The organism is Shewanella sp. GutDb-MelDb (genome assembly GCF_002836075.1).
Taxonomy (GTDB): domain Bacteria; phylum Pseudomonadota; class Gammaproteobacteria; order Enterobacterales; family Shewanellaceae; genus Shewanella.
Genome location: NZ_PJBM01000233.1, coordinates 1 through 56,689 on the forward strand (window position 1 = coordinate 1; position 56,689 = coordinate 56,689).

At 45.3% G+C, this 56,689-nt stretch carries 54 protein-coding genes; 51 read left to right on the forward strand and 3 right to left on the reverse strand.

What is annotated here, in order from left to right; genetic code table 11:
* Positions 1 to 45: 45 nt before the first annotated feature.
* Positions 46 to 759, reverse strand: coding sequence for a flagellar basal body P-ring formation chaperone FlgA (flgA, locus tag CXF82_RS14065; protein ID WP_101092241.1), 714 nt, complete (start codon positions 757 to 759; stop codon positions 46 to 48).
* Positions 760 to 1,044: 285 nt separating this feature from the next.
* Here flgA and CXF82_RS14070 point away from each other — a divergent pair, with 285 nt between their 5' ends.
* The 50 genes from CXF82_RS14070 to CXF82_RS14315 all read left to right on the forward strand — a co-directional run bounded on the left by CXF82_RS14070 (position 1,045) and on the right by CXF82_RS14315 (position 52,554).
* On the forward strand, positions 1,045 to 1,965 hold the full coding sequence (locus CXF82_RS14070) for a chemotaxis protein CheV (RefSeq protein WP_101092240.1): 921 nt from the start codon (positions 1,045 to 1,047) through the stop codon (positions 1,963 to 1,965).
* 139 nt (positions 1,966 to 2,104) lie between these two features.
* Positions 2,105 to 2,938 carry a CheR family methyltransferase gene (locus CXF82_RS14075; protein ID WP_101092239.1) on the forward strand — a complete coding sequence of 278 codons (834 nt, stop codon included), beginning with the start codon at positions 2,105 to 2,107 and terminating at the stop codon, positions 2,936 to 2,938.
* A 173-nt stretch (positions 2,939 to 3,111) separates the two neighbouring features.
* Positions 3,112 to 3,510 (forward strand): flagellar basal body rod protein FlgB, encoded by a 399-nt coding sequence (gene flgB, locus CXF82_RS14080; protein ID WP_101092238.1) that lies wholly within the window; start codon positions 3,112 to 3,114, stop codon positions 3,508 to 3,510.
* Positions 3,511 to 3,512: 2 nt separating this feature from the next.
* Positions 3,513 to 3,929: a flagellar basal body rod protein FlgC gene (flgC, locus tag CXF82_RS14085; RefSeq protein WP_101092237.1), complete on the forward strand. Its 417-nt coding sequence runs from the start codon at positions 3,513 to 3,515 to the stop codon at positions 3,927 to 3,929.
* A gap of 25 nt (positions 3,930 to 3,954) precedes the next feature.
* On the forward strand, positions 3,955 to 4,761 hold the full coding sequence (gene flgD / locus CXF82_RS14090; RefSeq protein ID WP_101092236.1) for a flagellar hook assembly protein FlgD: 807 nt from the start codon (positions 3,955 to 3,957) through the stop codon (positions 4,759 to 4,761).
* Between the two features lie 74 nt (positions 4,762 to 4,835).
* A complete protein-coding gene (gene flgE / locus CXF82_RS14095) occupies positions 4,836 to 6,197 on the forward strand; it encodes a flagellar hook protein FlgE (RefSeq protein ID WP_102044400.1) in 1,362 nt (453 codons plus the stop codon).
* Positions 6,198 to 6,395: 198 nt separating this feature from the next.
* Positions 6,396 to 7,139 (forward strand): flagellar basal-body rod protein FlgF, encoded by a 744-nt coding sequence (gene flgF, locus CXF82_RS14100; protein WP_101092234.1) that lies wholly within the window; start codon positions 6,396 to 6,398, stop codon positions 7,137 to 7,139.
* Between the two features lie 10 nt (positions 7,140 to 7,149).
* On the forward strand, positions 7,150 to 7,938 hold the full coding sequence (gene flgG / locus CXF82_RS14105) for a flagellar basal-body rod protein FlgG (protein WP_101092233.1): 789 nt from the start codon (positions 7,150 to 7,152) through the stop codon (positions 7,936 to 7,938).
* A 90-nt stretch (positions 7,939 to 8,028) separates the two neighbouring features.
* Entirely contained in the window at positions 8,029 to 8,703 is a 675-nt protein-coding gene (gene flgH, locus CXF82_RS14110) for a flagellar basal body L-ring protein FlgH (RefSeq protein ID WP_101092232.1), read from the forward strand.
* Between the two features lie 128 nt (positions 8,704 to 8,831).
* A complete protein-coding gene (locus CXF82_RS14115) occupies positions 8,832 to 9,923 on the forward strand; it encodes a flagellar basal body P-ring protein FlgI (protein WP_101092311.1) in 1,092 nt (363 codons plus the stop codon).
* A gap of 28 nt (positions 9,924 to 9,951) precedes the next feature.
* Entirely contained in the window at positions 9,952 to 10,986 is a 1,035-nt protein-coding gene (gene flgJ, locus CXF82_RS14120; RefSeq protein WP_102044401.1) for a flagellar assembly peptidoglycan hydrolase FlgJ, read from the forward strand.
* Positions 10,987 to 11,029: 43 nt separating this feature from the next.
* Positions 11,030 to 12,682, forward strand: a complete 1,653-nt coding sequence (gene flgK, locus CXF82_RS14125) for a flagellar hook-associated protein FlgK (RefSeq protein WP_102044402.1) — start codon at positions 11,030 to 11,032, stop codon at positions 12,680 to 12,682.
* A 33-nt stretch (positions 12,683 to 12,715) separates the two neighbouring features.
* A complete protein-coding gene (gene flgL / locus CXF82_RS14130; protein ID WP_102044403.1) occupies positions 12,716 to 13,918 on the forward strand; it encodes a flagellar hook-associated protein FlgL in 1,203 nt (400 codons plus the stop codon).
* A gap of 319 nt (positions 13,919 to 14,237) precedes the next feature.
* Entirely contained in the window at positions 14,238 to 15,434 is a 1,197-nt protein-coding gene (locus CXF82_RS14135; protein WP_102044404.1) for a flagellin, read from the forward strand.
* A 499-nt stretch (positions 15,435 to 15,933) separates the two neighbouring features.
* Complete coding sequence (locus CXF82_RS14140; protein WP_102044405.1) at positions 15,934 to 17,127, forward strand: flagellin; 1,194 nt, start codon at positions 15,934 to 15,936, stop codon at positions 17,125 to 17,127.
* A gap of 280 nt (positions 17,128 to 17,407) precedes the next feature.
* Positions 17,408 to 17,860 carry a flagellar protein FlaG gene (locus CXF82_RS14145; protein WP_102044406.1) on the forward strand — a complete coding sequence of 151 codons (453 nt, stop codon included), beginning with the start codon at positions 17,408 to 17,410 and terminating at the stop codon, positions 17,858 to 17,860.
* An 83-nt stretch (positions 17,861 to 17,943) separates the two neighbouring features.
* Entirely contained in the window at positions 17,944 to 19,305 is a 1,362-nt protein-coding gene (fliD, locus tag CXF82_RS14150; protein ID WP_102044407.1) for a flagellar filament capping protein FliD, read from the forward strand.
* Positions 19,306 to 19,456: 151 nt separating this feature from the next.
* On the forward strand, positions 19,457 to 19,810 hold the full coding sequence (locus tag CXF82_RS14155) for a flagella biosynthesis chaperone for FliD, FliT (protein WP_102044408.1): 354 nt from the start codon (positions 19,457 to 19,459) through the stop codon (positions 19,808 to 19,810).
* Positions 19,811 to 19,816: 6 nt separating this feature from the next.
* Positions 19,817 to 20,218, forward strand: coding sequence for a flagellar export chaperone FliS (fliS, locus tag CXF82_RS14160; RefSeq protein ID WP_102044409.1), 402 nt, complete (start codon positions 19,817 to 19,819; stop codon positions 20,216 to 20,218).
* Between the two features lie 346 nt (positions 20,219 to 20,564).
* A complete protein-coding gene (locus CXF82_RS14165) occupies positions 20,565 to 21,998 on the forward strand; it encodes a sigma-54 dependent transcriptional regulator (RefSeq protein WP_102044410.1) in 1,434 nt (477 codons plus the stop codon).
* Between the two features lie 469 nt (positions 21,999 to 22,467).
* Entirely contained in the window at positions 22,468 to 23,547 is a 1,080-nt protein-coding gene (locus tag CXF82_RS14170) for a sensor histidine kinase (protein ID WP_102044411.1), read from the forward strand.
* Between the two features lie 4 nt (positions 23,548 to 23,551).
* Entirely contained in the window at positions 23,552 to 24,904 is a 1,353-nt protein-coding gene (locus CXF82_RS14175) for a sigma-54-dependent transcriptional regulator (protein WP_101092220.1), read from the forward strand.
* A gap of 580 nt (positions 24,905 to 25,484) precedes the next feature.
* On the forward strand, positions 25,485 to 25,817 hold the full coding sequence (gene fliE, locus CXF82_RS14180) for a flagellar hook-basal body complex protein FliE (protein ID WP_101092219.1): 333 nt from the start codon (positions 25,485 to 25,487) through the stop codon (positions 25,815 to 25,817).
* A gap of 38 nt (positions 25,818 to 25,855) precedes the next feature.
* Positions 25,856 to 27,553 (forward strand): flagellar basal-body MS-ring/collar protein FliF, encoded by a 1,698-nt coding sequence (fliF, locus tag CXF82_RS14185; protein WP_101092218.1) that lies wholly within the window; start codon positions 25,856 to 25,858, stop codon positions 27,551 to 27,553.
* A complete protein-coding gene (gene fliG, locus CXF82_RS14190) occupies positions 27,543 to 28,598 on the forward strand; it encodes a flagellar motor switch protein FliG (RefSeq protein WP_101092217.1) in 1,056 nt (351 codons plus the stop codon). Before fliF ends, fliG begins: the two co-directional genes overlap by 11 nt.
* Entirely contained in the window at positions 28,598 to 29,539 is a 942-nt protein-coding gene (fliH, locus tag CXF82_RS14195) for a flagellar assembly protein FliH (protein ID WP_101092216.1), read from the forward strand. Before fliG ends, fliH begins: the two co-directional genes overlap by 1 nt.
* Entirely contained in the window at positions 29,508 to 30,848 is a 1,341-nt protein-coding gene (gene fliI / locus CXF82_RS14200; RefSeq protein ID WP_101092215.1) for a flagellar protein export ATPase FliI, read from the forward strand. The genes fliH and fliI overlap by 32 nt, the downstream gene beginning before the upstream one ends.
* Positions 30,849 to 30,869: 21 nt before the next feature.
* Positions 30,870 to 31,316: a flagellar export protein FliJ gene (fliJ, locus tag CXF82_RS14205; protein ID WP_102044412.1), complete on the forward strand. Its 447-nt coding sequence runs from the start codon at positions 30,870 to 30,872 to the stop codon at positions 31,314 to 31,316.
* Between the two features lie 151 nt (positions 31,317 to 31,467).
* The gene (locus CXF82_RS14210) at positions 31,468 to 32,979 is read left to right on the forward strand and encodes a flagellar hook-length control protein FliK (protein WP_102044413.1); all 1,512 of its coding nucleotides are present in this window, start codon (positions 31,468 to 31,470) and stop codon (positions 32,977 to 32,979) included.
* A 95-nt stretch (positions 32,980 to 33,074) separates the two neighbouring features.
* On the forward strand, positions 33,075 to 33,590 hold the full coding sequence (gene fliL / locus CXF82_RS14215) for a flagellar basal body-associated protein FliL (RefSeq protein ID WP_102044414.1): 516 nt from the start codon (positions 33,075 to 33,077) through the stop codon (positions 33,588 to 33,590).
* A 53-nt stretch (positions 33,591 to 33,643) separates the two neighbouring features.
* Complete coding sequence (fliM, locus tag CXF82_RS14220) at positions 33,644 to 34,672, forward strand: flagellar motor switch protein FliM (protein ID WP_101092211.1); 1,029 nt, start codon at positions 33,644 to 33,646, stop codon at positions 34,670 to 34,672.
* Positions 34,673 to 34,684: 12 nt separating this feature from the next.
* Complete coding sequence (gene fliN / locus CXF82_RS14225) at positions 34,685 to 35,065, forward strand: flagellar motor switch protein FliN (RefSeq protein ID WP_101092210.1); 381 nt, start codon at positions 34,685 to 34,687, stop codon at positions 35,063 to 35,065.
* A 12-nt stretch (positions 35,066 to 35,077) separates the two neighbouring features.
* Positions 35,078 to 35,452: a flagellar biosynthetic protein FliO gene (gene fliO / locus CXF82_RS14230; RefSeq protein WP_102044415.1), complete on the forward strand. Its 375-nt coding sequence runs from the start codon at positions 35,078 to 35,080 to the stop codon at positions 35,450 to 35,452.
* An 11-nt stretch (positions 35,453 to 35,463) separates the two neighbouring features.
* Entirely contained in the window at positions 35,464 to 36,198 is a 735-nt protein-coding gene (gene fliP, locus CXF82_RS14235) for a flagellar type III secretion system pore protein FliP (RefSeq protein WP_374702372.1), read from the forward strand.
* A 105-nt stretch (positions 36,199 to 36,303) separates the two neighbouring features.
* Positions 36,304 to 36,573: a flagellar biosynthetic protein FliQ gene (locus CXF82_RS14240; RefSeq protein WP_101092207.1), complete on the forward strand. Its 270-nt coding sequence runs from the start codon at positions 36,304 to 36,306 to the stop codon at positions 36,571 to 36,573.
* 67 nt (positions 36,574 to 36,640) lie between these two features.
* Positions 36,641 to 37,441, forward strand: a complete 801-nt coding sequence (gene fliR, locus CXF82_RS14245) for a flagellar biosynthetic protein FliR (protein ID WP_101092206.1) — start codon at positions 36,641 to 36,643, stop codon at positions 37,439 to 37,441.
* Between the two features lie 105 nt (positions 37,442 to 37,546).
* Positions 37,547 to 38,680: a flagellar biosynthesis protein FlhB gene (flhB, locus tag CXF82_RS14250; RefSeq protein WP_102038493.1), complete on the forward strand. Its 1,134-nt coding sequence runs from the start codon at positions 37,547 to 37,549 to the stop codon at positions 38,678 to 38,680.
* 189 nt (positions 38,681 to 38,869) lie between these two features.
* Positions 38,870 to 40,969 (forward strand): flagellar biosynthesis protein FlhA, encoded by a 2,100-nt coding sequence (flhA, locus tag CXF82_RS14255; protein ID WP_102044417.1) that lies wholly within the window; start codon positions 38,870 to 38,872, stop codon positions 40,967 to 40,969.
* Positions 40,970 to 40,980: 11 nt separating this feature from the next.
* Entirely contained in the window at positions 40,981 to 42,381 is a 1,401-nt protein-coding gene (gene flhF, locus CXF82_RS14260) for a flagellar biosynthesis GTPase FlhF (protein WP_102044418.1), read from the forward strand.
* Positions 42,382 to 42,385: 4 nt separating this feature from the next.
* Complete coding sequence (locus CXF82_RS14265) at positions 42,386 to 43,267, forward strand: MinD/ParA family protein (RefSeq protein WP_102044423.1); 882 nt, start codon at positions 42,386 to 42,388, stop codon at positions 43,265 to 43,267.
* Positions 43,260 to 43,979: an RNA polymerase sigma factor FliA gene (locus tag CXF82_RS14270; RefSeq protein WP_101092202.1), complete on the forward strand. Its 720-nt coding sequence runs from the start codon at positions 43,260 to 43,262 to the stop codon at positions 43,977 to 43,979. Before CXF82_RS14265 ends, CXF82_RS14270 begins: the two co-directional genes overlap by 8 nt.
* 40 nt (positions 43,980 to 44,019) lie before the next feature.
* On the forward strand, positions 44,020 to 44,403 hold the full coding sequence (gene cheY / locus CXF82_RS14275; RefSeq protein WP_101092201.1) for a chemotaxis response regulator CheY: 384 nt from the start codon (positions 44,020 to 44,022) through the stop codon (positions 44,401 to 44,403).
* 13 nt (positions 44,404 to 44,416) lie between these two features.
* Complete coding sequence (locus CXF82_RS14280) at positions 44,417 to 45,154, forward strand: protein phosphatase CheZ (RefSeq protein ID WP_101092200.1); 738 nt, start codon at positions 44,417 to 44,419, stop codon at positions 45,152 to 45,154.
* A gap of 13 nt (positions 45,155 to 45,167) precedes the next feature.
* Complete coding sequence (locus tag CXF82_RS14285; RefSeq protein ID WP_102044419.1) at positions 45,168 to 47,312, forward strand: chemotaxis protein CheA; 2,145 nt, start codon at positions 45,168 to 45,170, stop codon at positions 47,310 to 47,312.
* Between the two features lie 93 nt (positions 47,313 to 47,405).
* On the forward strand, positions 47,406 to 48,554 hold the full coding sequence (locus tag CXF82_RS14290; protein WP_101092198.1) for a protein-glutamate methylesterase/protein-glutamine glutaminase: 1,149 nt from the start codon (positions 47,406 to 47,408) through the stop codon (positions 48,552 to 48,554).
* Positions 48,547 to 49,251, forward strand: coding sequence for a hypothetical protein (locus CXF82_RS14295; protein ID WP_102044420.1), 705 nt, complete (start codon positions 48,547 to 48,549; stop codon positions 49,249 to 49,251). The genes CXF82_RS14290 and CXF82_RS14295 overlap by 8 nt, the downstream gene beginning before the upstream one ends.
* 64 nt (positions 49,252 to 49,315) lie before the next feature.
* Positions 49,316 to 50,107, forward strand: coding sequence for a ParA family protein (locus CXF82_RS14300; RefSeq protein WP_101092196.1), 792 nt, complete (start codon positions 49,316 to 49,318; stop codon positions 50,105 to 50,107).
* Positions 50,091 to 51,005 (forward strand): chemotaxis protein CheW, encoded by a 915-nt coding sequence (locus tag CXF82_RS14305; RefSeq protein ID WP_102044421.1) that lies wholly within the window; start codon positions 50,091 to 50,093, stop codon positions 51,003 to 51,005. The genes CXF82_RS14300 and CXF82_RS14305 overlap by 17 nt, the downstream gene beginning before the upstream one ends.
* 185 nt (positions 51,006 to 51,190) lie before the next feature.
* Entirely contained in the window at positions 51,191 to 51,682 is a 492-nt protein-coding gene (locus tag CXF82_RS14310; RefSeq protein ID WP_101092194.1) for a chemotaxis protein CheW, read from the forward strand.
* Positions 51,683 to 52,137: 455 nt separating this feature from the next.
* Positions 52,138 to 52,554 carry a DUF2802 domain-containing protein gene (locus CXF82_RS14315; RefSeq protein WP_180961017.1) on the forward strand — a complete coding sequence of 139 codons (417 nt, stop codon included), beginning with the start codon at positions 52,138 to 52,140 and terminating at the stop codon, positions 52,552 to 52,554.
* Between the two features lie 993 nt (positions 52,555 to 53,547).
* Here the strand turns inward: CXF82_RS14315 and CXF82_RS14320 are convergent.
* Together CXF82_RS14320 and CXF82_RS14325 are read right to left on the reverse strand one after the other, a co-directional pair.
* Complete coding sequence (locus CXF82_RS14320; protein WP_101092192.1) at positions 53,548 to 53,856, reverse strand: EscU/YscU/HrcU family type III secretion system export apparatus switch protein; 309 nt, start codon at positions 53,854 to 53,856, stop codon at positions 53,548 to 53,550.
* 31 nt (positions 53,857 to 53,887) lie between these two features.
* Complete coding sequence (locus tag CXF82_RS14325; RefSeq protein ID WP_102044422.1) at positions 53,888 to 55,534, reverse strand: hypothetical protein; 1,647 nt, start codon at positions 55,532 to 55,534, stop codon at positions 53,888 to 53,890.
* 235 nt (positions 55,535 to 55,769) lie between these two features.
* On the opposite strand from CXF82_RS14325, the gene CXF82_RS14330 reads away from it, so the two are divergent.
* Positions 55,770 to 56,534, forward strand: coding sequence for an MlaA family lipoprotein (locus CXF82_RS14330; RefSeq protein ID WP_101092190.1), 765 nt, complete (start codon positions 55,770 to 55,772; stop codon positions 56,532 to 56,534).
* Positions 56,535 to 56,689 lie beyond the last annotated feature (155 nt).

Sequence of the window (56,689 nt, forward strand, 5' to 3'; positions counted from 1 at the left end):
CTTACACATGCTATCGGCGCGATAACCGTTAACTTTAATGTTATTTTACATTCTTACTTCAACTTGGCCAACCGCAATGACTTTTGCGTTTAAGGTTTTATGTGAATGGCTGTTCTTAATCCGAATCTTGTCGCCTAAATTGCCATCATGTAATGCTTCGCCGACGGTTTTTATCTCGAAGTTTTGAGACCGTGCAATGATAGAGACAGTGTCGCCCTTACAAACAACGCACAGATGGTTATTAAAAATAGGTTGCTGTGGTGCGACTCGACGTTTAAGCCGCGCGCCGACCACTTGGCTTAATTGGTCAAACTGTTGACCTCGCAGCGTGCTTTGCTCGACATAGTCAATGGCTACATCGCTTTGTGAGATTAAATCGCCAGGGCCTAAGGTGGCTTTAGCCACCACTACCGGGTAGAGAATATCGACCCTTACCGATAAAAATATTTGCCATGGGTAACTCAAGTCTGGGCTGTCGCAGCTTATTTTGACCGTGTTGTTACGCCTTATTGCTCGATCGCTGGCTATTTCTGCTTTTATCGGCAGAAAGCAATTAGGCAAGCTGACGCGGGTATCTAATTTTTGCGGCGTGATATTGACCTTCGCTTTTTCTGGCGCTTCAATTTTTTCTTCAACTGCCGCTATAGCTAATCGAGAAATGGTCGATAAAGAGGGAACACTAGCAACCTGATTGGCATCTGCAATAGTGATTACAGGGAAATAAAGTACGGTAGAAAGTAACCAAAAATTTATTTTCATAATGAATACATTAGCTTGATTCGCTAGAATGCACCTAAGTCGTGTTAATTGTAGAATGTCGGTAGCGAACTCATTAAATCGTTGGGCGTCATAAAGTTGACTGATGTCGCAACGTTTGAATCAGATAGTGCTAACTAAGCAAGTAGTATGCCTAAATGTAGGGATGAATTTATATTGATCAGTATTGACAATATGGATGCGAAAGATCAACGAAATAAGCGTTAACTACACCTAAATTTAATCTTTTAGATTTAACCGATAAAAAGTAAGTACAAGGCAAATTTTATGTCGAACATTCTTGATTCAGTAAATAAGCGAACGCAATTGGTTGGGCAAAACCGACTTGAGTTATTGTTATTTAAACTTAATGGACGTCAACGATTCGGCATTAACGTATTTAAGGTAAAAGAGGTGCTGCAATGCCCTCCGTTAACAAGCTTACCTAGGCTTAACTCTAGTGTGCGTGGCATTGCCCATGTACGCGGCATGACCATTTCAGTGATTGATTTGAGTGCTGCAACAGGCGGCCGCCCAATTGAGAACATTGAGAACAGCTTTATTATCATTTCTGAGTACAACCGCAGTGTGCAGGGGTTCTTGGTCAGTTCGGTTGAACGTATTATTAATATGAACTGGGAAGCGATCATGCCGCCACCACAAGGCGCCGGACGTGGCTCATATTTGACGGCCGTGACAGAGATTGATAATGAGTTAGTGGAGATTTTGGATGTTGAGAAAATCTTAGATGAGATTTCACCCGTCAATACCAACATCAGTAAAGAGTTAGACGAGAAGCTGACAATCGATAGAAATAAGCATTATCACATTATGGTGATAGATGACTCATCGGTGGCCCGTAAACAGATTATTCGAGCGTTAGCCTCGCTTGATCTGCAAATCGATACTGCCAAAGATGGTAAAGAAGCATTAGAAAAGTTACGTGCAATAGCGGCGGAACTCGACGACGTGTCGACTGAAATTCCGTTGATTATTTCAGATATTGAAATGCCTGAAATGGATGGTTATACCCTCACCGCTGAAATACGTGATGATCCTAAGCTTAGAAACATCAAAGTGGTGTTACATACTTCGCTTAGTGGCGTGTTTAATCAGGCGATGGTGCAAAAAGTGGGCGCTAATGACTTTATTGCTAAGTTTAACCCTGATGAGTTAGCCGCCGCGGTAAACAAACATTTAAGTTTATAACGCGTAGGGCTAAGTTCACAGCAAAGCCAGCGGAAACCAAGTCTTGCTTGTGTTTCCGAGATGGCTAATGTATAACCCAGCGATTGTTGTAAAGTTGCGCCTTTTATGCGACTTGTTTTATTGATATTTAGGATACAGAGTGCCGAATAAATCACTTGCTGAAAACGAGTACCATCAGTTCAGACTGTTTTTAGAGCAGCACAGCGGTATTGTGCTCGGTGACAGCAAGCAATATCTTGTGCGCAGTCGATTGGCGCCGCTAATGGGCAAGTATAATCTTCCCTCTTTATCGGATGTTGTAAAGCATTCAATGAAACCCACAGAGCGTCAACTTCGCACTGAAGTTATCGATGCCATGACAACCAACGAAACCCTTTGGTTTCGCGACCGCTATCCTTTCGAGTTGCTGTTTAATTCCATTTTGCCCAATTACAGCCGACTCGGTCGACCGGTAAAAATATGGTCAGCTGCCTGTTCGTCGGGGCAAGAGCCGTATTCTTTAAGTATGACGATTCTGGAATATCAGCAGCGTAAACCTGGAACACTGCCCGGTGGAGCGAGTATATTGGCGACGGATCTCTCGCCGACGATGCTTGAGCGCTGTAAAAAAGCGGAGTATGACAATTTAGCGTTAGCCCGTGGTTTATCAGATGAACGAAAACGTCATTTTTTTGATGCATTGCCATCGGGTAATATGGTGATTAAGAACAATGTGAAGCAATTGGTTAATTTTCGAGCTCACAACTTGCTCGAAAATTATACCTTGCTCGGCAAGTTCGACATTATCTTTTGCCGCAATGTATTGATCTACTTCTCTCCAGAGGCAAAGCGGAAAATATTGCGGCAATTTGCTGCCGCACTGAACCCTAAAGGTATTCTTTTCTTGGGTGCGTCAGAGTCTATTGCCGGTTTGTCTGATGAGTTTGATATGGTGCGTTGTAATCCTGGCATCTATTACCAAAAACGAACTTAAGCTTATTGTTGTGGGTGTTGAAGTGCAATCAACGCATTTTTGACACCCTGTTTATCCGCATCATCCCGCCGTTATAGCGCTCCCCCCTAAGTAAATCGTCTATTTTCATTCTTTTAGACTAATTTGGCACACCAATTGCTTTATTCTAGCTATCGAGCTGAGGAGGCAATTTTATGGCGATTAATTTTGATAGTGCATTAGGCGTTCATCAGTACACTTTGGGCGTACGCTCTCAACGTGCAGAGGTCCTATCTTCAAATATTGCCAATGCCGACACACCAAACTATAAAGCCCGCGATGTTGATTTTGCTAAAGCGATGAATTCAGCGCAGTCACGTCAATCGGGCTTGTCCATGACCAAGAGCGATAGCAAGCACTTCGATTTAGCCGCGTTAACGCAGCAAAATGTCGCTTATCGGGTACCGAATCAGCCAGACACCGGTGACGGTAATACAGTAGACATTCAAGAGGAGCAATCAGCCTTCATGAAAAATGCCCTTGAGTATCAAATGTCACTCGGTTTTCTCGACAGCAAGTTTTCAGGCATGAAAAAAGCGATTAGAGGCGAATAATTATGAGTTTATTTAATATTTTTAACGTCGCAGGTTCGGGTATGTCGGCGCAATCGGTCAGACTCAATACCACGGCCAGTAATATTGCCAACGCAGACTCTGTATCTAGCAGTGTGGGTAAGACCTATCGTGCTCGCCATCCTATTTTTGAAGCTGAAATGAACCAAGCTCAACAGCATCAAAGTGCTTCACAAGCCGTTGCCGTTAAGGGAATTGTAGAAAGCGACTTACCGTTAAATAAAGAATACTCGCCAGGTCATCCAATGGCCGACACTGATGGCTTTATCTATAAGCCCAATGTCAATGTGATGGAGGAGATGGCCGACATGATCTCTGCCTCTCGCTCATATCAGATGAATGTACAAGTGACTGAAGCTGCAAAATCGATGCTTCAGCAAACCCTTAGAATTGGTAAATAAACTCAGTGAAAGCTGGAGGTAAATTTTGAGCCTTATTAATCCGCTCAATAACACGCAATCTGCAACAGGCCAGCCACAAAGTGCTAGCACTGTTACGCCGCAAGCTGCGACGCAGACGACGGTACAAAGTAACGCGGCAGCAACGTCGACTCCGACAACGGGTAATCCGTTTTTAGACAGTTTGCGTTTGCCTGCAGAAAATTCAATACCTGAAGCCAATAGTCAGGACTTATCGCAAGAAGATTTCTTCTCGCTGTTGAGTCAACAGTTGTCGATGCAAGATCCGTTTAAGCCAGTCGACAATGATCAAATGATCCAACAGATGGCATCGTTCTCGACCGTTGACGGTATTAGCAAGCTTAACGAAGAGATTGTTAACCTCAATGCGCTAACGACATCAAGCCAAGCCTTGCAAGCGTCAGGTCTGGTTGGGCAAAAAGTACTTATCCCATCGGATACCGGCTATATCTCAGCTGAAGAGCCGGTCATAAAGGGTGTCGTCAGTACGCCTGAAACGATTAAAGACTTAACCGTTCGCGTCGAAGATGAATCTGGTCAGCTGATATCTACTTTTCAAGTGGATGGCAGTGCGGGCGGCAACGTTGAGGTGACTTGGGACGGTATGGGTAAAAATGGCGAGCCTGTTGCTGAAGGGAGTTACACCCTAAAAGTCACGGGTAAAGTCGATGGCAAGAGTGAAGAATTACCCGTTTCAACTTACGCTCACGTCACGAGCGTGTCGTTAGGGACAGCAGCTACCGGCGCTATTTTGAATTTGCGCGGCGTTGGCGGTATTAAGATTAGTGATGTATTAGCGGTGTCAGAATCGTAAACGCACGACAGATATTAATAAGAGAGGCAGATAAACCTCTCCTAAAACGAATTGAACAAGGATAGAGGTGAACTATGTCATTTAACATTGCTCTGAGCGGTATATCTGCTGCGCAAAAAGATCTCAATACAACCGCAAACAATATCGCTAACGTTAACACCACTGGTTTTAAAGAATCACGTGCTGAGTTTGCCGATGTTTACGCGACCTCTATTTTTGCTAATAGCAAAACAACCGTCGGTGGCGGTGTTGCAACCAGCCAGGTGGCGCAGCAGTTCCAGCAAGGTAGCTTACAATTTACCAATAACTCACTTGATATGGCGATTAACGGCGGTGGTTTCTTCGTCACTTCATCAGAAGTTGGATCACAAGATCATTCATTTACTCGTGCGGGGGCGTTTAAGTTTGACTCAAACAACTACATGGTTGATTCAGCAGGTAACTTTCTGCAAACCTTCCCGGTTGATAAAGATGGCAACTCAACATCAGTGAGTTTGACCACCACGCAGCCAGTCAAAATTCCGGATACGGCAGGTAGCCCAGTAAAAACTGAAAATATTGGTATGCAGATGAACTTGAATGCGGGAGATAAGACATTTAGTCCAGCAGATTTCAACCCCGATGACCCTGATACATTCAACAATTCAACGTCAGTCACCATGTATGATTCATTAGGTGAGCCACATGTTATGACAAGCTATTTTGTTCGCCCACCCAATGCGGCGCACACTGGCGAAAGTAACTGGGTTGCATTTTACGCAGTTGATGGCAAAAAAGTGAATGTCGACCCTGCTGCAGGCACTTATAATGTTGATAATAGTGGTGATGGTACGATAGATGGCACGGCACCGGCTGAAACCGCGGGTGGCTGGAAAGGCGCTGCAATCTCTTTTAACGATACGGGTGGATATGAGGGGAGTGATCCTGCAACCATTAAGACTGAAGCCCTCGGAGTTGGCGGCGCCAATGTTCTCGGCGCTGGCGCTGATGGTACGCAAACATTAAACCTTAAGTTTAATCAACCTACTCAATATGCATCACCATTTGAAGTAACGGAATTAACCCAAGACGGAACTACCGTAGGTCGTTTAACTAACGTTGAAGTAGGGGCCGATGGCCTTGTTAACGCGAGTTACAGTAATGGTTCAACAGTGCCATTGGCACGGGTAGCATTAGTTCGCTTTGCCAACGAGCAGGGCTTATCACAAGCGGGTAATACCTCTTGGAAAGCGAGCATTGATTCGGGGCCAGCATTAGCGGGTGAGGCAAACAGTGGCACTTTTGGTGGCATTCGTTCTTCAGCACTAGAGCAATCTAACGTGGATTTGACCACCGAGTTGGTTGACCTTATCTCTGCACAGCGTAACTTCCAAGCTAACTCGAGAACGCTGGAAGTCAACAATACGCTACAACAAACCATACTGCAGATCCGATAATCATTAAGGTCTATTAACGCGGTTTTTAGCCGCGTTATACGTTTACACGTTGCCGCCACGGCAACGTGTTTCCTCTTTTAGTCCCATTGTTTATATTCTTGCTGCAACTCTCTCTTTTTATATCCCATTGCAACACTTACATTTCTGGCACGATGCTTGCTATCTAATACGTTAGACGGAAGTTTGACGGAGCGTTAAGTGGACAAGTTACTCTATGTCGCCATGAGCGGCGCGAAACAGAATATGAATGCGTTGGCTATCAGTGCCAACAATTTGGCAAATGCTAGTACTGACGGATTTAAATCGGATTTCGCTCAGGCGCGTTCGATGCAAGCCTTTGGTGAAGGTTTGCCAACGCGCGTGTTCGCCATGACCGAAAACCCGTCAGCTGACTTTGCCAGTGGTCCGATGAAAACCACCGGTAGAAATCTAGATATTGCCGTAAAAGGTGATGGCTGGATTGCGGTTCAAGCCGCAGATGGTAGCGAAGCATACACTCGTTCAGGTAGCTTAAGCTTCGATACCACTGGCGTTTTACGCAATGATAGAGGCACGGCTGTGATGGGTGACAATGGCCCCATCGTGTTGCCACTGCCTATCGAAAAAATTGAAATATCGCAAGATGGCATTATCTCTGTCCGCCCATCGGGTGCCACAGCTGAGGTTATTGAAGAGGTGGGCCGTATTAAGTTGGTCAAGCCTGGTAATGAAAATATGATGCGTGGCCAAGATGGTTTATTCCGTCAAATATCGGGTCAAGTAGCCGCCGCAGATCCTAGCGTTGGGTTACTTAGCGGTGCTGTTGAAGGCAGTAACGTTAATGCAGTACATGAAATGGTATCGATGATTGACATACAACGTCAGTTTGAGATGCAGGTCAAGATGATGAAGACAGCAGAAGAAATCGATAAAGCTTCCGCCTCATTAATGCGCATAAGCTAGGAGAAAGACTATGCATCCCGCTTTATGGATAAGTAAGACTGGTTTAGACGCTCAGCAAACTGACATTGCTGTAATTTCAAACAACGTGGCCAACGCCAGCACCATTGGTTTTAAAAAGAGCCGTGCCGTTTTTGAAGATCTGCTCTATCAAAACGTGAATCAAGCGGGTGGTATTAGTGCGTCAAATACCAAATTGCCCAATGGTTTGAACATCGGCGCGGGTACTAAAGTGGTGGCGACTCAAAAAGTCTTTACCCAAGGCAACATGCTGACGACCGATAACTCGTTAGACTTGATGGTCGAAGGTCCTGGTTTTTTCGAAGTGCAGATGCCAGACGGCACTGCGGCTTATACTCGCACCGGTCAATTTAGCTTGGATGACACAGGACAAATTGTAACGCCAGGTTCGGGTTATGTGGTGCAACCTGCCATTACCATCCCTGATGATGCCAGCAGTATTACGGTATCGGCTGAAGGCGAAGTGTCGGTTAAAACCCCAGGTAATGCTGAAAACCAAGTGGTTGGCCAGCTTTCAATGTCTGACTTTATTAACCCTGCAGGCCTGGATCCTATGGGGCAAAACCTTTATATGGAAACCGGAGCCAGCGGCACGCCTATCCAAGGTACGGCATCCCTTGATGGGATGGGCGCTATTCGCCAAGGCGCATTAGAAACCTCAAACGTTAACGTAACAGAAGAGCTGGTGAACTTGATTGAAAGTCAGCGGATCTACGAGATGAACTCCAAGGTTATCTCTGCGGTTGATCAGATGTTGTCGTACGTGAACCAGAATTTGTAAGCGTAAAATCAGTTTAAGTGGCTTATTCGCCACTGTTAATTTCAACGTATATGGCACTCAATATGCCTTAAATGTGAAGAGAGTTTTTGTATGAGTCGTTACTGGATGTTAATCGTTATTGCTGCGCTTTCAGGTTGTAGTTCAACCAATGGAAAGCCGATTGCTGACGATCCGTATTACGCACCGGTTTACCCTGAAGCGCCGCCAACAAAAATTGCCGCAACCGGGTCTATGTATCAAGACAGCCAAGCCTCAAGCCTTTATTCAGACATTAAGGCATTGAAAGTGGGCGATATTATTACCGTAATACTGATGGAATCGACTCAAGCTAAAAAGAGTGCCAATAACGAAATTAAAAAAGGTACTGATCTGTCTCTTGACCCGATTTATGCAGGCGGCGGTAACGTTACCATCGGGGGTAAACCCATCGATTTACGTTATAAAGACAGCATGAACACTAAGCGAGAATCAGACGCAGACCAAAGCAACAGCTTGTCGGGCAGTATTTCTGCAAACGTGATGAAAGTACTCAATAACGGCAACTTAGTTATTCGTGGTGAGAAGTGGATAAGCATTAATAACGGCGATGAGTTTGTGCGTATTACTGGCATTGTGCGTGCCCAAGACATTCGTCCTGATAACACCATCGACTCGCCGCGAGTGGCAAATGCTCGTATCCAATACAGCGGAACGGGTACGTTTGCCGAAGTACAAAAAGTGGGATGGCTCAGTTCATTCTTTATGGGGAGCTGGTGGCCATTTTAGGTCGTCATTGATAACTCATAACAACAATAATAAGCCAAGGTGCCGCGCGGACTGCGACATTTAACCGCCTGTGAGGGCAGCTGTGGAGCGACAATAAGCTCGCTTACATTAGCTAAGGACTTTTCATGATGAAAATAAAACTGGCATTACTTTGTGCGATATTAGTGATTGCCTCACCGGTACAGGCGCAGCGCATTAAAGATATAGCCAATGTCCAAGGGGTACGAAGTAACCAATTGATTGGTTATGGCTTAGTGGTTGGCTTACCTGGCACCGGCGAAAAGACACGCTATACCGAGCAAACATTTAAAACCATGTTGAAGAACTTTGGTATTAATTTGCCGGATAATTTCAGACCTAAAATTAAAAACATCGCCGTGGTTGCGGTGAGTGCCAACATGCCACCCTTTATCAAACCTGGGCAGACCTTAGACATTGCAGTGTCAAGTTTAGGTGAAGCTAAGAGTTTACGTGGCGGCATGCTACTACAGACCTTCCTTAGAGGGATCGATGGTAATGTGTATGCGATTGCGCAGGGCAGCATGGTTGTGAGTGGCTTTAGTGCTGAGGGGCTCGATGGCTCTAAAGTTATCCAAAATACCCCCACCGTTGGCCGTATTCCTAATGGCGCGATTATTGAACGTACGGTTGCTACGCCATTTTCGACAGGTGATTACCTCACCTTTAACCTCCGTCGTGCTGATTTTTCAACGGCTAAAAGATTGTCAGACGCAATCAATGACTTATTAGGCCCTGGTATGGCAAGACCGCTCGATGCTGCGTCTGTGCAAGTGAGTGCGCCACGTGATGTATCACAACGAGTGTCATTTCTAGCCACGCTTGAAAATATCGAAATCGAACCAGCTGAAGAGTCAGCCAAAGTGATTGTTAATTCAAGGACGGGCACCATTGTCGTCGGGCAAAACGTCAAATTATTGCCAGCTGCGGTCACTCATGGTGGCTTGACAGTGACGATTGCCGAAGCAACTCAAGTTTCTCAACCTAATCCATTCGGCAATGGTCAAACCGTAGTCACTTCCGATAGCACCATTGATGTTTCTGAAGATGATAGTCGCATGTTTATGTTTAACCCTGGCACCACGCTAGATGAGTTAGTACGGGCGGTTAACCTCGTTGGGGCAGCACCTTCAGATGTACTGGCAATACTTGAAGCGTTAAAGATGGCAGGCGCTTTGCATGGTGAACTGATAATAATCTAAAAATTGTCGGTTTGAGTGGGAATGAGTCATGGATAAGTTGTCGAATGCATCGCAATTTTTGGATCTGGGGGGATTAGACTCACTCAGATCCAAAGCCCAGAAAGGTGAAAACAGTGCGCTAAAAGAAGTGGCGCAACAGTTTGAAGGTATTTTTGTACAGATGCTAATGAAGAGCATGCGAGATGCTAATGCTGTGTTTGAATCCGACAGCCCGATGAACAGCCAATACACCAAATTTTACGAGCAGATGCATGATCAGCAGATGTCTTTGAACCTCTCAGGCCAAGGCATGCTCGGATTAGCTGACTTGATGGTACAACAACTCGACCCTACTAACAGTCCAATGACACCGGCCTCAGTATTAAGAGGTGACAGTGACAGTTCCGCTAGATCCAATGGTTTTACACTCGATAACGGCCATGCGATGCAGATGCCAACCTCACGCACGACCGCAAGTTCACCCTTGGGTCTTGGCACTAGTGTTAGCGTCGCGCCGCAAACATTAGATTCTCTTTTAAGTGGCAAGATTTTGCCGTCGGCAGCACTGAATGTCGACAAGTCACAAGCAGACTTTACCAGTCAAGATGAATTCGTGAGTCGTTTATACCCCCATGCTGAAAAAGCCGCTAAACAATTAGGCACCACACCTGAAGTGCTCATCGCACAATCAGCACTGGAAACCGGTTGGGGCCAGAAAATGGTCAAGGGCGTTGCTGGACAGCAAAGTAATAATTTATTCAATATCAAAGCTGACAACCGCTGGCAGGGCGACAAAGCCCAGGTTAATACACTGGAGTACGAGCAAGGCATAGCGGTCAAGCAAAAGGCAGATTTTAGAGTGTATGACGATATAGGTCAGAGCTTTAACGATTTTGTGTCATTTGTCTCCAATAGCGAACGTTACCAAGACGCGATGAAAAAGGCCGCTAATCCACAAGCCTTTGTGCAGTCACTGCAAGATGCGGGTTACGCCACTGATCCAAAGTATACCGATAAAGTAATGCAGGTAATGAAAACAATCACTCGAGATTTTAAAGAAGTTTTACAAGGGGTTAAGCAATGATAAACCCAATTTTGCAACCGTTTGTAATGGGGAGTTGTAAATAATGTCAATGGACTTGCTGAGCATTGCTCGCACCGGGGTGCTAGCGTCACAATCTCAACTGGCGATTACCAGTAACAATATCGCCAATGCGAATACCGATGGCTACAACCGTCAGGTTGTTTCACAATCGAGCCTAGAGTCACAGAGAATGGGCAGCGAATTTTATGGTGCGGGTACTTATGTCTCTGACGTAAAACGCGTTTATAACGATTACGCCGCGCGTGAGTTGCGTATAGGTCAAACGGCGGTAAGTGAAGCTCAAACCACTTACAGCAAAATGTCTGAGCTCGACCAACTGTTTTCTCAAATCGGCTCGGCTGTCCCGGCATCGCTAAACAGTTTTTTTGCGGGCATAAACAGCTTGGCAGATATTCCTGACGATTTGGGGCTGCGTGACTCTCTACTGACCAATGCCAATCAGTTGGCTAATAACGTTAATCAGATGCAGCAGCATCTTGATGGACAAATGAGTCAAAGCAACGATCAAATCTCGGCTGTCACAGACCGTATCAATGAGATCAGTAATGAACTTGGCAATTTAAACCGTGAGCTAATGAAGTCTCAGGGTCAAGATATGCAGTTGCTTGATAAACAAGACGCACTGATCCTTGAGCTTAGTGAATATGCTGAAGTGAATGTTGTGCCATTAGAATCTGGCGCTAAGAGTGTAATGCTTGGTGGTTCAATCATGCTGGTGTCTGGTGAAGTATCAATGCAAATTGGTACAAAACCGGGGGATCCTCACGGGCAGGAGCTGCAAATAACCGCTTCTGCGGGTGGCAAGAGTTTAGTGGTTGATGCGTCAAAAGTCGGCGGGCAGTTGGGGGCGTTGGTTGACTACCGTGATGACACCTTGATCCCTGCACAGCTTGAGCTCGGTCAATTTGCGCTTGGCGTTGCGGATGCATTTAATCAGGCGCAGTCTCAAGGTTTTGATCTCAATGGCCAAGTAGGCGCTAATATCTTTACCGATATCAACGACCCTTCAATGCAACTCGGCCGGGTCGGCGCGCTATCAACCAATACCGGTAATGCTAATTTGAGTGTCAATATTGATGATGTTGGCTCACTTACCGGCAGCAGCTATGAGCTAAGTCTTTCTGCCACATCTCAATATGAACTTAAAGATAGCAATACTGGCAAAGTCACCACGCTGACCGTTAACGGTAATACGCTTGAAGGTGCAGACGGTTTTAGTATTGATATCGCCAGTGGCGTGATGTCGCCGGGCGACAAATTTGAAATTCGCCCCACCTCAAGTGCAGCCTCGGCGTTATCGGTCACCATGACCGACGGCAAAGGTATTGCTGCCGCAGGGACAAGTCCTGCCGCAGACGGCGATAACAGTAACCTAATCAATATGGCCAAGTTAAACGAAACCAAAATGATGAACGGCGGTAAAACCACCCTCACGGATGTTTTTGAAAATACCAAACTCGATATTGGCGGTAAGACCAAGTCAGCCGAAATATCAGTGGGCTCAGCAGGGGCGATTTACAACCAAGCCTATACCCGAGTTCAAAGTGTGTCAGGGGTCAATCTTGATGAAGAAGCGGCTAATTTAATGCGCTTTCAGCAATCCTATCAAGCGTCGGCGCGGATAATGACTACCGCGACGGAAATATTTAATACTTTGTTTAGCGCACTGCGCTAACACGGTATTAAAAAGTAGAGAAAGGACAATACGATGAGAATCTCAACGGCGCAAATGTTTAACCAAACTACCACCAACGTGATGAAAAGCCAGTCAGCGACGAGCAAAATCATGGAGCAGCTGGCAACCGGTAAAAAGGTCAACACGGCGGGTGATGATCCCGTTGCCGCTATCGGCATCGATAATCTTAAACAGCAGGGCGCTGTGGTCGATCAGTTTCTAAAGAACATTGATTACGCCTCAAATCGTTTGGCTGTTAGCGAAAGTAAAATAGGTAATGCTGAAAATGTCGTTTCCAGCATGCGAGAGCAAATGCTCCGCTCAGTAAACGGCACATTGAGAGATTCCGATCGGCAAACAATTGCCGATGACATGCGTGGCAGCCTCGAAGAGCTACTCTCTATTGCCAATAGTAAAGATGAATCCGGTAATAGCTTATTTGCTGGCTTTAAAACCAATTCAGAACCTTTTGCTTTTGACAACAATGGCAAGGTGGTTTACAGCGGCGACTCTGGTGTACGAGATTCCGTTGTGGCTTCAGGCGTAACTGTTGGCAGCAATATTGCGGGTGATAGCGTCTTTATGAACGCCGCTAATTCCACTGGTGATTACAGCGTCAATTATTCGTCGACACAGCAAGGTAAGTTTAGTGTCGAAAGCGCCAAAATTACCGATTCAAGTTTACCAGTGACCGGGAATTATACTTTTGATTTTGCTGATAATGGCGCTGGCGGCCTCGATCTCAATGTGACTGACTCAGCTGGGGCAGTGACTACCATTCCAAATTTTGATGTCACCAATCCTGTAACCGTTGATGGCATTGAGCTGCAGCTTAAAGGTGCGCCTGTTGCAGGTGATACATTTGAGTTAACGCCTGAACAAAACTCCAACATGTTCGATACCTTAAACAGCGCGATAGCGCTGCTTGAAGACGGAAGTAAATTGAATACTCCGCAAGGCCAAGCGGAAATGGCACAGTTATTGAATAACGTTAGCAGCGGACAAGAACAGATGGCAAGCAGCCGCAGTGTGGCAGGCAATAGTTTAAAGAGCTTAGAAAACTATACCAGCACACACAAAGAGGAGCAGCTGGTTAACCAATCGGCATTGTCTTTGCTTGAAGACTTAGATTACGCCGAAGCGATAACCGAGTTTGAAAAACAACAGATGTCGCTCAACGCGGTATCAAGTGTGTTTAGTAAAGTCGGCTCGATGTCGTTGTTCGACTATATATAAGCCTTTAAATGTTAGTGCGTGTAAGCAGAATGTAAGAAAAACTTTCGGTTTGATACAAATTGGCACAGAAAAAGCATTATAAATTTCAGTTTTAAAGTATTTACGACACAAGACAGAAAATTGACAGTTAAGCTATTGGTAATGTTAATTAAAAGTGATTAGCAATGACATGGCAACTGAGTCAAATAAAAGTCAAATAAAAAACTATTTGCCGTTATCAACGGCGTTGAATTATACGAATTCAGTTTGAATATTGAAATATTAACAATTTTAGCCAAGTAACCAATCTTGGCAAACCCACTAAGAAGAGGATTACACCATGGCTATTAGCGTTAATACTAACGTCACATCAATGAAAGCTCAGAGCAGTTTAAACAGCGCTGGCAGCAATCAAAAAACGTCAATGGAACGCTTGGCTTCAGGTCTACGCATTAACAGTGCAAAAGATGATGCCGCTGGTCTACAAATATCTAACCGTATGACCAGTCAAATTAATGGTATCGGTGTCGCCATGCGTAATGCCAATGACGGTATCTCTATCGCACAAACCGCTGAAGGTGCGATGCAGGAATCAACCAACATCTTGCAGCGTATGCGTGATTTGTCACTGCAATCAGCTAACGGTTCAAACTCTGCTGATGACCGCGGCGCAATGCAAAAAGAGATGACTTCTCTACAAGCGGAACTAACTCGAATTTCGGATACCACCTCGTTTGGTGGCCAGAAGTTACTTGACGGTAATTATGGTACTCAAAATTTCCAAGTTGGTTCTAACGCGAACGAGACCATCTCACTGACGTTGTCTGATATTTCCGCAGATAAAATTGGTACTTCTGGTAAAACAGTTGCTGGTGCATTAAGTGCTGCCAATATCACAGCAATGACTACCGACAATACAGGTGCTGATGGTGTTGGTGCCACGATGACATTTGCTTATACAGCCAAAGATGCGACAGCAACAAGTTTAACTGTAGCTGTCGATACCAGTTGGACTGAGGCTGAGTTAGCGGCAAATATAACCACCGCATTGGATGGGACGGGCATAACGGCAGCGGTTGATACTGCAGGTACAGGCATAGAATTTGGTGGTGTGGGTAATAATGGTGATGCAATCACTATGGCTATCATGGATGATGCAGGTACTCCTGCCGCTGTTACGCCAGGGACAGCTTTAACGATAGCTGCTGATAATAGTAAGATAGTGTCAGTCAATGACATAGACCTTGGAACAGAAGTGGGTGCACAATCTGCCATTAGTGTGATTGATTCTGCAATTTCACAAATCGATAGCCAACGTGCTGATTTAGGTGCGGTGCAAAACCGGATGAACTTTACCATCAATAACTTGAGTAACGTACAGTCTAACGTATCTGACGCACGTAGCCGTATTCAAGATGTCGATTTTGCTAAAGAAACTGCCGAGCTAACGAAGCAGCAAATCCTATCACAAACCTCTTCTGCAATGCTTGCACAGGCTAACCAGTTGCCACAAGCTGCATTGTCACTATTAGGTTAATACTTTTAGGCGTCAATTAGGCTGGCATAGCGCTAGCCCCATGTATGTTGCTGTTTTAATATTTATTACCGCGCAAAAAGCTTCGATATTACTATCGAAGCTTTTTCATTTTTAAGCGCGAATGTGTCAAACATATTTACTAACCCAGTAATTTAAAAGCTTTTCACTGCCGCTTTATATTAATAAAGTCTCCCACTACAGCTCATAGCTCACCCAAGCGATTGTTTATTCGCCCGTTAGATTCTGATTACCGATCTGCCCTTAAGCATTATAGATACTAAACTCACTAATTTAATTAATATCACGATCAACTCAAGATGTTGATTTATAATGTTTTATTATTTTTTCGTGCTAAATCTAAAATAAATGCTAAAGGTTAAAAAGAACGTGCCGTTATAGATACTGTAACCAACATGATTCGCCTGGCTTTAGAAAGACAGGCACTAATATAAGTACTGTTGTTAGGTACTGTCTAAAGCAAGGTAATAAGGAATTAATAATGGCTATTTCAGTAAATACGAACGTCACTTCAATGAAAGCGCAAAGTAACTTAAACAGCGCCGGCAGCAATCAAAAAATCTCAATGGAACGTTTAGCATCGGGTATGCGCATTAACAGTGCGAAAGATGATGCTGCAGGTCTACAGATTTCTAACCGTATGACAAGCCAAATCAACGGTATTGGTGTTGCAATGCGTAATGCTAACGACGGTATCTCAATTGCACAAACCGCTGAAGGTTCAATGCAAGAGTCTACTAATATTTTGCAACGTATGCGTGACTTATCACTGCAATCAGCTAACGGTTCAAACTCTGCTGATGACCGTGGCGCGATGCAAAAAGAGATCACTTCTCTGAATGCTGAGTTAACTCGTATTTCTGATACTACCTCGTTTGGTGGCCAGAAGTTACTTGACGGTAATTATGGTACTCAAAATTTCCAAGTTGGTTCTAACGCGAACGAGACCATCTCTCTGACGTTGTCTGATATTTCAGCAGATAAAATTGGTACTTCTGGTAAAACAGTTGCTGGTGCATTAAGTGCTGCCAATATCACAGCAATGACTACCGACAATACAGGTGCTGATGGTGTTGGTGCCACGATGACATTTGCTTATACAGCCAAAGATGCGACAGCAACAAGTTTAACTGTAGCTGTCGATACCAGTTGGACTGAGGCTGAGTTAGCGGCAAATATAACCACCGCATTGGATGGGACGGGCATAACGGCAGCGGTTGATACTGCAGGTACAGGCATAGAATTTGGTGGTGTGGGTAATAATGGTGATGCAATCACTATGGCTATCATGGATGATGCAGGTACTCCTGCGGCTGTTACGCCAGGCACAGCTTTAACGATAGCTGCTGATGATTCTAAAGTCGTTTCAGTCAATGACATCGACCTTACAACAGAGGTTGGCGCACAATCTGCTATTAGCGTGATTGATGACGCAATTTCTCAAATAGACAGCCAGCGTGCTGATTTGGGTGCTGTTCAGAATCGCATGAACTTTACCATTAATAACTTAAGTAATATTCAGACTAACGTGTCTGATGCTCGTAGCCGTATTCAAGATGTCGATTTTGCTAAAGAAACTGCCGAGCTAACTAAGCAGCAGATTCTGTCACAAACGTCATCAGCAATGCTTGCACAGGCTAACCAGTTGCCACAAGCTGCATTGTCACTGTTATAAGTCTTAAGATAACTTATTAAGTCGCAGTAAGGTTTGACCTTATGTTGATAATAGTAGTTAAGAGTATTTAGCTAATTGATTAAAGGGAGAGTCGGTAACGACGCTCCCTTTATTGTTTTAATGAGTAGAATTTAAAAAAGCAGGTGATTAGTTTAATTGTAGATAGCGGTTTGAGATAGGAAGTTGTTTAACATATTGTGATATCAATGGAATCTAATGATTACTTAGTGCTTCCTGCGATCAAACCGACTTATAATAATGAAAGACAGGAGTGGTAAAAATGGAACTTAACTTAAACAGCTCTGTGGCCCCTATAGCTGTTGATACAACTAAAGTTCACAATCAGTTACCAAGTGAAGAGCAAGAGTCGAGTCATACGTTAGCAAGCACAGAAACAGTCAATAAGCTGCAAGATGGCAATACCGTTAATATCATTGAGCAATCCGCAAAAGCGGAAGAGTTAGCGAAGCTTGAAGAGGCAGAACAAGCGACTGAGACACCTGAAGAGATGGAAGAGGTTGCGGCCAAACTTTCGGATATGATGGCCATGTTACGCAAAGGACTCACCTTTAAGGTCGATGATTCTCTAGGGACCCAAGTTGTTAGTGTACTTGATATCGACACTGGTGAATTGATAAGGCAAATCCCTAATGAAGAAGCATTAGAGTTGGCCATTAAATTGCATGAAAAAATGGCAGAGATGGATGGCATATTGATGTCGACGCAAGTGTAGTGAGTTTTTTGGCTGTTTAAGTACATAAAGATAGTTAGAATAATGGTTTTTTTGATTTTTTGTATTAGCGTATTGAGGTTGTCATGGGATTAACATCGGTTGGTATTGGTTCAGGAATGGACATTAATGGCATTGTATCTGCGTTGGTGCAATCTGAAAGTGCGCCTAAAGTAGCTCAATTTGACGCTGATGAAGGCAAGATTAATACCCAGATATCAGCAATGGGTGCACTCAAAAGTGCATTAACCGATTTTCAAGACAGCCTAGAAAAACTAACGGACCCAGATACCTTTATAGCGCGTAAGGTTAAACTCTCAAATAGTAGCTTTATTAGCGCAACGGCGGATGCAAATGCAGTCCCTGGTAGTTACAAAGTTGAAGTAGAGCAGTTAGCCGAGAGTCAAAAACTTGGCTCTGCTCCTGTTACTGATGCGACCGCTGCATTGGGTGAGGGCTCATTAACTTTTGGCGTCGCTGGTGAAGACTTTACCGTAGCCGTTGAAGCGGGCGATTCGCTTGAAAAAGTGATGCAGAAAATCAATGATGCTGAAGATAACGTTGGCGTTACGGCCACTATCATCAACGGTGACAATGGTCCACAGTTAGTGATGACATCGGATAAAACCGGCACTGATAACCTGATTACAGTAACAGCTGCAGATACTGACGGTGGCACGGGCTTAGTTGATACTTTTACCATGACCGAGTTAAGTACTGCTAAAGATGCAGTACTTTATGTTGACGGCCTTAAGGTGACCTCAAGCAGTAATACCGTTGAAAACGTGATTACTGGTGTTAGCTTAACGTTATCAGATGCCGATCTGACTAAAAGCACTCAATTAACCATTTCAGCGGACTCTGACAGCGTTGAGAAAAGCATTGAAGGCTTCGTAGAATCTTATAACGCCTTGATGAAAACGGTTTCTGATTTATCAGGTTATAACGCCGAAACGAAAAAAGCGGGGATTTTGCAAGGCGACTCGATGATCCGCAGTATTCAGAGTCAGTTGCGTGGGGTTTTGTCGAGTAGTTTTGATTCTGAAGACGGTGCAACTATGTTAGCCAATATTGGGGTTAAAACTACTCAACAAGGCACATTGGAGATTGACGAGAAGATCCTCGACAAAGCACTTGAAAATGACATGACACAAATTAAGGATATGTTTAGCGCCGAGGATACGGGGCTGGCAGCCAGGCTTGATAGCTTAGCCGAGACCTATGTAAAAAAAGGTGGCACTCTCGATAGTCGTGACGAGACCTTAGATAATCAAATAACCCGTATTACCGATAGTCGCGAGCAACTGACTCGTAAAATGGTCTCCTATGAAGCGAGATTGTTAAAGCAGTTTAATGCGATGGATTTGATCGTTGCTGGTTTGAGTGCGCAATCTACCGATTTGACCGCTCGCTTAGCGTCACTCCCTGGCGTAGTACCAAAAAAATAGCAGTGAATTAGCATTTAAGGAGTGGCTCAATTACGAGACTCCTTCAAGTTCGATAATCTCCTTACGCAAACGACCATGTTAATCAGTGTCCCCAGTGGAAATACTGGCTTTAGCGACTACCAATATCAGTGACCTTTGAAGTGAAGATCTTATGAATACAGCTCAAATTCCAGTAACTGAAATCATTCATCAACTGACCGCCGTTGATACAGCTATGACTGAATTACTCGAAAAACTAGAGAAAATGCAGTTTGAAAATGATGACACCGACATCTTGGTATTTAAATTGCAAGAAGTCATAAGTGCGCGTCAAATTTTGATTGGTCAGTTAGTGGCCGATAGTCAGTTCGAAGATCGAACTTACCTGCAAGCTCAGGCGGACAAGACGTTGGAATTTGAACATCGGGCCAAAAAAGTATTAGCCGATCGCGAAGCCTTATTACGTGGATTACGTAAAGGTAAACGCCAAATCAACGTATATAAAACAATAGATTCAAATAGGTAGGTATTTATGAGAGGTTCGCTTCAATCATATCGTAAAGTTTCTTTAGATAGCAGTATTGCCGTTGCTTCACCGCATAAGGTGATTCAAATGATGTTTGCGGGTGCTTTAGAGCGTCTAGCACAAGGGCGCTATGCAATAGAGCAAAACAATCTTGAGTTTAAAGGTGTTAGTTTAGGCAAAGCTGTCAGTATTGTAGCAGGTCTCAATAGCAGCCTTAATATGGAAGCTGAAGGTGATGTTGCCAGCAATCTAAGTGCTCTTTATGATTTTATGCTGCAGAAAATATCTGATGCAAACATGAATAATGATGTACAAGCCATTGATGATGCGACAGGTATTCTACGTGTTATTAAAGAAGCTTGGGATGCAATTCCAACTGAGCTTCACGAGTTATCTTCTGAAAGCTGATGATTTATCGGACTATTGTTGAGAATATTGGCTGAGGATACGTATTAGAGCCTATTGACTTAAGCCTGTCAGTTAAGTGCTAAAAGAGGGGTGGTGAGCCACTCCTTTTTGACTTATGTCAAAAACTTGTCACAGCTAAATTAGCGAGTGCTGAGTTTTTAAGCAAAACAGATCCTGTTTATCATAAACTTCATCAGAGGCTTGCTTATAGCGAGCCGATAATACACTATTCAGTTTGGTAGTGAATTTAAAGGTATTTCTTTGAGAGAAGCTACCGGCTTTAAATAATAAGCAACTAACACTAATAATTAATGCGCTGATACATATAAGCCTAACGGCCTTCGGAATGATGCAAAAAGATCAACGAATTCTACTTGTCGGTAACCAGTCAGAGCGAATTAATCGCTTGTCATGTGTTTTTGAGTTTTTAGGTGAGCAAGTCGAGTTAGTCGGTTTCGACAAACTTGAGTTGTATACAAAACAAGCGCGTTATCGTGCGATTGTTTTGCCCGCTGAAGCTCAATCAAAAGAACTTATTCAGTCTTTGGCTGGAGCGCTTCCGTGGCAGCCATTTTTGCTGCTGGGTGACGTTGCCGATGTTAAAGCCTCGAATATTCTTGGCTGTATCGAAGAACCACTAAATTATCCTCAGCTCACTGAGTTACTTCACTTCTGCCAAGTTTTTGGCCAAGTGAAGCGAGCTGATGTGCCTACTAGTGCCAATCAAACAAAACTGTTTCGCAGCCTCGTTGGCCGCAGTGAAGGTATCGCCAACGTACGCCACCTCATTAGCCAAGTTGCCAGTTCTGAAGCCACAGTGTTAATCCTTGGGCAATCAGGTACCGGTAAAGAGGTCGTAGCACGAAATATTCATTATATTTCAGAGCGTCGCGATGGACCGTTTATTCCAGTTAACTGTGGTGCAATACCGGCAGAACTGTTAGAAAGCGAGTTGTTTGGCCACGAGAAAGGCTCATTTACCGGTGCAATTAGTGCCCGTAAAGGTCGATTCGAATTAGCAGAAAAAGGCACTCTGTTTCTTGATGAAATAGGCGACATGCCGCTGCAAATGCAAGTTAAGCTGCTACGTGTATTACAAGAGCGAGTATTTGAACGTGTGGGTGGCAGTAAGTCTATTGCGGCTGACGTTCGAGTTGTTGCGGCGACACATAGAAATCTTGAAAACATGATTGAAGAGGGGAGCTTTAGAGAAGATCTCTATTACCGCTTGAATGTGTTTCCAATAGAAATGCCTGCTTTGTGTGAACGCAAAGAAGATATTCCATTATTACTGCAAGAACTGGTTAGCCGAGTTTATAACGAAGGCCGTGGCCGAGTGCGCTTTACCCAAAGAGGCATCGAGTCGCTTAAAGAGCATGCATGGTCTGGTAACGTTCGTGAGTTATCCAACTTAGTTGAGCGCTTAACCATCTTGTACCCCGGTGGACTGGTTGATGTTAATGACTTACCGATTAAGTATCGTCATATTGATGTACCAGAATATTGTATAGAAGTCAGTGAAGAGGAGCTTGAGCGTGATGCGCTAGCCTCTATCTTTAATGATGACGAGCCTATTGATATACCAGAGTCTCGCTTCCCAAGTGAGCTGCCTCCTGAAGGGGTTAACTTAAAAGATCTGCTGGCTGAGCTTGAAATCGACATGATTAGACAAGCATTAGATCAGCAAGATAACGTGGTTGCCCGCGCTGCTGAAATGCTCGGTATTCGCCGTACAACGCTCGTTGAGAAGATGCGTAAATACGGTTTAGGTAAAGATTAAAAGCCGATTTAGTGCTGAGATGGTACAAGCTGAGACGGTGAAAATCGGTTAAGAGCCGGTTCGAGCAGAGACGATTTAAAGCCGGATAGTGCTGAGATGGTGATAATCGGTTAAGAGCCGGTTTAAAGCCGGATAGTGCAGAGATGGTACAAGCGACAGTGAAGCCAAGACGATTAAAGCCACGCTAATTGTATGCACCGATTTAAAATTAGAAAGCCAGAAGCATAGCTTCTGGCTTTTTTTGTTTTTTTGTTTTTTTATTTTTTTGCTTTAATCTTTTCCTGCTTTTCTCGTAAGCGAAGCGTCCGTCTTTGCCTGTTTCGTCTTAGCTTTCCCTCTGCTTTACAGTAAGCGAAGCGTCCGTCTTTGCTTGTTCCGTCTTAGCTTTATTCTGCTTTCCTCGTTCCTTCCTAAGTTGGCACAAAACCTGCTTCACCCCATCAAATGCAGTTTTTTTGACGGAGTCATAATGTCCGCAGTCCCTCAGCCACAATTTGATGCACTAACAAGCTATCGTCCACAACAGGTCGACGTTCAGCAAGCCGCAAATATGTCCAATCGTATGGATCATATTCTGCAGGCGATGCCATCTGGCGTAGTGATCATCAATGGTGATGGTATTGTGACAGACGCAAATCCGGTAGCCATTGAGTTGCTTGGCGGTCCATTAGAAGGGCTACGTTGGTTTAAAGTGATCAATCAGGCTTTCTCACCTAAAGATGATGATGGTCATGAAGTGTCACTGCGTAATGGGCGCCGCGTTAAACTGGCAATTACGCCATTAACGCCAGAACCAGGTCAGCTTATCGTGTTAACTGATTTGACTGAAACACGTTTATTGCAAAAGAATTTGTCACATCTACAAAGGTTGTCAGCATTAGGCAAAATGGTGGCTACACTGGCACACCAAGTGCGTACGCCATTGAGTGCCGCCTTGTTGTATGCCTCTAATCTTGCCAACCCTAAAATTTCCGATACCGCAAGAAAGCGCTTTCAGGGAAAGCTGGTCGATAGACTCAACGAGTTAGAGCACCAAGTTAACGATATGCTGCTAATGGCAAAAGGCCGCAAGCAGGAGCTGGACGTGATTGTCTCTATTGAAGAGGTGATTGATAGCGTATTGAATAACTGCCAACCGATCTCGGCGCAAAAAGGCTGCCAGCTGGATTTTATCAATCATTCGACACAGGGCATTCGCGCAAATGACTCAGCGTTAAGTTCTGCGATAAATAATCTGGTGGTGAACAGCATTGAAGCTGGCGCGACCAAGATAGAGATAAAGGCCTACGATACGGCCACAGCACTGCATGTTGATGTGATCGATAACGGTAAAGGGTTAGATACCGACATGCAGCAACAAGTGCTTGAACCCTTCTTTACCACTAAGCCACAAGGCACGGGGCTTGGGTTGGCAGTGGTGCAATCAGTGGTGAATAATCATGGTGGCATGATGCAGTTGAGTTGTCATGTTGGTGAAGGCTGTACCGCCTCGCTTAAATTCCCTTTAGTGGCTAAAGCCAATATCACTGAATCAGTCGTAGGAGCTTAAGCGCATGTCTGAAGGTAAATTACTGTTAGTTGAAGATGATGCTTCATTACGAGAAGCTCTATTAGACACGCTGATGCTAGCGCAATATGAATGCGTCGATGTTGAATCGGCTGAAGCTGGCATTTTGGCATTAAAAAGTGACTCATTTGATATGGTGATAAGCGATGTGCAAATGGAGGGGATTGGCGGCTTAGGCTTGCTTAATTACCTGCAGCATAATCACCCTAAAGTACCCATGTTATTGATGACGGCTTACGCAACGATTGATAACGCGGTCAATGCGATGAAGTTAGGCGCCGTCGATTATTTGGCTAAACCTTTTTCACCCGAAGTGCTGCTTAACCAAGTATCAAGATACCTGCCCGCTAAATCGACAGAGGGCACACCCGTTGTCGCAGACGAAAAGAGTTTAGCCCTGCTATCTCTGGCTCAGCGAGTGGCAGCATCAGATGCATCAGTGATGATCATGGGCCCAAGTGGCAGTGGTAAAGAGGTCTTGGCGCGTTATATTCATCAGCACAGCAATCGCTCTACAGGGGCTTTTGTCGCGATAAACTGCGCCGCAATTCCTGAGAACATGCTTGAAGCAACGCTTTTTGGCTATGAAAAAGGCGCGTTTACGGGGGCTTATCAAGCCTGCCCAGGTAAATTTGAGCAAGCACAAGGCGGCACGCTACTGCTTGATGAAATATCAGAGATGGAAGTGGGCTTGCAAGCTAAGTTACTGCGAGTGCTGCAAGAGCGTGAAGTGGAGCGACTCGGTGGCCGTAAGACCATTAAGCTAGACGTACGAGTATTGGCGACCTCAAACCGTGATTTAAAAGCGTTGGCGGCATCGGGAGAGTTTAGAGAAGATCTTTATTATCGGATCAATGTCTTTCCGCTAACTTGGCCAGCGCTAAATCAACGTCCCGCGGATATTTTACCCTTAGCAAGACACCTTATTAATCGTCACTCTTTAGCGATGAATAAAACCGAAGTACCGGTATTGGCTGAATGTGCGTCGCGGAGGTTGTTAACTCATCGTTGGCCTGGCAATGTGCGCGAACTCGACAATGTGGTACAACGTGCGCTGATTTTAAATATTTCTAACGAAATAACCCTCGCTGATATTATTATCGATAATTGCGATATTTCACTTAACGCAGAGTCATTTCCTGTCGAAGAGGAAAAGCCCACTGAGCTTGACGGTTTAGGGACTGAACTTAAAGCACAGGAACATGTGATAATTCTAGAAACCTTGACTCAGTGTAATGGCAGCCGTAAAGCCGTCGCCGAAAAACTGGGGATCAGTGCTCGAACTTTACGTTATAAAATGGCCAAAATGCGCGACTCCGGGATTCAAATACCGGCTTAATAGCGGGTTCAAGCAGAGACGGTGAGAATCGGTTAAGAGCTGGTTAAGAGCCGGATAGAAGCCGGTTAAAGCTGAGACGATGAGAATCGGTTAAGAGCCGGTTAAAAGCCGGATAGGGCTGAGACGGTTCAAGCTGAGACGATGAAAATCGGTTAAGAGCAGATTTAAAGCCGGATAGGGCTGAGACGATACAAGCTGAGACGGTGAAAATCGGTTAAAAGCCGGTTAAAAGCCGGTTAAAAGCCGGTTAAAAGCCGGATAGGGCTGAGACGGTTCAAGCTGAGACGATGAAAATCGGTTAAGAGCCGATTTAAAGTCGGGTAGTGCTGAGATGGTTCGAGCTGAGACGATTTAAGCAGAGATGAAGAACTTTGTTGGATACCTAGAGGTATTTCGTTTGAATCTTGGCTGCTTTTTGTTTTAAGCTTTTCCTGCTTTTCCCGTAAGCGAAGCGTCCGTCTTTGCTTGTCCCGTCTTAGCTCTATCCGTTTTTCACCGTTAATTTAAATTCTGGCACGATTACTGCTTTATCTAGTTCAATATAAGTTTTTCGTCAAGAAAACGACATTGGGAGATAGTAATGCAAATCGGCGCTAATTCTTTACTGCAAGAGATGCAGTCACTTAACGGCCAAATTGGCTCACCTGGGATCCAAACAGGTATTGCTCGCCAAGTGAATAACACTTCTGGCGCTGATTTTGGGCAACTTCTTTCTCAAGCTGTTGGAAATGTGAGCGAACTTCAATCGAATGCAGGTAATTTGGCCACTCGCCTTGATATGGGCGACACCACAGTGACATTATCTGATACCGTGATTGCGCGTGAGAAATCTAGCGTTGCTTTTGAGGCAACAGTGCAAGTAAGAAATAAGCTGGTACAAGCTTATAAAGACATTATGAGTATGCCTGTTTAGGCCTAAACTAACAGCAGGTAGCAATTGTGAGTACAGAAATGGTCGTAGGAACAGGTTCAAATGTCGCAACCAGTGGACAATCAGGTGGCGTTCAAGAGGAACATAAATCTGGTGTGATGGGCTCTATTGGTAATATCGATATGTTACGCCAAGTGACCATGATCTTGGCATTAGCGATCTGTTTGGCATTGGCTGTTTTTGTGATGATTTGGGCGCAAGAGCCTGAATATCGTCCTTTGGGGCAAATGAATACCCAGGAGATGGTACAAGTACTCGATGAACTTGATAAGAATAAAATCCCATACCAGATCCAAGGTGATGTGGTTAAGATCCCAGAAGACAAATATCAAGATGTGAAGATGATGCTAAGCCGCGCAGGTTTAGATCAAGCCGCTACAAATGACGACTATTTAAGTAAAGACAGTGGGTTTGGCGTGAGCCAGCGAATGGAACAAGCCCGCCTTAAACATAGCCAAGAACAAAACCTTGCAAGAACCATCGAAGAGTTAAAAAGTGTTAGCCGCGCTAAAGTTATCTTAGCCTTACCAAAAGAAAACGTATTTGCTCGCAATCGCTCAAAGCCGAGTGCGACAGTGGTAGTGAGTACCCGACGTGGCGGCCTTGGCCAAGAAGAGGTCGACTCTATTGTCGATATTGTGGCGTCAGCGGTACACAACTTAGAACCGAATAAAGTCACTGTGACAGACGCAAACGGTCGCTTGCTTAATTCCGGCAGTCAAGATGGCGTTTCGGCTATTGCGCGCCGCGAGCTCGAAATTGTTCAGCAAAAAGAGTCTGAGTATCGTAACAAGGTTGAGTCTATTTTGATGCCAATCTTGGGGCCTGAGAACTTTACTTCTCAAGTGGACGTTAGCATGGACTTTACCGCCGTAGAACAAACCGCTAAGCGCTACAACCCCGATTTACCCGCACTGCGCAGTGAAATGGTGGTGGAAAATAATTCAAATGGCAACACCAGTGGCGGTATTCCAGGGGCGCTGTCTAACCAACCGCCAATGAACGCGGATATCCCACAAGAAGTTGCTAGCGAATCGACCTCGGTTAGATCAGGTAGTAACCATAAAGAAGCCACCAGAAACTATGAACTCAATGAAACGATAAGCCATACCCGCCAACAAGTAGGCACGTTAAGACGTGTGAGTGTGTCGGTTGCCGTTGATTTTAAAAACGCCCCAGTTGCCGAAGACGGCAGTGTGACCAGAGTGCCACGCACCGAGCAAGAATTGGCTAACATTCGTCGCTTGCTTGAAGGTGCTGTAGGGTTTAATACTCAACGTGGCGATATGATTGAAGTGGTTACCGTACCGTTTATGGACCAACTCATTGAAGATGCTCCAGCAGTTGAAGTTTGGGAACAACCTTGGTTCTGGCGTGGAGTGAAGTTGGGCTTGGGTACTTTAGTTGCGCTGGTTATTGTGGTGTTTGTTATCAGCCCGATGCTTAAACGTATTGTTTACCCTGATAGCGCCAAAATGCTTGACGAGCCAAAGGTGGGTGATGAGCTTGCTGAGATTGAAGATCAGTATGCCGCAGACACATTAGGCATGCTCGAGCGACCCGAAGCTGAATACAGTTATGCCGATGATGGGTCGATTTTAATCCCCGATCTGCATAAAGATGATGACATGATTAAAGCCATCCGCGCCATTGTCGCGAATGAACCTGAACTATCGACTCAAGTCGTGAAAAATTGGTTATTAGAAGATGACAAATAATATTGGTGTAGAGGGCAAAACCGTTGCGCCTGCTGCAGGTTTTAAAGCTCAAGATTTAACGGGTGTTGAAAAAACGGCCATATTGCTCCTGAGCCTAAGTGAAAGTGATGCAGCTTCTATTTTGAAACACCTTGAGCCTAAGCAGGTACAAAAGGTGGGTATGGCAATGGCAGCCATGCAAGATTTTGGACAAGAGAAAGTCATTGGCGTGCATAAGCTATTCTTGGATGACATCCAAAAGTACTCCTCTATCGGTTTTAACAGTGAAGAGTTTGTGCGTAAGGCGCTTACTGCTGCGCTTGGCGAAGATAAAGCCGGCAATCTTATCGAACAGATTATTATGGGCAGTGGGGCTAAAGGTCTCGATTCACTTAAGTGGATGGACGCGCGTCAAGTCGCGACCATTATCCAAAATGAGCATCCACAAATTCAAACGATTGTGTTGTCTTATCTTGAGCCCGACCAAGCGGCAGAAATTTTTGCCCAGTTCCCAGAAAATACTCGTTTAGACTTAATGATGCGTATTGCCAACCTCGAAGAGGTGCAACCTGCCGCGCTGCAAGAGCTTAACGATATTATGGAGAAACAGTTTGCTGGCCAAGGTGGCGCACAAGCCGCCAAGATGGGTGGCCTGAAAGCGGCTGCTAACATTATGAACTACCTCGATACTGGCGTTGAAAGTCACTTGATGGAAACCATGCGCGAGTCTGATGAAGAGATGGCACAGCAGATCCAAGACTTAATGTTTGTCTTTGAAAACCTTAGCGATGTGGACGATATGGGCATTCAGGTATTGCTTAGAGAAGTGCAGCAAGATGTGTTGATGAAGGCGCTAAAAGGCACAGATGATCAACTCAAAGAGAAGTTACTGAGTAACATGTCTAAACGTGCCGCTGAACTGCTGCGTGATGATTTAGAGGCGATGGGTCCAATTCGAATTAGTGAAGTGGAAGTTGCTCAAAAAGAGATTTTATCAATTGCGCGACGTCTGAGTGAAAGTGGTGAGTTGATGCTCGGTGGCGGCAGTGGTGAAGAGTTCTTATAATGGCTGATCCTAAAGAGCCCAAAGGGGTAACCGTCAATACCACTGATGAGTTTGGTCATTGGGACCTTCCCGATATTACAGAAGAGATTGATAGCTCATCGCTGAATATGTTTGGTCGACATGGCTTGCATGTTGACGTAGACAATGAGACCGAAATTGAAGCGATTTTACCGCCAACGCTGACCGAAATTGAAGATATCCGTGCTCACGCCGAGCAAGAAGGCTTTGTACAGGGTCAAGAAAATGGCCATGCCGAAGGGCTTGAAAAGGGCCGCTTAGAGGGACTGGAGCAAGGCCATACTGAAGGTTTTGAGCAGGGACAAGAGCAAGGTTATGAAGCGGGTCTGCAGGCATCTGCTGAGATACTACAAAGATTCGAAGCATTACTCACCCAATTTGAACAGCCGCTGAGTATATTAGATACCGAAATTGAAAAAGAGCTGTTGTCGACATCAATGAGCTTGGCTAAAGCGGTGATTGGTCATGAGCTTAAAACGCATCCTGAGCATATTTTGAGCGCGCTGCGTCAAGGCGTTGACTCACTGCCGATCAAAGAGCAGAAAGTGAATATTCGATTGTCACCAGACGATGAATCTTTAGTCACCGATTTATACACTGCTGCGCAATTGGAACGCAACCGATGGGACATTGAAGCCGACCCCAGTTTATCGGCAGGTGATTGCATCATCCATAGTCTCCGTAGCCATATTGATATGACCGTGGATACGCGTATTCAGCATGTATTTTTTGAACTAGAGAAAAGCCAACAAGATCTGTTGCAGCGCAAAGAGCAACAAGAAGAGGCGTTACTTAACCAGCGTCTGAGCAGTCAAACCGCAGCGGCTGCAGAAGTTGCCACTGCGACGGTACAGCCCTCACAAGATCAGCCTCCAGTAACCGAAGGTGAACATGCCAACACGCCAACACCGACTGCGCAGTAAACTGGCGCAGCACCACAAAAAAATTAACCCTTTTGTAGCAGAAGCCAGCGGGCAACTCGTGCGAGTGGTGGGTTTGACGCTCGAAGCAACGGGTTGTCGGGCTTCGGTTGGCAGTCTTTGCTCCATCGAAACCATGACGGGTGATTTAGTCGCTGAAGTGATTGGTTTTGACGATGATTTACTTTACCTGATGCCAATCGAAGAACTCAACGGTGTGTTGCCTGGCGCTAAAGTGACGCCATTGGGTCAGCAGTCTGGCCTGAGTGTGGGTTTGGCATTGTTAGGGCGAGTGCTCGATGGCAGTGGCGTACCAATAGATGGTTTAGGCAATCTACAAACCGATCAAAAAGCCCCCACACATACCACCGCAATCAATCCACTAGCAAGGCGAGCGATAAGTGAGCCACTCGATGTTGGTGTTCGCGCGATCAACTCGATGTTGACCGTCGGTAAAGGCCAACGAATGGGCTTGTTTGCCGGTTCTGGTGTGGGTAAAAGTGTGCTGTTAGGCATGATGACGCGAGGCACTAACGCTGACATTATTGTGGTGGGGTTAGTGGGCGAGCGTGGCCGAGAAGTCAAAGAGTTCATCGAAGAGATCTTGGGGCCAGAAGGACGTGCCCGCTCAGTCGTGGTGGCAGCGCCTGCTGATACTTCGCCCCTGATGCGACTTCGTGCTTGTGAAACATCGACTCGAATTGCCGAGTATTTTCGTGATATGGGTTATAGCGTACTGTTACTGATGGATAGCCTAACCCGTTATGCTCAAGCGCAGCGAGAGATCGCGTTAGCGGTGGGTGAACCCCCTGCGACGAAAGGATATCCGCCTTCAGTATTTGCTAAACTCCCCAAACTTGTTGAACGCGCAGGAAACGGCGGCGGCAAGCAAGGCTCAATAACGGCATTCTACACCGTGCTCACCGAGGGCGATGATCTGCAAGATCCTATCGCCGATGCATCGCGCGCCATTCTTGATGGCCATATTGTGTTGTCACGCTCGCTTGCGGATTCAGGGCATTACCCTGCTATTGATATTGAAGCGTCAATTAGCCGTGTTGCACCTATGGTGATTAGCACCGCGCATTTAGAAGCTATGCGCCGTGTTAAGCAGGTGTATTCGCTTTATCAACAGAATAAAGATCTGATTTCAATTGGTGCTTACACTCAGGGAAGCGACCCTCGTATCGATAACGCTATCCGCTTGCAACCTGCGATGAATGCATTTTTGCGACAAACCATGAAAGATACCATTACCTTCGAAAGTAGTGAGTTAATGTTGAGTCAACTCGGTGCACAATGTCATGTCTAGCGCTGATGAGTAAATACTAAAATGGCTAAAGTGGATCCACTTCTTACCGTACTTAAGCTCACTAAAGATGCGGAAGAGCAAGCATCGCTACAACTGCGTACCGCTCAGTTAGAGCTGCAGCGTAGGCAAACGCAATTAAAAGCGCTGCAGGACTATCGTTTAGATTACATGAAACAGATGGAGCTGCAGCAAGGAAAACAAATTAGCGCGAGCTATTACCATCAGTTCCACCAGTTTGTGCGCCAAATTGATAACGCCATTGTGCAGCAAGTTAACACGGTGCAAGAAGCGCTCACTCAACAACAACACCGTCAAAGCTATTGGCAAGAGAAACAACAAAAACGTAAGGCGGTAGAGTTATTGCTGGCTAAGAAAGCCGATGCAGCACAACTTGCAGAGCAACGTAGAGAACAAAAAATGGTAGACGAGTTTGCATCGCAACAGTTTTACCGAAAATCCCGCCGATAGTTTTTCCTCTGTCACTTTTGTTGGCATTATACTTGCTTAGTATGGTAATGAAAGCCATATATCAAGCCGATATTTTGACGCCTAATACCAGACTCATAGCAGAATAAGATAGACATTTTGTGCTTGTTAAGGCAACGCTGACGGAGAAGTTATGCAGCAGATGACCAATATATTACTCAGCAGCGTTGATGCCAGTGCTGCAAAAAAGGTGAGCCCTAACAGTCAGCCTGAACTTAATGCCGATGGCGACAATTTCTCAGCAGCCTTAGAAAAAGCCAGCCAAATGGACCCTGCGCCAAATGCAGAGCACAAAAATGAGCAAGGTAACACTGACACCCCATCAACAAATGCTACCACTCAAAACAGTACGGTAGCAGCGTCAAACGGTAAGGCAGAAGACGCTGAGGTGAGTGATGACGTTAGCCAAGTGCTAGCACAAATTAACCTTGCCAATAACTTCCCCAGCGATGCAGAAAGTCAATCGATGGTTGCCGCTGACGGCGAAACCTTGCCGTTAGTCGATGATATGCAAATAGCGCAAGAAAAGGGCGTTAAAGAGGGGGGTTTATCTGCCGATACGAGCACTGACTTACCCGATGAAATGTCTGATGAAATATTGCAAGCGTTAAGCTTTCAAAGTGGTATTTCTGAAGCTGCACTTCGCAATATGCCAGCACAAGATCTCAACGATTTATTAGCACAGAGTCAAATACTAGGTGCTGATGGTGAGCTTTTATCGCAATACGCCATCACATCAGCACCATTGACTGCAACATCAGCATCAACATCAACCGATGCCGCAAGAGCCCAAGCGGTCAACGACGATCCTAAACTCGCCAATGCCGTTCAAACGGGCAATGAACTGACAAGCCCAACGAGTAAAGCCGATAGTCGAGATATTTTAGGCAAAGAAGCGGCGATGCAAGCAGCTACAGAGCAGGGCGGAACGCAACGAGCTGAGATAGAAAAAGGGGTGAGCGCTAAATCTGCGCTGGGCGATGCTAACAATATGACTGCCGCGACAGAGCAGTTAAAAGGCGCCGAGCTTTCCGTTAGGTTAACGCCCATTCAGATGGGGCTAGAGGCCAATCTCGCCAGCGGCAGTGCAACGTTATCGACTGAAGAGATTAAAACTGCTGCAGGCTTACAGGCACATAATTTACAAATACAGCAAAGTTTAACCCGTGCTGAGCCGCAACAAATACAACTTTCACTTAAACAGCATGCGGACCAAGCCACACAGATGCAGGAGATGATCCAGCGATTTTCGCCGGTAATGAAGCAGCAATTAATCACCATGGTGAGTCAAGGTGTTCAACACGCTGAAATTCGCTTAGATCCGGCGGAGCTTGGCAGCATGATTGTACGCATTCAGGTGCAAGGCGATACTACCCAAGTACAGTTTCAAGTCTCACAACATCAAACACGTGATTTAATTGAGCAAGCAATGCCAAGATTACGTGAAATGCTGGCTGAACAGGGTATGCAATTGACCGATGGTCAGGTGTCTCAAGATAACGGTGGCAATGAACAAGCTTTCCAAGGTGATAGAGACAGCCAAGGCCAAAGTCACTCTGAAATGGACGAAATTTCAGCAGAAGATCGAGTTGTTGGCACAAATCTAGCTTCTAGTGCCGCATCAGGTATAGATTATTATGCATAAGCAGGTACCCTATAGCGCACATTATAATTTTGGTTTTATAGGTTGTCTTTGAACCTGTAAAGTAAGGGCATAAATGCTCGAGTTAGGGAAAGCAGATGGCAGAAGAACAATCATTAGAGCTCGAGGTTAATGACGAGCCCAAAAGTAAGAAAAAGTTAATCTTGTTTGGCGGTATTGCTGTAGCACTTTTCATTGTTATAGCGGTGACGCTATGGATGTTATTGAGCGGTGGTGATGCTGAACAGAGCTCGGAGGGTCAACCTACCGCAGCAGAAGAGACTGCAAATCAGGGAGAAGCCTTTTACGCTGCTATGCCACGACCGTTCTTATTTAACTTGCCAGGCAATGGCCGCACGCGACTTGTTGAAATCAAAGTGCAGTTGATGGTGCGCGGTAAGGACGATGATGTATTGATTAAAAAGCACATTCCACTGATTGAAGACGCACTACTGACCACATTTAGTGGTGCGGATGTGCAAAAACTCAGTACCCAAGCAGGCAAAGATGAGATGCGTTTGTTAGCCCTGCTGAATGTGCAAAACACCTTGCAGCCCATTATTGGTCGTAAAGTGGTTGAAAAAGTATTATTTACCGGCTTTGTGATGCAGTAAGTTTGCACGGCTTTTTGTAAACCAAACGTTTTTATATAGGCAAAGGCAATATCGTGAGTGATTTATTAAGCCAAGACGAAATTGATGCGCTACTACACGGTGTAGATGACGTTGAAGAGGACATGATTCAGGACGATGAGCTTGATGCACGTTCTTATGATTTCTCTTCGCAAGACCGTATTGTACGTGGCCGAATGCCAACGCTTGAGATTGTTAACGAGCGCTTTGCTCGCCACTTGCGCATTAGCATGTTTAACATGATGCGCCGAGCGGCGGAAGTGTCGATCAATGGTGTGCAAATGCTCAAGTTTGGTGAGTACGTTCATACCCTGTTTGTACCGACCAGTTTAAACATGGTGCGCTTTAGTCCATTAAAAGGCACTGCGTTGATCACCATGGAAGCGAGATTGGTGTTTATCTTGGTCGATAACTTTTTTGGAGGTGATGGACGATTCCACGCCAAAATTGAAGGTCGAGAATTTACCCCAACTGAGCGCCGTATTGTTCAATTGCTGCTAAAAATCATTTTTGAAGATTATAAAGAAGCGTGGGCGCCAGTAATGGATGTTGAGTTTGATTATCTCGACTCTGAAGTTAACCCAGCTATGGCGAACATCGTCAGCCCGACGGAGGTCGTGGTGGTGAGTTCATTCCATATCGAAGTGGATGGCGGCGGCGGAGATTTTCATATCACCATGCCGTATTCCATGATTGAACCTATCCGCGAGTTACTCGATGCGGGCGTGCAAAGTGATACTCAAGATACGGACATGCGTTGGTCTCAGGCGCTACGAGATGAGATCATGGACGTAGATGTGGGTATTGATGCCACCGTGGTGGAACATCAACTGACCCTGCGTGAAGTGCTTGAGTTCAAAGCGGGCGATGTTATTCCCGTTGAACTGCCTGAATATATTGTTTTAAAAGTTGAAGACCTTCCCACTTATCGTTGTAAGATGGGGAAAACAAAAGAGAATCTTGCATTAAAGATTTGCGAAAAAATTCCTAGACCGGAAACGGCTAAGACAGAGTTGCAGTTGGTTACGCATAAAGGTAAGCCACGCGAACGTTCTGAGATATAAGGTGATACGTCGATGAGTACAGATACAGGTGATGATTGGGCAGCAGCAATGGCTGAGCAAGCAATTGAAGAAGCACAAGCAGTTGAACTTGATGAGTTTAGTAGCGATGCTGCTCATTTCAGTCAAGAGGAAGCGTCAAAACTCGATGCGATAATGGACATTCCGGTGACTATTTCGATGGAAGTAGGCCGCAGTTTTATCAATATTCGTAATTTGCTGCAGTTAAACCAAGGCTCGGTGGTTGAATTAGACCGTATCGCTGGCGAGCCATTGGATGTCATGGTCAATGGTACGTTAATCGCCCACGGTGAGGTGGTTGTGGTTAATGACAAGTTTGGTATTCGTTTAACCGACGTTATTAGCCAAACTGAGCGCATTAAAAAGCTTAAATAGAAAGGATGAGTAATGAGTTTTCAGATGGTATTAGCAAGTCTTGGTAGCGTTGCCGCTACAGCAGAGAAATCGGCTGCGCCCTCAAGTGTTGCTACGCTTGCCAGTATGGTGGGAGGCCTAATTGTTGTTTTATTGCTGATTTTTGCCTTAGCTTATATGGTGAAGCGACTGAATCTAGTGCCTAGTAACCAAGGGGTGCTAAAAACCATCGCCGTTACGCCGCTGGGCCAAAAAGAAAAACTAGTGTTAGTTGAAGTCGATGGCCAGCAATATCTGCTCGGCGTCACACCTCATCAAGTCAATTTGGTCGATAAACTCACCACGCCAGTTGAGCAGCCTAAAGTCTCCTTTGCGGATCGATTACGTCAAGTGAAGTCGTCACAATGATAAAATGGAATATGTTGTTTGTTGGGCTGGCGCTGTCTATGCTCTCACCTACGGCCCTTGCTGCAACGGGGATTTTACCTGCAGTAACGGTGTCAACAGGGGCTGATGGCTCGACCCAATATTCGGTGACAATGCAGATTTTGCTGTTGATGACAGCGTTAAGCTTTATTCCTGCAGCGGTCATTATGTTGACTTCATTCACTCGTATTATTGTTGTCTTATCTATTTTGCGACAAGCGATTGGTCTACAACAGGCACCGTCGAATCAAATTCTCATCGGCATCAGTATGTTTATGACATTTTTTATTATGTCGCCGGTGTTCGATAAAATTTATGATCAAGCAGTATTGCCCTATATTGAACAGGGAATGCCAATCGATCAGGCGTTCAATACAGGTAAAGGGCCGTTAAAAGACTTTATGTTAGCGCAGGTTCGCTTAACTGATTTAGATACCTTTATTGAAATATCAGGTTATCAAAATATTAACGAGCCTGAAGATGCGCCAATGAGCGTGATTATTCCTGCCTTTATCACCAGTGAGCTGAAGACCGCATTCCAAATTGGTTTTATGTTATTCGTGCCATTCTTGGTATTAGATTTGGTGGTGGCCAGTATTTTGATGGCAATGGGTATGATGATGTTGTCGCCGATGATTGTCTCTTTGCCGTTTAAAATCATGCTGTTCGTATTGGTTGATGGCTGGAGCTTAGTCATGGGTACGTTAGCGAATAGTTTCGGATTATAGGTAGTATAGGTAGGCTATGACTCCAGAGGCGCTCATTAATATTGTAGATATCTGCCATGAAACATTAGCAGCCATAGTTTCTCGCTTGTTTATTGAAGGTAGCTTATGACTCCAGAAGCCCTGATTGATATCTTTCGAGAAGCCCTTACCGTGATTGTCACCATGGTATCGATGATTATTGTACCAGGATTGATTGTGGGTTTGGTTGTTGCCGTTTTTCAGGCTGCGACCTCAATTAACGAACAAACATTGAGTTTCTTACCTCGTCTACTGACGACGTTATTTGGCTTGATGTTCATGGGCCATTTGCTGGTGCAAACCATGATGGAGTTCTTTTTGCAGATGGTGAATATGATCCCGCAGGTCATAGGCTAATCATGCCTACTATACGACAACATGTTATTCCGATGCTTAATAGGCATTTAGGCGTAGTGTTGTAGCTATGGATATTTTACTCGATACTATTATGGGCGGAATTGCCGGTTACATGTGGCCGCTAACACGCATATCCAGTATGTTTATGGTGATGGCTGTTTTCGGCGCCAATACCACGCCCTCGCGAGTGAGATTAATGCTGTCACTGGCCGTTACCGCTGCCGTTGTGCCTGTTTTACCTCCAATGCCAAACATTGACCTGTTTTCATTAAGTGCTGTTTTTGTCACGTTCCAGCAGATCATTATTGGTGTATCAATGGGCTTTGGCTCTTTATTGTTGATGCAGACCTTTGTGTTAACAGGGCAAATCATCGGTATGCAAACCAGTTTGGGTTTTGCTTCGATGATCGATCCCAGCTCAGGTCAGCAGACCCCCGTAGTGGCTAACTTCTTCCTGCTGCTGACCACTCTGATATTTCTGGCCGTAGATGGGCACCTAGTCTTAATTAAAATGGTTGTTGCCAGTTTTGACTCCATTCCAGTGTCGATGAACGGCCTCAGCTTAGCCAGTTATCGGCTGTTCACTGAATTTGTCGGTTACATGTTTGGCGCGGCGCTCACGATGTCGCTGTCAGCTATTGTCGCACTGCTCACCATCAACCTCTCATTTGGTGTCATGACCCGTGCATCACCGCAATTAAACATTTTTTCTATTGGTTTCCCGGTGACCATGGTAAGCGGCCTGTTTATTCTATGGCTTACATTGACGCCTATCATGGCTCACTTTGATGAGGTTTGGCGTGAAACGCAGATTTTGCTGTGTAATGTACTAGAGCTGCAGTGTAATTCAGAAGGCACAATCAATTAATGGCTGCATTAATAGCGGGACTTATACCGGGATTAAGCCTTAATGGCTGGCGACCTTGCACTTTGAAGCCTTGTAGCTTCAAAGATAACACTCTGGTCAGTCACAATGGCTGAGAACGACAGCAGCCAAGAAAAAACAGAGGAAGCAACCGCCAGGAAGTTGCAACAGGCCAAAGACAAAGGGCAGGTTGCACGCTCCAAAGATTTAGGCACCTCTGCAGTGCTTATTGCGGCTGCTGTGGGATTAGTGATGACTGGGCCGAGCATTGCCAAGGCGATGCACAACATTATGACTAACTTGTTTGTCATGACCCGCGAAGAGATTTTTGACACGCGGCAAATGATGAATATCTGGAGCATGGTCGGTAACGAGTTAGCGTCGCCGTTGTTGGGTTTTATCGCATTTCTCGCCCTAATAGCTTTCGTGGGCAACATCGCACTTGGTGGCATGTCTTTCTCTGCTAAAGCCTGCATGCCAAAATCCAGTAAAATGAATCCAGCTAAAGGCTTAAAGCGCATGTTCGGTGTGCAAGCTGTGGTGGAGTTGACTAAAGGTATCGCGAAGTTCTCCGTTGTGGCAATAACGGCTTATTTAGTCCTTAATATTTATCTGAATGATATTTTGATGCTGTCGCAAGATCACTTGCCCGGCAATATTTATCACGCGCTTGATCTCGTCTCATGGATTTTCATCTTGCTGTGCGCATCAACATTCTTAATTGTTGCCATTGATGTTCCCTACCAAATTTGGAATCACAGCAAAGAGCTGAAGATGACCAAGCAAGAAGTGAAAGACGAATATAAAGATACCGAAGGTAAGCCGGAAGTTAAGGGACGTATTCGCCAGTTACAACAAGAGATGGCTCAGCGCCGTATGATGGGCGAAGTGCCCAATGCCGATGTTATTGTGGTTAACCCCGAACATTACGCGGTTGCGGTGAAATATGATGCGACCAAATCGACAGCCCCTTTTGTGGTGGCTAAAGGGGTCGATGAAGTGGCATTTAAGATCCGCGAAATAGCCCGAGAGCATAATGTAGCTATTGTCACTGCAGCGCCATTAGCGCGTGCTATCTACCATACGACTAAAATAGATCAAGAGATCCCGGAAGGTCTATTTACCGCGGTTGCTCAGGTGCTTGCGTATGTATTTCAGCTTCGGCAATTCCAAAAAGGTAAAGGGCGTCGCCCTAATGCCGTCCCCACAAAACAGCCTATTCCTGATGAGTTGAAGCACTAGCGGCTATAACTCACATTTCTCAGCTATAAATTGTATAATAAACAGTCAGTTGTTTGGTTGTCCATTCTTTGGTTATTCGTTTCAGGTTATAGTGTGCGCCGCTCTATGGTGTGAGCAGATTGATCTTGTTAATATTGGTACTAATTTTGCAGTACAGCTAACAAGCGTCAAAGATTGGACTCAGGGTGAATGGAACTTAAGGCAAGACTAGGGCAATTAAAGCAATTAAAGCCCGCACATTTTAAAGGATTGGGTACCCCTATATTGGTTTTAGCCGCATTGGCTATGATCACGTTACCCATGCCTGCTTTTCTGCTGGATATTCTGTTTGCGTTTAACATAGCACTTGCCTTAGTGGTGTTGCTTGTTGCTATTTACAGTGACCGTCCACTTGATTTTGCCGCATTCCCGACAGTCCTGCTGATCGCAACCTTACTTCGACTCGCACTTAACGTTGCCTCTACCCGAGTGGTATTACTTGAAGGCCACAATGGTGGTGATGCCGCAGGTAAAGTCATTGAAGCCTTTGGCTCTGTGGTGATTGGCGGTAACTATGCCGTGGGTCTAGTGGTGTTTTTAATTCTAATTATCATCAACTTCGCGGTAGTGACCAAAGGTGCTGGCCGTATCTCTGAAGTTAGTGCTCGCTTTACGCTAGATGCCATGCCGGGTAAGCAGATGGCCATCGATGCTGACCTCAATGCCGGGCTGTTAAGCCAAGAGGAAGCCCGTGTCAGACGTGCAGAAGTGACCCGTGAAGCCGATTTCTATGGTGCGATGGACGGTGCGTCAAAATTTGTAAAAGGTGATGCGATTGCAGGAATAATGATTTTAGTGATTAATATTCTTGGCGGTTTTGTCATCGGTATGGCGCAGCACGGGCTTAGTTTTTCCGATGCTATAGAAATTTATACGCTACTCACCATTGGTGATGGCCTCGTCGCTCAGATCCCTGGTCTTTTGTTGTCAATTGCCGCCGCCTTAATGGTGACTCGCCAAAATGAATCGGGCGATATGGGCGAAATGATGATGAGCCAGATGTTTGACAGCCCCAAAGCGCTTGCCATTGCCGCAGCGGTTATGTTTGTAATGGGTATCGTGCCGGGCATGCCACACTTGGTGTTTATATCGCTTGCTGTTGTTGCTGGCGGCTCTGCTTACTTAATTAAGAAAAAGAAAGAGACTGACCGCGAGCGTGCATTGGAGTTGGCGAAAACTGGCCCCGTTGAAAAGCGTGATACCCAACCTAAAGAATTAAGCTGGGATGATGTTCAACACGTTGACACCATTGGTCTTGAGGTCGGTTATCGTTTGATCCCGCTGGTAGACAAAGGCCAGGGCGGTGAGCTACTCGGCAGAATTAAAGGCGTGCGTAAAAAGTTGTCGCAAGAGTTAGGTTTTTTAGTGCCAGCGGTACATATTCGCGATAATTTAGACCTGTCGCCTAACGCGTATCGGATCTCATTAATGGGGGTTTCATCTGGTGAAGGCGAAATTCGTCATGATTGCGAGCTAGCGATTAACCCCGGACAAGTTTTTGGCAAGCTCGATGGTATTGAAACCACCGATCCTGCCTTTGGTTTAGAAGCCGTATGGATTGCGCCAGAGCTTAGAGAGCATGCACAGACTCTAGGCTATACCGTGGTAGACGCTGCCACGGTAGTGGCCACTCACATCAGCCAGCTGCTTACCAATAATGCCTCTAAGTTATTGGGTTATGAAGAGGTTCAGCAACTACTGGATATGTTGGCTAAAAACGCACCTAAGTTGGTTGATGGCTTTATTCCTGATGTAATGTCTCTGGGAACCGTGGTTAAGGTGATGCAAAACTTATTAAATGAAGGCGTGTCTATTAGAGACATGAAGACCATCGTACAAACATTGTTAGAGTATGGGCCTAAGAGCGCTGACACCGAAGTGCTCACTGCCGCTGTGCGAATAGCGTTAAAGAGAATGATCGTACAAGAGATCAGCGGACCAGAACTGGAAATCCCTGTCATTACTTTGGCGCCAGAGTTGGAACAAATGTTGCATCAGTCTATGCAAGCAACGGGAGGCGACGGTCCTAATATTGAACCCAGCCTTGCAGAGCGTATGCAGAAGTCATTGGTTGATGCCACACAGCGCCAGGAAATGGTCGGTCAACCCGCAATATTATTAACATCTGGCATGCTACGTTCGACGTTATCAAGATTTGTTAAGCATACGATTCCAAACCTGAGGGTGATCTCTTATCAAGAGGTACCTGATGAAAAACAGATACGCATCGTATCCGCTGTTGGGCAGTAGAGGGCGAATAATTGAAGATTAAAAGATTTTTTGCAAAAGATATGCGCTCGGCCCTAGCTCAAGTTAAAGAAACTTTGGGTTCAGACGCTGTGATCATGTCGAATAAGAAAGTGACCGGCGGCATTGAAATTGTCGCGGCGGTAGATTATGACGATCCAAAACCACAGATCCCTGCAGCAGCGCCGTCTCCTGCAGCATTTACCGACCTTAGCGATGAAAAAGTTACCTTAGGTTCGCGGGCGAATATAAAGACGGAAACGCGCATTAAGCCAGCGCTGGCTCCCGATTCACTGCAAGCCCTGCTTGAACGTCAGCAAAGCCGCATGAGCCAGCAAACATCGGCAACGGGCAGCGAAGAGCTCGATATGCCGCAATGGGCTAAGGGATTACAAGCCCAAATTCCGCAAACTAAGCAACCGCTTAAGGCTGAATTTACGCCGAATAGGGCACCAGACAGTTTTAGTCCTCAAAAGCAAAATAACAGTGCAGAAATGGACGTGATGAAAGAGGAGCTCGCGTCAATTCGTAGCTTATTGACTCATCAAGTTAGCGCGTTAATGTCTGAGCAAAAGAAACGTATCGATCCTGTCGGCGCAATGTTAGAAAGCAAATTGCTTGAAGCTGAGTTTTCACCCGCAATCGCCAAAAAATTGTCAAGTTTGAGTGAACATTACAGTCCAGCAGAATTAGTGGCCTCTTTACCGCGCAGTTTAGCGAATTTGCTCGACAACCAAGGCGACGATATTGTACGTCAAGGTGGTGTTGTGGCATTTGTGGGCCCAACTGGGGTGGGTAAAACGACGACAATTGCCAAATTGGCGGCCAGATTTGCCGCGCATCATGGCTCAGATCAAGTCGGACTGATTACCACGGACCATTATCGCATTGGTGCCTTTGAGCAATTGGCAACCTATGGCAAAATAATGGGCTGTCCAGTTAAGCAGGCTCATGATTCTAATGAGTTAGAACAGATTCTGTATCAATTTAGAAATCGTAAGTTGGTTTTGATTGATACCGCAGGCATGGGGCAGCGAGATCTGCGACTCTTCCAGCAACTCGATAATTTAACTGCAAATAGCAGAATACCTATCCGTAGTTATCTGGTAATGTCTGCCACTGGTCAGCGTCGCGTATTAGAAGATGCTGTAAAACAGTTTACCCGTATCCCGCTTTCCGGCGCGGTACTGACGAAGTTAGATGAATCAGTGTCATTAGCGCCAGCGCTAAGTGTATTGATCCAAAGTGGGTTACCTTTGAGTTATGTGACTGATGGACAACGCGTTCCAGAAGATATGCAAGTGGCTGACACATTAGCTTTAGCCAATCGAGCATTAGCGGTGTTAGATAACGAACAATTAGAACCATTACATAATAGTGAACGGTCACAAGAGATGACCCATGCATTCGAGTAAAAACATGACTCCCGATCAAGCAAGCGGTTTACGTATGATGAATCAGCCAAACAATGCAAAAGTAAAAGTTATCGCCGTATCAGGTGGTAAAGGTGGCGTTGGTAAAACCAGCGTGTCAATTAACACGGCTGTCGCGTTAGCAGAAAAGGGCAAACGTGTTGTGGTTTTGGACGCGGATTTGGGTCTAGCGAACGTCGATGTGATGCTAGGTTTGCGCGCAGATAAAAATTTATCTCATGTTTTGTCTGGAGATGCCGAATTAGATGATGTCATCTTAAGAGGACCAAAAGGCATTGGGATCATTCCAGCGACTTCTGGCACTCAATCTATGGTCGAACTGACTCAGGCACAGCATGCGGGTTTAATTCGTGCCTTTAGTGAGATGAAAACCCAGTTTGACATCTTAATTGTGGATACCGCTGCGGGTATTTCCGACATGGTGCTGAGTTTTTCTCGTGCATCACAAGATGTGTTAATTGTGGTGTGTGATGAACCAACGTCGATTACCGATGCCTATGCATTGATTAAAATTTTGAGCCGCGAACACGGTGTGTTCCGTTTCAAAATTGTCGCCAATATGGTGCGGAGTTTGCGAGAAGGGATGGAGCTATTCGCCAAGTTAAGTAAAGTAACAGACAGATTTCTGGATGTTGCCCTTGAGTTGGTCGCGACTGTACCTTTCGATGAGAATTTACGTAAGTCTGTCAGAAAGCAAAAGTTGATTGTGGAGATGTTTCCCAAGTCTCCAGCAGCGATTGCTTATCATGGACTCGCGAATAAAATATTGAGCTGGCCTATACCTTCTCAACCAGGTGGACACCTAGAGTTCTTTGTTGAACGATTGGTGCAACGTCCTGATTATAATGAGGATAAGTCTGGTGAATAAAGCGGCCGCGTATACTCGTTTTGATAATAAGACCTCTATCGTTGAACAGTATGCACCGCTAGTAAAAAGAATTGCCCATCATTTATTGGCGCGCTTACCGGCGTCGGTGCAGTTAGATGATTTACTGCAAGCGGGTATGATGGGGCTGTTAGAGGCTTCATCGAAGTTTGATGGTAGTAAAGGCGCGAAATTTGAAACCTTTGCCGGGATCAGAATTCGTGGCTCTATGTTAGATGAAATAAGACGCGGCGATTGGGTACCTAGATCGGTACATCGTAATCAACGTCGCGTTGCACAAGTGATTGATGAATTAGGCCAAGAGCTTGGGCGTGATGCACGTGATCCCGAAATCGCCGAGCGACTAGAGATGCCGCTCGAAGATTACTACAGAATTTTGAATGATGTGTCTGTGGGTAAAGTGGTCGGGATAGAAGATTTAGGCGTTGCCGTTGATGTGGTTAACCACGACGATAACCAAGATGATGTAGCCTATGAGTCGTTAGCTAAAGTTGAATTTCATTCAGCATTAGTGGCGGGGATAAAGCTATTACCAGAACGAGATGCGCTGGTATTGTCATTGTATTACGATGAAGCATTAAATTTAAAAGAGATTGGGGCCATTCTTGAGGTCAGTGAGTCTAGAGTTAGCCAGATCCATAGTCAGGCGATGCTAAGACTCAAAGGTAAACTCAAGCACTGGACGCAAACATAACAATAAACGAACATAAAAAATAAGCTCCGCGGAGGAAACCTTGAACAAGAATATGAAGATTCTTGTTGTTGATGATTTTTCAACAATGAGACGTATCATCAAGAACTTGTTGCGAGACTTGGGATTTAATAATACCCAAGAAGCAGATGACGGTTCGACAGCCTTACCTATGTTACAGAAGGGTGATTTCGATTTTGTCGTCACCGACTGGAACATGCCTGGAATGCAAGGTATTGACTTATTAAAGGCGATTCGTGCTGATGATAACTTAAAGCACCTTCCAGTACTGATGGTGACAGCGGAAGCTAAACGCGAGCAGATTATTGCAGCCGCGCAAGCTGGGGTAAATGGGTATGTAGTTAAACCCTTTACTGCAGCAACGCTAAAAGAAAAATTAGAGAAGATTTTTGAGCGCTTAGGTTAAGCAAGGATGAGCAATGCAGCAATATACTTCAGGGCTCATTACTCTCGAGCAAGCTGAGAGTCTCGTCGCGTTACTTCGTGATGGCGAGCAAGCACAAGCCGATGAATTGGTGAGAGAAATAGCTTCACCTATTCAAAAAGAACTCTTCGATGAAGTGGGTCGTTTAACGCGCCAACTTCACAGTGCTATCGTAGACTTTCAAGTGGACAACCGCTTGGTAGAGCTAGCGAATACCGAAATTCCAGATGCCAAAGAGCGTTTGACCTATGTCATCGAGATGACAGAGCAAGCGGCTAATAAGACCATGGATGCGGTTGAAGAGTGTTTACCTTTAGCAAATGCATTAAGTGATAATATTCAGGCAGTGAAACCGGCTTGGGACAAACTCATGCGCCGTGAACTGCCATTAAATGAATTTAAAGCTCTGTGCCATGATATTCAACAATTTGTCGATAGAAGTGAATCGGACGCAAGTCGAGTCAGAGAACTGCTTAATCAAATACTACTAGCACAAGACTTCCAAGACCTAACTGGCCAAATGATCCGTCGTGTAATTGAACTCGTCAGAGAAGTGGAAAGTAGCTTGGTTTCTATGTTAACCGTCTTTGGTGAGCAACCTGCGTCAATTGCAGAAAGTACACCCTTGCTCGATGTTGAAGCTGAAGGTCCTATTATGAATGCAGAAAAACGTCAGGATGTTGTGACGGGTCAAGATGAAGTTGACGATCTGCTTTCGAGCTTAGGTTTTTAAAGGAGTCAAAAGAATGTCCTTTGATGTTGATGAAGAGATACTGCAGGACTTTTTGATCGAAGCCGGTGAGATTTTAGAGCTTCTACAAGAACAACTAGTCACGTTAGAAAATAACCCTGACGATACCGATCTGCTCAATGCCATTTTTAGAGGGTTCCACACGGTAAAAGGTGGTGCAGGTTTCCTCAGTTTGACTCCAATGGTAGATGTTTGCCATGAAGCTGAAAATACCTTCGATCTATTGCGTACTGGCAAGCGACAAGTCAGTGCTAATTTAATGGACGTTATTTTACAAGCGGTCGATGCCATCAATACTATGTTTGCTGAAACTCAGGCAGATCAGCCTCAGTCTCCAGCGGATCCGAACTTGTTAGCGCAGCTTAAAACACTCAGTGCAGGGCAATTATTGCCTTCAGAGTTAGCGGATGCTCAAGTGGATCAAACAACTGCTGATGTTGAAGAAGCAACGATTATCGAAACCGTAGTTGCCCCTATTACAGCGGCAGTAGACATTACCAGTGGCGGCAGTATTGACGACATCAACGACGCTGAATTTGAAGCTTTGCTCGATGCTTTGCATGGCAATGGTAATAGCCCTAGCGCGAATACCGCGGCTGATAGCGTTAATGTAGCGAGCGCAAGTACTAGCGACATCACCGACGACGAGTTTGAATCGTTACTTGATGAATTGCATGGCTCGGGTCAGTTTAAAGCCCCCTCAGCGCCAGCCGTTGTAGCAGAACCCGCGCACGTTGTGGATTCTGATGAAATCAGCGACGATGAGTTTGAACGCTTACTTGATGAACTTCATGGTGCTGGCAGTAGTCCAGGAGCGGTGACTGAAGTCACTCAAGCATCACAAGCAAGTTCTGCGCCCGTAGTGCAAGCCATTACCACGTCACAGCAAGCAGCTGTGGTCGCTCCAACACCAAAACCCGCGGTTCAAGCCAAAGCTAAGCCTGCGGCTAATACCCCGCAAGCAGAAACGACGGTACGCGTCGATACTTCAAGACTTGATCAGATAATGAACATGGTCGGTGAGTTAGTACTGGTTCGTAATCGCTTGTTGAGCCTTGGAGTCTCCCGTGATGACGAAGAGATGTCTAAGGCACTGGCAAACCTAGATTTGGTTACCGCTGACTTGCAAGGCGCGGTAATGAAAACGCGTATGCAACCGATTAAGAAAGTCTTTGGCCGTTTTCCACGCGTGGTGAGAGACTTGGCTCGTACCCTCAATAAAGAAATTGACCTTATTATGGTGGGTGAAGATACCGACCTTGATAAAAACTTAGTTGAAGCGTTAGCTGATCCGTTAGTGCATTTGGTCAGAAACTCCGTTGATCATGGTATTGAAATGCCAGATGAACGTGAGGCAAGCGGCAAACCTCGATCAGGCACTATTACGCTCTCTGCTAGCCAAGAAGGCGACCATATCCTACTGAAAATTGAGGATGATGGCGCGGGAATGGATCCGCAAAAGCTTAAAGATATCGCTATTAGCCGCGGTGTGCTTGACGCGGATGCCGCAGCGCGAATGACTGACGAAGAAGCTTATAATCTGATTTTTGCCCCCGGTTTCTCTACTAAAGTAGAAGTCTCGGACATATCCGGTCGTGGCGTTGGCATGGACGTTGTTAAAACCCGTATTACCCAATTGAACGGTACGGTTTACATCGACTCGCTTAAAGGTAAAGGGACACGTTTAGAGATTAAAGTGCCGCTCACCTTGGCGATTATGCCCACGCTTATGGTTGAAGTTGCCGAACAAGTATTTGCATTACCCCTGTCTAGCGTGAGTGAAATATTCCACTTAGATCTCACTAAAACCAATGTAGTTGATGGCCAATTAACGGTTATCGTGCGTAATAAAGCAGTACCGCTGTTTTATTTAGAGCATTGGCTTGCTCACAGTCGCTCAACGTTAGTCCATGGTGACAAACAACATGGACACGTGGTGATAGTGCAGTTGGGAACGATGCAAATAGGGTTTGTAGTTGATGGATTAATAGGACAAGAAGAGGTGGTCATTAAACCACTGGGCACCTTGTTACATGGTACGCCGGGAATGGCGGGGGCAACAATAACCTCCGACGGTGGTATCGCGCTGATTTTGGACGTTCCAGGACTACTAAAGCACTACGCTCGCAATAAAAGCTAGCGTTTCAATAAAGGAATAAGCAGAAAGTCTACTTTCACTTATTCCTTTTTGTATAGTGGCAAAGCAGTAACCCCATGCGTTATAGGAATTTAAATGGGCATTAAAGTACTAGTTGTCGACGATTCGAGTTTTTTTCGACGACGCGTTAGTGAGATAGTCAGTCAAGATCCAGAGCTTGAAGTCGTGGGTACCGCAGTCAATGGCGCAGAAGCCGTTAAACTCGCTGCCGAGCTTAATCCACATGTGATAACAATGGATATTGAGATGCCAGTCATGGATGGGATCACTGCCGTTAAGCAGATTATGGCTAATAGGCCGGTCCCCATTTTGATGTTTTCATCATTAACTCACGACGGCGCTAAAGCGACATTAGATGCACTTGAAGCGGGAGCGCTCGACTTTCTCCCCAAGCGTTTTGAAGACATCGCAACCAATAAAGATGATGCAATTGCATTATTACAGCAGCGGATTAAAACCTTAGGGCGTCGTCGTTTATTCAGACCCGCTGTGAGGCCACAAACTGTTACTACAAGAACACGCACTAGCACGGCGCAACCGCTAGCGCCTATGCGCTCAGGAATTATAGCGAGTGCTTCATCGCCATCACCAGTGGTAGCTGAACGGGCGAGTAGCCGTTCAACGGTCGTTGCGCGTGCCAGTGGCAAGAAATACAAAGCGTTGCTTATCGGCACCTCAACCGGCGGGCCCGTTGCACTTCAAAAAGTGCTAATCCAACTGCCGGCAAACTATCCGTACCCGATCATCCTTATTCAACATATGCCCGCGGCGTTTACACCGACTTTTGCAACCCGCCTCAATAGCCTATGTAAGATCGAGGTCAAAGAGGCTCAAAACGGCGATCAACTGCGTGCGGGTTGTGCCTATTTGGCGCCAGGCGGTATGCAGATGATGCTTGAACGTGGTGGCAGTTTTGGCCGCATTAAAGTGCTGGCTGGTAAGCCTGAAATGAATTACAAGCCCAGCGTTGATATAACCTTCGCCTCAGCATCTAAGGTGTTTGGTGGCGATGTGCTAGCAGTGGTATTAACGGGCATGGGCGCAGATGGGCGAGAAGGGGCACGCATGCTGAAAACGGCAGGTGCCAATATCTGGGCGCAAGATGAAGCAAGTTGTGTGGTTTACGGCATGCCTCAGGCTGTGACGAATAGCGGTATCTCAACAAAGTCCATTAGCATCGACCAAATGGCGGAATCGATACTAAGAGAGACGTTCCATGGCTAGTCAATTGCAGTATTTACGGGGTAAAAAAAGCATCAAAGGCGCAGTTAATACGGTGTCATTGTTGCTGATCTTTTTACTCAGTATCGCTGTATTTACCTTGGGTTCGCTTTATTTGGAGCTCAGATATAAACATCAGTTGCTCGTTGGTGAAGTTACAGAATTAAAAAACAGTCAAATTTTGTTTATGGTGCCAGATGAACAAGCCGAAGTTATGGCTCAATGGATGGCGAATAATCCCGTTTTTGTGCAGTCATATGCTGAGCGAGCCCGCAAGGGAGAGATAACGACCATGCCGCTAGGCGATGGTCGTGCCGAGAGTGTCGCTCGTTTGGAAAGTGTTGCACCAGATAATGGCGCTATCACGATCAACACAGCAACAACACAACTCGGCGCTGTGAATATTGCTAAACAAATAATCCAAGAGGTTACCGCTAATACTATCGATGAACGAGCGAGTGATAGCGACAAGATTGCGACAAATATTACCAAAGACCGAGTCGCTGTTGATATTAAGGGTGAAACCCCGCCGTTAGCGATAATAGATGCCGATAGTAAAGGTGCTGAGGTGATACTTGATGAGCCGCAACTGACTCTTCCTGTAAAAGCGAAGAGGGTAACCATCGCTGAAGATGGGGTGAAACTGATAAGTCTCCCTCATGGTGGGATCAGGATCACAACTCGAGCGCTAGAAGAGTAACAGTCGGTTAAGTGCGAGTTAAAGTACCTCTTAAGGCGATGGCTGACCCATCATAAGGATCATTTTGAAAATTTGGACCATAGCAAACCAGAAAGGCGGCGTTGGTAAAACAACGACTGTTGCTAGTTTAGCTGGCGTATTTACCAAAAGAGGTAAGCGCGTATTGATGGTCGACACCGATCCGCATGCCTCTTTAGGTTACTATTTAGGGATTGATAGTGAGGAGATCCCTTGTTCCTTATACGATCTGTTCTTAGCGAATAAAAGTTTAACCAAACAAAATATTGGCAATTATATTGTGCCTACAAATGTTGCTGGACTCGACTTAATTCCGTCAACGATGGCATTAGCGACCTTAGATAGGAGCTTGGGTCATCAAGAGGGCATGGGGCTGATTTTAACGAAGGCTCTCGCGCTGTTAGACGACCAATATGATGTGGTATTAATCGACTGCCCGCCAGTGTTAGGTGTGTTGATGGTGAATGCTTTAGCGGCCAGTCAGCATATTATCGTGCCAGTGCAAACCGAATATCTAGCGATTAAGGGGCTTGATCGCATGGTTAAAACCATGATCCTTATGGGGCGATCTAAAAAAGTCCAATATAGCTATTCCATCGTGCCAACCATGTTTGATAAACGCACCCGCGCAAGTACCGCAGCGTTGTTGCAATTGAATCAAGATTACCATGACAATCTTTGGGATGATGTTATTCCCGTAGACACTAAATTTAGAGATGCAAGCTTGAGTCATTTACCTGCTTCACATTATGCACCGCGCAGCCGTGGTGTTAAAGCTTACGAGCGATTACTTGATTATTTGCTCGCGAAGGATTTTTCCCATGTCAAAAATGGTTGATGACGCGGTATGTGATTATTTCGCTTTACTGCTTAATGATGCTCCAACGGTTGATGACGCAGCTACAGACACCAGCAGTGTAGACAGTTCCCATTTGCGCGCTGAGCCAAGTCGGCTACGACAAAATGACACTGCGGCGCAGAGTAAAGAGTTTGCTCCTGTAGAGGTTGAAGCACGTATCAATCAGCAAGCGCTAGCTCAGTTATTAGCACCAGTGTCGGCATTAGAACTCAAGATAGAGCCAAAACCTGAATTTGAACCAAAGCTTGAACTTAGTCATCAAGATGCAAACGTTAATTCAGCTCAAGCAACAATACTTCAGCCGCAAAAGCCTGCGTTACCAGAACAAACAGCCCTCAACCCATTAGCAGAAAGCATTGATCTCAAAAAAGTTAAGCATGCTGCAGCGCCGTCAGTGGCGGCCAGTATCACTACAGACTTGATTGAGCAATTAGATGATGAGTTCCAGGTGCTATTTTTTAAAGTTGCCGGGCTGACATTAGCGGTACCGTTAGTGAGTTTAGGCGGGATAGTCAATATTGAACGTATTAATCATTTAATGGGCCGACCTCATTGGTATTTAGGCGTACAGCTACATCGGGAAGCACAACTTAATATAGTGGATACCTGTGCTTGGGTGATGCCTGAAAAGTATGATCAAACATTAGCGCAAAATGTTGCCTATAAATACATCGTGGTACTGCAAGACAGCAACTGGGGCTTAACGTGTGAATCACTGGTCAATACCGTGAAAATTCATAAGTCTCAAGTTAATTGGCGCAGCCAAGCAGGGAAAAGACCTTGGCTTGCGGGCGTGGTTAAAGAGCAAATGTGTGGCATTTTAAATGTAGAAGCTTTGGTTGCGATGCTAGATTCAGGTCTCGGTAGCCAAGGCTAGTTTGAAGATAAATAGCGTAGGCTGGCATTATTTTAAAATGCCAGTTTAGAAATACGACCAAAGGCCGATAAAAGGGTTAGGTCGGTAATATTTCGATATTAAATTGATTGGTTTGAAGTGCATAGAAAGATATGCTTATTCTGAAATTTAAATAGATAGTCATAGTGCTATTGATTGAGGCGATTATGAAAAGTTCAAATAGTGCAGCTGTAGCAGGCAGTAATGACGATGCAGTATTACAATGGGTGACTTTTAAGTTAGATAACGAAACTTATGGCATCAATGTAATGCAGGTACAAGAAGTGCTGCGTTATACCGACATAGCTCCCGTTCCAGGTGCACCGCTCTATGTCCTCGGGATCATTAATCTACGTGGTAATGTAGTGACGGTTATCGATACGCGTTCACGTTTTGGTCTCGCCTCGGCAGACGTTAATGATGCTACTCGTATTGTGATTATCGAAGCTGAAAAGCAAGTTATTGGCATTTTGGTCGATAGCGTTGCAGAAGTTGTTTATCTTCGCCGTTCAGAGATTGATAATGCACCGAATGTGGGTACTGAAGAGAGTACTAAGTTTATCCAAGGCGTGAGCAATCGTGAGAACGAGCTATTAATCTTAGTTGATTTAGATAAGCTACTGTCAGATGAAGAGTGGATGGAATTGACAGAGATTTAATGAAGTAAAAGCCGGTTCGAGCAGAGACTTTAAAGCCAGTTTAAAGCCGGATAGTGCTGAGATGGTTCGAGCTGAGACTTGAAAGCCGGTAAAGAGCCGAATAAAAGCCGGTTTAGAGACGGTTCGAGCTGAGACTTGAAAGCCGGTAAAGAGCCGAATAAAAGCCGATAGTGCTGAGACGATGATCGGTTAAGAGCCGGTTAAGAGCCGGTTAAGAGCCGGTTTAAAGACGGTTCGGGCTGAGACGGTATAAGCTGAGACGGAAAAGCTGGTACAAACTAAGACGATGAAGTAGAGATGGAAGAAGTTTGCTGGAGCTTAGCTGTATTTTGTTTTAAGCTTTTCTGCTTTTTCCGTAAGCGAAGCGTTCCGTAGTGACGCAGTCGCGTTCCGTTATACGTAAGCGAAGCGTTCGTCTTAGATTTTAATCCCTTTTAATAAAAGAGCCATTAATGATCACAACTGAACTGCTTATTGCTGCTGCGATATTATTTGTCGTTACCTGTATCTTGCTCGGCCTGTTTTTACAAAAACAGGCGGAAAAGCTGCGCACAAAAGTCGAGGCGTTAACCTTATTGGTTAAAGATGGCGATAAGCAAAGAGAAGCGGTTAAGCGAGAACTTCAAGAGCTCAGAAGTGGCACTATTGGCGTGGGTCGCAGAGTGCTAGAGCTGGAAAAGAAGCTGCAACAGCAAGATGTCAAACTTGACGAAGCCAATCAACAAGATCCACAAACCCGATTGTATTCCCGGGCGATGAAAATGGTCAGTCTTGGCGCTGGAATTGACGAGCTGATCCAAGAGTGTGAGCTACCGAAAGCGGAAGCCGAATTGCTGATCCATTTGCATGGAAAGAACAGTAAGAGTCGGTAAAAGCTGATTAAAAGCCGGGTTAGAGCTGATTAAAGGCCGGTAGAGCTAAGACGGTGAGAATCGGTTAAAAGCCGGGTTAGAGCCGAATAAACTGAGAAGGTCGGCATTTATACCGTCGCTTTGCTCTTTTCTAGTTTTTACCGTAAGCGAAGCGTTCCGTAGTGACGGAGTCGCGTGCCGTGAGGCCATAGGCCGTTCATCTAAGACTTTACCGTAAGCGAAGCGTTCCGTAGTGACGAAGTCGCGTGCCGTAAGGCCATCGGCCGTTCGTCTAAGACTTTACCGTCTTTGCTAGTTTTTACCGTAAGCGAAGCGTTCCGTAGTGACGAAGTCGCGTGCCGTAAGGCCATCGGCCGTTCGTCTAAGACTTTACCGTCTTTGCTAGTTTTTACCGTAAGCGAAGCGTTCCGTAGTGATGAAGTCGCGTGCCGTAAGGCCGTCGGCCGTTCATCTAAGACTTTACCATTTTTCTCGTTTTTACCGTAAGCGAAGCGTTCCGTAGTGACGAAGTCGCGTGCCGTAAGGCCATCGGCCGTTCGTCTAAGACTTTACCGTCTTTGCTAGTTTTTACCGTAAGCGAAGCGTTCCGTAGTGACGAAGTCGCGTGCCGTAAGGCCATCGGCCGTTCATCTAAGACTTTACCGTCTTAGCTAGTTTTTACCGTAAGCGAAGCGTTCCGTAGTGACGGAGTCGCGTGCCGTGAGGCCATAGGCCGTTCATTTAAGACTTTACCGTAAGCGAAGCGTTCCGTAGTGATGAAGTCGCGTGCCGTGAGGCCATAGGCCGTTCGTCTAAGACTTTACCGTCTTTGCTAGTTTTTACCGTAAGCGAAGCGTTCCGTAGTGACGAAGTCGCGTGCCGTGAGGCCATCGGCCGTTCGTCTAAGACTTTACCGTCTTTGCTAGTTTTTACCGTAAGCGAAGCGTTCCGTAGTGACGAAGTCGCGTGCCGTAAGGCCATCGGCCGTTCGTCTAAGACTTTGCCGTCTTAGCTTTAAACCTCTTCCATTATTTTCTGATGCATGTTGTTCCATTTCTCTGGAAACTTGCCATCAAGCACATAAGCAAACGCGATCAGCTCTGCGATAAGCAAGTAGAGCTCTTTAGGGATCGCGTCACCCACTTCCAGCTTGTGTAAAAAATCACATAAGTGTTCATCTTGATGAATATAAACGCCAGCTTCTTCGGCCAAAGCAATCATCTCTTGCGCTAATGCATCTTCAGCTATAGCGGATACCGTCGGAGCTGAGCCTTTATCGTATTTTAATGCAACGGCTTTGGTTGGCTGTTCATGGTTACTCATCTAACACCTTTTTAGTTTTCTATTGGCATAATTACACTTTCACTTTAACGAGGTAGTGCTCACCTGGAAGTAAAGTGGCAGGTACCGATTGCTTGTGAGTGTTTACGCTGCTAATTGATATTCCTAACTGCTCGACTTTACTGCTAAGACTCGGGCTGAGTAATTTAACTTTGTTTAACAGTGTTTCACTATCACTGGCAAAATCGACCGATAAGCGTAACTGATGGTCTGTTGTTTCAGCAGCATGCGCAGTTGCTGTGATCAATAAGGGACCGCCAGACAAGTTAAATTTGAGTCTGAGTGTCCATTTATCACTGCGTTTAGATTGATCTTCTACCTGCTCAAAATGGCCTTCAAACTGCTCTTGATAATGATTGATGGAGTAGGGCAAGGCAAAGTACCAATGGTTAACACCGTCGAGTGTGCCTGATTGCTGCTGATATAGATTTAGGTTGTTGAGTAAACTTGCCAAAGAGGTATGGGTGCTCGTTGCTTCAAGTAATGACAATAGCTGCGGTGAAAGTCCAAGTTGGGCTTGTAACAACGCCAGCCTGTCTTGCAATGCGGGGCTTAACCCTTGGTTTATGGCTGCATGGCCGAGCATAAGCTGGCACAGTAAACTTAAGCTGCTGATATGGGTGGTAGGTGCCGTATTCCATGTGGCAGGGTCAACGTTGAGTTTAGTGAGGCTCAACAGTGCTTGTTGTAGCCTTTTGGGCTCACTTAACAACGGTATTGATTCAGGGGTCAGTTTTGGTATTAATTTAAACAGTGAACTTGCCAAGCTTGTTAGCGGCGAACAGTGCTTAACGGATGCTCTTGGCAATCCGCCCGCTTTTGCTAATGCTGATGCCAAATAAAGGTTGTGGTTTTGATTGGTGGACTGACTCTGGATATTGGGCTGGTTTTTGCTATGACTCACAGCCAATGAGCTTGCTGAGCTTTTTGACTCTAATGGTGATGAGGCAAGTGATCTGGGTAATGGGGTATTTTCAAGTTGTTTGAATAGCTGTTGATATTCATAGTTAACATTGGTTTTAGCTTTACCTGTTTGCACTGTGGATTGAGCCAAGTCGTGTGCATTTTGCTGCAGGTTATTATGCTTAAGTTGACCGTCAAAACTGATGGGGAGCTTAGCTTGAATAGGCGACAGTTTGAGTAACAGTTGCTGCTCTTTCGTTTTGATGGCGACGGAGTACTCACCATCGGGTAGCGAGGCTAGCATCAGCAGCGTTAGATTGGGTCCATTATTAAACTGCAGTTCAGTCCCTTGGTTTTTGGCATTCGGTAACAAGTACCCCTCAGCTTTTCTGCCAAGATTGAGTAGCTTTCGTTCAGAAATATTATTTCGGTTTGCGAGTGCTAACATCGCCTTAGGCATAGGAAAATAGAGAGATTGACCTATGGTAAGCAACTGCATCTGGGTCGCATTAGTGGCAAGCGTATTTTGCTGCACTATATTAAGTAGGAAAGAATGTGCTTTAGTCAGCAGTTGTGCAGCATGCGGCGTTTCCAGTATGACGGTATGTGTTTGTCCTGAAAATTGCAGCAGCGTACCATTTTTGCTCATTGTCGCTGTGACAGGAATAAGCGAAGTTGAACTGGCTGATAACGGCACATTTATGGACGCCTTATCCACTTTTACAGCAGCTGAAACTGAGTTAACAACGTTATCCAAAAGTCGGTCCTGTTTTACCCAATAAATCGATATGTATTATCACAATATTATGTTTGACCTAGCGGCTGTACTGAGTATCCTATGCCGTCTTACTCGGGCAATCATAATATTTATCGTTTATAACGTTAGATATAGCTTAATGATGCGGTCTTATCACTGTATCGGCAGCAAACTGAAAAGACTTTAGTCGAACAGTCGCAGTAAGAAATTTAGCCCCTTTTTCAAAGAGACAATTATGAAGTGTAAATGGATTGTGCTTTCTCTGGCGATAGTTGGATTTTCTACCATAGCTGCAGAAGATAACACCACGGAAGGTAATGAAGTAACAGTCACCTACAATGACCCGCGAGACCCTATTGAGGGGTTTAACCGAGCCATGTGGGATCTCAACTATTTGTACCTAGATCGATATTTTTATCGGCCAGTCGCGCATGGTTATAACGACTATGTGCCGCGCCCGGTTAAAAGTGGCATTAATAATTTTGTGCTTAACCTCGAGGAGCCAAGCAGTATTGTCAATAATACGTTGCAAGGCAAGTGGGGCTGGGCCGCAAATGCAGGTGGTCGTTTTACCGTCAACACCACTTTAGGCTTATTAGGCGTGGTAGATGTTGCTGAAATGATGGGCATGACACGTAAGCAAGATAACTTCAACGAAGTGCTAGGTTATTACGGCGTTCCTAACGGTCCCTATTTCATGGCGCCTTTTATAGGTCCCTATGTTACAAGAGAACTCGCATCTGATTGGGTTGATGATCTATACTTTCCTTTATCAGAGCTAACATTTTGGCAGACAGTGCTAAAGTGGGGTCTTAAAAGCCTGCACCAAAGGGCATCTGCAATCGATCAGGAGAGATTGGTTGATAATGCGCTCGATCCATATATTTTTGTCAAGGATGCATATTTTCAGCATATGGATTACAAAGTATATGATGGCGATATTCCTCAAAATGAAGATGACGACGATCTACTTGATGAATACATGCAGGAACTTGAGTAAATAATTATATTGTCGGTCATGAATAGAAAAGTGAGCCGACATAAAGCGGAAACATACAAACAAGGATGTGAGTTTACGCTGTTGTGAGTTAAGGGCCGGTTTCTTATACACATCTTACGCTGCCGAGGAAGAGGATATTGTAGTTCTGGTGGTCC

Excerpts from the sequence above, each read along its gene's own strand:
- fliO (WP_102044415.1), top strand. The coding sequence starts at position 35,078 with ATGAGTTTTCAGATGGTATTAGCAAGTCTTGGTAGCGTTGCCGCTACA.
- flgH (WP_101092232.1), top strand. The coding sequence starts at position 8,029 with ATGAGTCGTTACTGGATGTTAATCGTTATTGCTGCGCTTTCAGGTTGT.
- CXF82_RS14330 (WP_101092190.1), top strand. The coding sequence starts at position 55,770 with ATGAAGTGTAAATGGATTGTGCTTTCTCTGGCGATAGTTGGATTTTCT.
- flgC (WP_101092237.1), top strand. The coding sequence starts at position 3,513 with ATGAGTTTATTTAATATTTTTAACGTCGCAGGTTCGGGTATGTCGGCG.
- CXF82_RS14070 (WP_101092240.1), top strand. The coding sequence starts at position 1,045 with ATGTCGAACATTCTTGATTCAGTAAATAAGCGAACGCAATTGGTTGGG.
- CXF82_RS14135 (WP_102044404.1), top strand. The coding sequence starts at position 14,238 with ATGGCTATTAGCGTTAATACTAACGTCACATCAATGAAAGCTCAGAGC.
- CXF82_RS14210 (WP_102044413.1), top strand. The coding sequence starts at position 31,468 with ATGCAGCAGATGACCAATATATTACTCAGCAGCGTTGATGCCAGTGCT.
- CXF82_RS14115 (WP_101092311.1), top strand. The coding sequence starts at position 8,832 with ATGAAAATAAAACTGGCATTACTTTGTGCGATATTAGTGATTGCCTCA.
- CXF82_RS14290 (WP_101092198.1), top strand. The coding sequence starts at position 47,406 with ATGGGCATTAAAGTACTAGTTGTCGACGATTCGAGTTTTTTTCGACGA.
- CXF82_RS14175 (WP_101092220.1), top strand. The coding sequence starts at position 23,552 with ATGTCTGAAGGTAAATTACTGTTAGTTGAAGATGATGCTTCATTACGA.
- CXF82_RS14285 (WP_102044419.1), top strand. The coding sequence starts at position 45,168 with ATGTCCTTTGATGTTGATGAAGAGATACTGCAGGACTTTTTGATCGAA.
- flgA (WP_101092241.1), bottom strand. The coding sequence starts at position 759 with ATGAAAATAAATTTTTGGTTACTTTCTACCGTACTTTATTTCCCTGTA.
- fliH (WP_101092216.1), top strand. The coding sequence starts at position 28,598 with ATGGCTGATCCTAAAGAGCCCAAAGGGGTAACCGTCAATACCACTGAT.
- CXF82_RS14170 (WP_102044411.1), top strand. The coding sequence starts at position 22,468 with ATGTCCGCAGTCCCTCAGCCACAATTTGATGCACTAACAAGCTATCGT.
- CXF82_RS14295 (WP_102044420.1), top strand. The coding sequence starts at position 48,547 with ATGGCTAGTCAATTGCAGTATTTACGGGGTAAAAAAAGCATCAAAGGC.
- fliL (WP_102044414.1), top strand. The coding sequence starts at position 33,075 with ATGGCAGAAGAACAATCATTAGAGCTCGAGGTTAATGACGAGCCCAAA.
- fliJ (WP_102044412.1), top strand. The coding sequence starts at position 30,870 with ATGGCTAAAGTGGATCCACTTCTTACCGTACTTAAGCTCACTAAAGAT.
- flgJ (WP_102044401.1), top strand. The coding sequence starts at position 9,952 with ATGGATAAGTTGTCGAATGCATCGCAATTTTTGGATCTGGGGGGATTA.
- flgK (WP_102044402.1), top strand. The coding sequence starts at position 11,030 with ATGTCAATGGACTTGCTGAGCATTGCTCGCACCGGGGTGCTAGCGTCA.
- CXF82_RS14165 (WP_102044410.1), top strand. The coding sequence starts at position 20,565 with ATGATGCAAAAAGATCAACGAATTCTACTTGTCGGTAACCAGTCAGAG.
- CXF82_RS14140 (WP_102044405.1), top strand. The coding sequence starts at position 15,934 with ATGGCTATTTCAGTAAATACGAACGTCACTTCAATGAAAGCGCAAAGT.
- flgB (WP_101092238.1), top strand. The coding sequence starts at position 3,112 with ATGGCGATTAATTTTGATAGTGCATTAGGCGTTCATCAGTACACTTTG.
- CXF82_RS14240 (WP_101092207.1), top strand. The coding sequence starts at position 36,304 with ATGACTCCAGAAGCCCTGATTGATATCTTTCGAGAAGCCCTTACCGTG.
- flhB (WP_102038493.1), top strand. The coding sequence starts at position 37,547 with ATGGCTGAGAACGACAGCAGCCAAGAAAAAACAGAGGAAGCAACCGCC.
- CXF82_RS14280 (WP_101092200.1), top strand. The coding sequence starts at position 44,417 with ATGCAGCAATATACTTCAGGGCTCATTACTCTCGAGCAAGCTGAGAGT.
- CXF82_RS14305 (WP_102044421.1), top strand. The coding sequence starts at position 50,091 with ATGTCAAAAATGGTTGATGACGCGGTATGTGATTATTTCGCTTTACTG.
- flhA (WP_102044417.1), top strand. The coding sequence starts at position 38,870 with ATGGAACTTAAGGCAAGACTAGGGCAATTAAAGCAATTAAAGCCCGCA.
- CXF82_RS14265 (WP_102044423.1), top strand. The coding sequence starts at position 42,386 with ATGACTCCCGATCAAGCAAGCGGTTTACGTATGATGAATCAGCCAAAC.
- flgL (WP_102044403.1), top strand. The coding sequence starts at position 12,716 with ATGAGAATCTCAACGGCGCAAATGTTTAACCAAACTACCACCAACGTG.
- fliF (WP_101092218.1), top strand. The coding sequence starts at position 25,856 with ATGGTCGTAGGAACAGGTTCAAATGTCGCAACCAGTGGACAATCAGGT.
- flgE (WP_102044400.1), top strand. The coding sequence starts at position 4,836 with ATGTCATTTAACATTGCTCTGAGCGGTATATCTGCTGCGCAAAAAGAT.
- fliS (WP_102044409.1), top strand. The coding sequence starts at position 19,817 with ATGAGAGGTTCGCTTCAATCATATCGTAAAGTTTCTTTAGATAGCAGT.
- fliP (WP_374702372.1), top strand. The coding sequence starts at position 35,464 with ATGTTGTTTGTTGGGCTGGCGCTGTCTATGCTCTCACCTACGGCCCTT.
- CXF82_RS14310 (WP_101092194.1), top strand. The coding sequence starts at position 51,191 with ATGAAAAGTTCAAATAGTGCAGCTGTAGCAGGCAGTAATGACGATGCA.
- flgG (WP_101092233.1), top strand. The coding sequence starts at position 7,150 with ATGCATCCCGCTTTATGGATAAGTAAGACTGGTTTAGACGCTCAGCAA.
- CXF82_RS14145 (WP_102044406.1), top strand. The coding sequence starts at position 17,408 with ATGGAACTTAACTTAAACAGCTCTGTGGCCCCTATAGCTGTTGATACA.
- fliD (WP_102044407.1), top strand. The coding sequence starts at position 17,944 with ATGGGATTAACATCGGTTGGTATTGGTTCAGGAATGGACATTAATGGC.
- fliN (WP_101092210.1), top strand. The coding sequence starts at position 34,685 with ATGAGTACAGATACAGGTGATGATTGGGCAGCAGCAATGGCTGAGCAA.
- CXF82_RS14155 (WP_102044408.1), top strand. The coding sequence starts at position 19,457 with ATGAATACAGCTCAAATTCCAGTAACTGAAATCATTCATCAACTGACC.
- fliE (WP_101092219.1), top strand. The coding sequence starts at position 25,485 with ATGCAAATCGGCGCTAATTCTTTACTGCAAGAGATGCAGTCACTTAAC.
- fliR (WP_101092206.1), top strand. The coding sequence starts at position 36,641 with ATGGATATTTTACTCGATACTATTATGGGCGGAATTGCCGGTTACATG.
- fliI (WP_101092215.1), top strand. The coding sequence starts at position 29,508 with ATGCCAACACGCCAACACCGACTGCGCAGTAAACTGGCGCAGCACCAC.
- CXF82_RS14320 (WP_101092192.1), bottom strand. The coding sequence starts at position 53,856 with ATGAGTAACCATGAACAGCCAACCAAAGCCGTTGCATTAAAATACGAT.
- fliG (WP_101092217.1), top strand. The coding sequence starts at position 27,543 with ATGACAAATAATATTGGTGTAGAGGGCAAAACCGTTGCGCCTGCTGCA.